The organism is Paraburkholderia sp. BR14374, assembly GCF_040948685.1.
Taxonomy (GTDB): domain Bacteria; phylum Pseudomonadota; class Gammaproteobacteria; order Burkholderiales; family Burkholderiaceae; genus Paraburkholderia; species Paraburkholderia youngii.
Genome location: NZ_JBFPKF010000005.1, coordinates 398,375 through 453,499, shown reverse-complemented (window position 1 = coordinate 453,499; position 55,125 = coordinate 398,375). Strand labels below are relative to the sequence as shown.

Genomic DNA, 55,125 nt, shown 5'->3' with positions numbered 1-55,125 from the left:
TCGCACTGAGGCCGAGCATGCCGAACGACAACAACGTGGTCGCCGCCGACAGCAGCACGCCGGTCCACACCGCGCCGAGATCCGCGTCCGCGCGGGCGCAGCCTTCGCGCAGGAACACCGCATAGTTTGCGCCGACGCCGAGCACCAGCATCAGCGCGAGCCAGTTGAACAGATTGAGCGGCACGCCCGCGTAGCCGAACACCGCCAGTGCGACGCCGACCGCGAACAGCACGGGCAAGGTCGTGGCGATACCGCCGCGCGCACCGTAACGCACCATCAGCAGCACGCACACGAGCACGAGCGCGCCGCCCAGCCACCAGCCGCTATCCACGCGATACGCACCGAACAGCTTCGACACGCTCGCGGCCTTGTCGACGAACACGACGCCGGGCAGGCCGCGCGCGAGCGCGATCAGCGCGGGTTCATTGCGCGGCGTCACGCCTTGCGGAATCACGACGGCCGCATAGCTTGTTTCATGCGCCCGATTCGCGTCGTTCGATCCCACCGCGCCGAGCCACAAATGCCGGTACGGCTGCGACCAAGGCGCCGCGAGCCAGCGCTCGACGGTCAGCGGCGCGGACGGCCGGGCGAAGCCGGCGAGCCACGCCTCGGCGACTTCGTCCTTGAAGCCCGCTTGCAGCAGCGTCGCGCGCAACGCGGCGGAGTCGCCGAACACATGCCGTGCAAGCAGCGCGCGATCTTCGCTCTGACGTTGCGCGGACGGCACGAACTGCGCGACCGACTGATAGCCGCCGACGCTATCCGCGCTGCCGTTCAGCGCATCGAGCTTCGCGCCGAGCGCTTCAGCGCGTTGCAGCACCGCTTCCTCGCTCGCGCCGCGCACGACGAAAAACTGCGCGCTGTTATCGACGCCGACCGCCGCGCGCACCGCGTCTTCCTGCGCGGCCAGCGACGCATCGCGCTGGATCAGCAGATGGATGTCGTCGTCGCTGCTCAGCCGCAGCCAGCCGGGCACCGACGCGATCAGCAGCAGCGCGGCGACCAGCAACGCGCGCTTGCCGCCGAGCGCATGCTGCCAGCGCGCGAGCAGCCGCGCCGCGCCCGCGAACAGGCGTCGCGGGCTGTGCTTCGGCGCGCGCGTGAGCAGCGCGGGCAGCAGCCACAGCACCGACGCGAACGCGGTCGTGATGCCCACCATTGCGAAGCACGCGATCTGCTTCAACGCGGGGAACGGCACCCACACTAGGATCGCGTAGCCGAGCAGGCTCGTCGCCAGCGCCACGCTCAGCGCGGGCCGCACGCTGCGCGCGCCCTGCCGCGCATCCCAGTCGCGGCCCGCGCCGAGATAGACGACGAAATACTGGATCGAATAGTCGACGGCTTCGCCGATCAGGCTCGCGCCGAACACAAGCGTCAACAAATGCAGCTTGCCGAAGATCAGCAGCGTCGCCGCCAGCGCGCACACGATACCGAGCGCGGTCGAGACGAAGCCGAGCAGCAACAGACGCGGCGAGCGGAACACCCACATCATCAGCAGAGCGATGCCACATAGCGACGCGATGCCGATCACGTGCACCTCGCGTTCGGCAGCGCTGCGCGCAGCCTCGGCGTAGAACACGGCGCCGGTGCGCGCGACCGATACATCGGGGAACGCCTGACGCAACGTGTTTTCCGCGTCGGCGAGCGCCGCGTGTACCGCGCGCTGCGTCTTCGTTTCATAAGCGGAGCCAGGCAGCGTCGCGACGATCAGCACGCTGGTCGTATCGCCCTGCGCGTCGTGACGATGCGACACCAGCAGGTTGTCCTCGACTGCGAGATTCGTGGCCGCGAGCGGCAGATCGCCGAGCCAGCGTTCGAGCCAGCCGAACGGATCGTCGGCGAGTTGCGTGCTGAGGCCGCCTTGCAGCGGGCTGTAGACGCGCTGCGCGAGCATGTCGTGCAGCGTCGTCGCGCTGGCGCTCGCGAGCGCGCTGCGATCGGCCGGCGCGAGCAGGCCGAAGCGGTACGGCAGATACAGCGCCGCGATCTGCGACAGGTCGAACGGCGGCAGTTCGGCCGTCACCGACGCGAATGCGCCGCTCTTTCGCAACGACGCACCGAGTTGCTTCGCAGCCGCTTTCGCGTGCGCATCGTCGCGGCTCGTGACGAGCAGCACGGTGCGATCGCCGAGCGCGCTCGCGAGCGTGTCGACCGCTTTTTCGGCGACCGGGTCCGCTTCGGTTGCGGGCAAGAGCGCGAGCAGATTGGTTTCGAGTGGTGACGGCCCGGCGAAGCGCCAGCCGCAATACAGCGCCGCCAGCAGCGCGAGCGCGAGCCATGCGGCGCGCACGCCCCATGCGCGTTTCGCGGCTCGCTGCTGCGGCATCTCCATCACGGCGCTCCGAACAGGCTGCGCTCGTCCGGCGTCGGCTCGGCGACGGCCGTGCTGTTCGCGAACTCGAGCTTCGTCACGTCGCCGTTCGCGAGCGTGATGCGCAGGCTTTGCAGATAAGCGCCGCCGCTCATGTCGAGGCCCTTGATCGATTGAGCGAGCTGCGGTTGATTCGGCGTGAGGCGCATGCGCCATTGCGCGGCGCTGCCTTCGGCACTCACGTCGAACTGCGAGTACAGCGCCGACAGATCGCCGCCGAGCATCGCGCGCATCATCTTCGACACCTGCGCGACGCCGCGCGTGCCCTGCGCGCTATGTGTGCTTACGCGTCGGCCGCTGGCGTCGACCTGCACGACGCCCGCATCGGTGATCACGTAGGTGGCCTTGTACGGCGTGTCGATTTGCCAGATCACGCCGCGCTCGCGGAAGAACAGCAACGTGCCGTTGCTGACGAGCGGCTGCTTCATCGCGGCGAGCGTCTGCGTCTGCGTGAATTGCGAGCGCACGCCCTTGGGCTGCGCGAGATGCGCGGCGATCTGCGAGACGAGCGCGGCGTTGGCGGGCGCAGTGTTAGCCGTTGCCGCATGCGCTGGTGCCACCCATCCAGGCACGCACGTCGCGCCGATCATACCGATCACGCCCGCGATCCGCGACACGGACGCACGTCGGTTCATCGTCCCCATACGCGCTCCAGCTTGTCGAATACGACCTGCGGCGACACGAACTGCAATTCCTCGGTGGCGGCATCGACGGCAACCTGGATCGTATAGCCCTTCGTGAGCCGCGCACCCGATGCGCAATCGACGATTTCGTAGCCTATTTTCAGGCGGTTTTCGTATTCGAGCAGTTGCGCGCGCACTTCGAGCTTCTGTCCATACACGGCGGCCCGCACGTACTTCAGATGCGCCTCGACGATCGGCCACAGATAACCGGACGCCCGCATCTGGCGATAGTCGTAGTCGAACGCGCGCAACAGCGCCGCGCGGCCCAGCTCGAAGTACTTCAGATAATTGCCGTGCCAGCACACGTTCATCGCGTCGACGTCGTGAAACGGCACTTCGACGGTCGCGCTCGCGGCGAGCACGTGCTGCGTTTTCGCGGGCACGCTCATAGCTTGACTCCTTCCTGATCGTCGATCATGTCCAGCAGTTCGCACGCGGCAATGCGCGCTGTCAGCGCGCGCAGCTCGCCTTCGAGCGCGCGGTCCTCGTCGACGAAGGGCGAATGCGCGCCCACGTCGTCGATGAATGCGCGCAGCGGCGCGGGCACCGGCGTCGCGCTATCGATGCGCAAGCGCAAATGCACGGCCTGCACCGTCGCGAGCGTGTGCGCGGCGGCGACCTGCTCGGTCAATTCGAGCACGCGCAGGCAGTCGCGCGCGGCGATCGTGCCCATGCTGACCTTGTCCTGATTGTGTGCTTCGGTCGAGCGCGAAAACACGCTCGCGGGCATCGTGTTCTTCAGCGCCTCGGCGGTCCAGGCGGACGACGAAATCTGCACGGCCTTGAAACCGTGATTGATCGCCGAGCGTGCGGGCGCCGCGCCCGACAGATTGCGCGGCAGGCCATTGTTGAAGTTGATATCGACCAGCAGCGCGAGCTGCCGGTCCATCAGATCCGCCAGATTGGCGACGGCGACCTTCAGCGCATCCATCGCGAACGCGATATGGCCGCCATAGAAGTTGCCGCCGTGCAAGATGCGTTCGTTGTCGGGATCGACGAGCGGATTGTCGTTCGCGCTGTTCAGCTCGTTTTCGACGTCGCGGCGCACCCAGCCGAGCGCATCGCGCGCGACGCCGATCACATGCGGCGCGCAGCGAATCGAATAGCGGTCCTGCAGACGATGCCCGGGCGTGTCGGCGCGGCCGGCCAGATCGGCGCGAATCCACGCGGCCGCTTCGGCCTGGCCCGCGTGCGGCTTCACGTCGAACAGCGCCGCGTCGAAGTGCGCGGCGCGGCCGTCGAGCGCGACGGTCGCCAGCGCGGTCAAACGAGCGGCCAGCCGCGTCAAGTGCTCCGCGCGCGCCACCGCGAGACACGCGAGACCCGTCATCACGGCGGTGCCGTTCATCAGCGCGAGGCCCTCTTTCGGCGCGAGCGTCAGCGGCTCGACACCAAGCTGGATCCACACGTCGCGCGCCGCGCGCAACGCGCCGGCGTACTGCACGTCGCGCTCGCCCGCGAGCGCCGCCGCCAAGTACGACAGCGGCGTCAGATCGCCGCTCGCACCGACCGAGCCCTCGGACGGAATGCGCGGCAACACGCGGTGATTGATCAACGCCGCGAGGCGTTCGAGCAGCACCGTGCGCACGCCCGAAAAGCCATACGCGAGCGAATTCAGACGCGCGGCGATCACGGCGAGGGTTTGCGCATCGTCGAGATACGCGCCCATGCCGCAGCCGTGATAACGCGTCAGTTGCAGCGGCAATGCCTCGACGAGCGCCATCGGCACGTCGACCACGCAGGCGTCGCCATAACCGGTGTTGACGCCGTACACGGTCGCGCCGGCGGCCAACTGGCGGCGCAGGAACGCCGCGCCGCGCTCGATGCGCGCACGCCATACGGCATCGTCGCTCAGTGCGACGGACGCTCGCTGCCGCGCAATCGCGACGACCTCTTCGATCGTCAGTCGGCGCGCACCGATGACGACCGGCGTGCAGCCGGCGGCGCAAGCGGCATTCGCAACAACGCGTGCGCGTCGCACATCGTTCAGATCATGATCGGCCATTCGCGCCTCGCTCGGAGCTGGCCCAGAAATCGAAGAAGTTGAACCATTGATAAGGGGCCTTGCGGCAATAGTGTTCGAGGCGCAGCGCGTAGCGTTGCGCCCACGCGGCCAGATGCCGCGCGCGATCACGGCGCGGCAGCTCGATTCGCTCGGCGAACGGCTCGAAGTACATGCGATAGCCGTCGCGTTCCTTCAGGCAGAAGAACAGGTAGACCGGACAGCCGAGCGCATGCGCCAGCACGTAGGGCCCTTGCGCGAACGGCGCGCTCGCGCCGAGAAATTGCGCGTCGGTGGTGCGCCCCTCCTCACGCGCCGGCACCCGGTCGCCGACGATCACCAGCAGTTCGCCCGCATCGATGCGCTGCTGCATCAGCACCGCGGTCTCGGGACCGAAGTCGCCGACTTCGAGCAGATGCCGCGCGAACTCGCGATTCGACGCCGCCAGCACCTCGTTGAAGCGGCGCGCGTGCTCGGTGTAGACGACCGCCGTGACCTTCGCGTGATCGCCGCGGATCGCGAGCGCGCGCATCATCTCCAGATTGCCGAGATGCGCGCCGATCACGAGCGCGCCCTTGCCGCTCGCGATCAATGCTTCGAATGCCGCGGGATCGTCGAACGTCACGTCTGTGTCGTCGACGCGGCCGGTCCACGCGGCGAGCTTGTCGAAGCCCGATTGCGCGAACGCGAGCATATGGCGATACGCGGACAGCCACCCCGGGCGCGGCATCTCCGCCGACGGCGCGACCGCGTTCAGATGCGCGAAGTAGTTGCCCGACGCGGCGCGCGCGGCGCGGCCCGTCACCAGAAAGTACGCGACGACCGGATGCAGCCACAGCGCGGTAAAGCGGCGGCCGAACAACTTGCAGCTCAGCGCGAGCAGGCTCAGGCCGAGCCGGCTGCCGCGTTCGGCGATACGCCACCAGGCTTCGGGCCGGGGTGCGTCGGCACAGTCGTGCGCTGTGTCGGCGAGCGCGCCACGGCGTGGCATCAGCTTGTGCGCGAGCAGCATCGGCAGACGCATCAGCATGCCGAACACGAGCCGCGTATGGCTGCGGCTGATGCGCACGTTGTCCCACAGCACGTCGAAATGCGACACGCCGTCGGCCGCGTAGGTTACGCGCGTCGGGATCGAGCGGAACGCGGCGCGCCGCCAGTGCAGACGCACGAGGATCTCGATGTCGAAGTCCATGCGCGTCGGCAGCCGCACGCTGTCGATCAGCTCGCACGCGAGCGCGAGCGGATACAGACGAAAGCCGCACATCGAATCGCGGATCGTCAGCGACAGCGTCTCGACCCACACCCACACGTGGGTCAGATAGCGGCCGTACAGACGTGCCTTCGGCACGCTGTCGTCGTACACCGGACGGCCGAGAATCACCGCGCCGGGTTCGGCGCGCGCGGCATCGAGGAGGCGCGGCACGTCGGTCGCGTCATGCTGGCCGTCCGCGTCGATCTGCAGCGCATGCGTGTAGCCCGCGGCGCGTGCCGCGCGCAGGCCCGCCATCACCGCGGCGCCCTTGCCGCCGTTTTCGGCCAGACGCAGCAGCGTCAGCTGCTGCGCGTATTGCAGCGCGAGCGTGGCGAGTACCTGCTGGGTCGGCTCGTCGCTGCCGTCATCGACGACGAAGATCGGCAAGCCGTGCAGCGCGAGATTGGCCACGGTCGCGCCGATCGCGTCCTTGTGGTTGTAGATCGGAATGACGATGCAGGGCGCGAACTTCATCACGCGTCCTCCCGATGCACGAGCACGCCCGACGCGCATTCGCGTCCATCGAGCCGGTACGCGAACTGCACGCGCCGGCGCGCGGCATCGTAGGCGAGCGTGAGCTCGAGCACCGCGCCGGGCGACACCGGCGCCATGAACTTCAGGCGATCGACCGACGCCACCGCGCGCACCCGCGGCCAATGCCCGGCCGCGAGCCGCGCCGCCCAGTCGACCTGCACGACGCCCGGCAGAATCGGCAGGCCCGGAAAGTGGCCGGCGAAATGCCGGAGCGACGGCGGCACGCGCAGCACAAAGTGCAGCGTGTTGCCGACGCGCGTTTCGGCCAGCACTTCCATGCCCTCGGCGAGCGGCGCGAACGCGGCCGCGACCGCGCTTGCGGGCAGCTTGCCACGTGCGTCGAAGGGCAAACTCACGCGAAAACGCCAGTGACGCGGCAGCACGACCGCATCGAAGTAATCGGCCAGATGCCGGCGCAGCGTTTTCGCGAGCGCGACGCGGCCTTCGTCACGCAATGTCGCGCCGCCCTCTTCGGTCAGCGCGATCACTGCGCCGACCCGCTCTCGCGTCGCGCCTTCGAGCGGCACCAGCGCCGCCTGCGCGACATACGGATGCAGCGCGAGACGCGCCTCGATCTGCGGCAGCGACACGCGCTTGCCGCCGAGCTTCAGCACGCGGTCGAGGCGGCCTTGCAAATGGAAGCGCCCGTCGGCATCGAACGCGATCCGATCGCCCGTGCGATGCCAGCCGTCGTGATTGAGATGCGGCGAGCGCACGCACAGCGCTCCGTCCTCATCGCGGCGCACCTCGGCGCCGGCGACCGGCTGCCACGCGTCGCCCTGATCCTGACGCCGCCACGCGATCCCGCCGGTTTCCGTACTGCCGTAGATTTCGAGCGGCGCCGCGCCATAGCTCACCGCATAGGCCTGCGCGGCGTCGGCCGCGAGCGGGCCACCCGACGAAAAGAACGCGCGCGGCGCGGGCGCGAGCGCGCCGAAGCCCGGCAACGCGGGCCAGCGCGACAGCTGCGCGGGCGTCGACACCACCGCCGTCGCGCCGCATTGCGCGATGCGCGCCTGCAGTTGCAGCGGCTCCATGCCGATTGCGCGATCGAACGCGCGGCCCGCCGCGAGCGGCCAAAACACACGAAACAGCAGACCGTAGATGTGGTGATGCGGCACGCTCGCGAGCATCGTCGCGTCGCCGAGCAATGCGCCCCACTGCTGTTCGAGTGTGTGGACTTCGGCGTTGAATTGCGCGAGCGTCTTGCGGATCGGCTTCGGTGCGCCGCTGCTGCCGGATGTATAGAGCGTCAGAGGCGCGCGGGGGTCGATCGGCTGCGCGGTGTTGGCCGTGACGACATGCGTCGCTGCGACGAACGGCGGCAGATCCGCGTCCGTGAGCAGAAAGTCGTACGCATCCGCGAGATCGGCGAGATAGCCCGGCGTTGCATTGGCAGGAATCACCGGCTCCTTGCCGCACGCGAACAGCGCGAACAACGCGCAGGCGAACTCGAACGGATCGTCGATACAAAGCGCGCAGCGCCGCGCGTCGTGCTTCTGCACGAGTTCGATCAAGCCCGCGACGCGCGCGCGGAACGCCGCGCGATCGAGCAGTACGGCGCCGTCGCGGCACACCGGTGCGGCGGGCGTCGCGAGCGCGGCATCGGCCGACAACAGGTCATGCAACGCGATCATCAGGCCGACTCCGAATCCGCGCGCGCGGCGCGCGGCAGCACGAACAGGCGTCGCCACACGTATTCGCCCGCCAGCAGCAGGCCGATCAGCCCATAGGCGATCGCGCCGTTGTACAGCGACCAGGCCGCGCGGCTCCAATAGAGCGCGGTATAGGCAGAAAACGCGCCGTTCAGCACGAAGAACGCGCACCACACCTGGGTCACGCGCCGCGTATAGCGCACCGCGCCCGGCGGCAGATCGGGACTGCCGAGGCGCGCGAATTTTTCGATCATTGACGGCCCGCGCACGAGGGTCGCGCCGAACGCGAACAGCAAACTGAGATTGACGAGCAATGGATAGAAGCGCAGCAGCAGTTCGCTATCGGTGACGACGATCGTCGCCGACGCGCAGCTCAGCATCGCCACCACGCTCCAGTCGAGTCTGGAAAGCTGCCGCAGCGGTATCGCGACCGGACCGCCGCCGGCCCAGCGCTGCAGCCACAAGGTGACGAGCAGCATGCCGCCGACGAGGCGCGGCGCATCCCAGCGCCAGGCACACAGGATCAGCACGGGGTAAGCGAGTTTCAGCAGCACCAGCACGACGGTCCTGCTCCAGCGAGGCCGCGCGCCGGACCCGCTTGCGGCGTGAGGTGGCTCCGACATCTGCATGCGCGGGTGCGCGGCCCGCATCAGCCTTGCGCCGCGAGCAGCGATTCGACCGCGCCGATCACGTCGCCGACCGTGCGCACGGATTTGAAGTTCTCCGGCTTGATGCGGCGGCCGGTCATCTCCTGCAGCTTGATCGCGAGATCGACCGCGTCGATGCTGTCGAGATCGAGGTCTTCGAACAGATGAGCGTCGGGCGTCACGCGCTGCGGCTCGATCGCGAAGTTTTCCTGAAAGATCGCGCGGATGCGCTCGAGAATCTCAGTCTCGGTCACGATTCAATCCCCTTCCTTGCGGTTTCGTTCGCAGCGTGCGCCGCTTCGCGCTGACTCGCGACCAACGCGGCGAGCGTGTTGATCGAGCGGAAGTGCTCGCGGGTACGTTCGTCGTTCGCCGCGATGGTCAGTTGATATTGTTTGCGCAGCACGATGCCGATTTCGAGCGCGTCGATCGAATCGAGACCGATGCCGTCGGAACCGAACAACGGGGCGTCGTCGTCGATATCGGCGGGGCTCAGGTCTTCGAGATCGAGGGCTTCGATCAGAAGCTTTTTAATTTCCAGTTTTAAAGAATCCATAATCGAACAAGTGCTGGGTAATGTGGGCTTCTACGGCATTCGTCACGCTGCGCGCCGCGATGGCGGCAGTGGTGTCGTGCGCGGCTAGCTCGTCGACGCCAAGCGGCGCGAGCACGTTCACGCGCATCCGGAAAGCGCGCGCCGGCACGTGATACCAGCGCATCTGCCGCGTGAACGCGGGCGGATCGCAATCCATCAACACCGGCACGATCGGCGCGCCGGCCTTCAGCGCCATGTGCGCGAAACCGCGCGAAAAAGCGTGCAGCCGGTTCGGCGCGGGGCTGCGCGTGCCCTCCGGAAAAATGATCATCGTGTAGCCGGCCGCGAGCTGCCTGGCTCCCGCCTCGACGAGCGCGATCGCGTCCGCGTTGCTCACGTATTCGGCCGCGCGCACGATGCCCCAGAAACACGGGTTGTGCCAGTGCGCGTGCTTGACGACACAGCATGCGCGCGGCGTCAGCGACAGCAGGACCATCACGTCGAGGTAAGTCGGGTGATTCGCGACGACGATCGCCGGTCCGCCCGCGCGCAACGTCTCAGCGCCGGATACTTCGAGTTCCATCACGCCGAGGCCGCGCAGCACCGCGACGAGCGCGCGAAAGAACCGATGGATCACAACGCTGACCGCACGCTGGCGCGACGCGCGATGCGGCCACAGCCACGCGAGCGGAAACACGAGCACCGAAAACAGCACGCCGCACACGCCGAACGCGACGAAGGCGAGGCCCGTCGCGCAAAAACGCCACGCGTAATCAAGCCGCGCGCTCATCCCACCTCCAGTGCCACAGCGCGCCGGCGCGCTGCCAGCGCGCGGGCTGGCCGGTTTCGAAGCAGTGCAGCAGCGCCTGGCTCTGGGTCGCAAAGCTCGCGGCGCCGCTCATTGCGGTTCGCGGCTCGCCGGGTTGCCCGGCCACCTCCTCGTCGGCGCGGGTCAGGGAACAAACAACGTGCCCTGCCGACGCATCCTTGTCGAGCAGCACCGCGATCGCGCCGCCGTGCACTTCGTCTTCGATCGTGCCGTACGCGAGATCGGCCGGTTCGTCGGCATAGACAAGCAGCACCGGCAAGTCCGGTTGTGTCGCGAATTGCGCGTACGCTTCGAGCAGCGCATAGCCGAGCGTCTGCGCACCAGCCGATACCGCGCTCGCGGCCGAACGGTCGCCGCGCGCGATCCCGAACACGCCGGTCATCGCGTTCAGCACCGACAGGCTGAAGGCGGTCGGCGACACTGGTTCGCCCGCGCTGATGCTGCGCAGGATGTCGGTGGTACGCCGCAATTCCCCGTGCCGCGACGCGAACACCACGCGCGCGGGTTCCTGCGCGACGCAGTCGTGCGCGACCTTGAGCGCGACCTTGGACAGCGTGCTGAGACGCCGCCGCACGATCGGCTCGATAAAGCCGACATCGGGCGCAGCAGACGAGGTAGCCGGCCAGCTAGACCAGCGACCGACCGGAATGGTCCAGTGCAGATCGGGCATATGGTGTTCGCGCGTAGAAACGGGAAAGGGGCTCAAGCGCCTGACGGAATACACAGCCGTCACAGCGAGCGGCGCCGCGCGGATCGGGAGGTTCCAGCCGGGATCGACCGGTCAGCTGGCATGGGAATGCAGCACCGGCGATCGGCCTGACTTGTCAGGCGCCCCTGACAATCGGTGTGGTGGATGGCGGCTCGGGCTCCTTTTGTGGCCGAATAGTACCGGATATTCTGAAGCAAATCGTCGAGGAAAGACGTATCCATCTGTATCCGCGCCTGAGGCGCAACACATTGTTAGACGATTTGACAAAGCCGGCCGCGGAGACGCACCGCAAGGCCGTTTCGCGCGTCGACGCTGGCGTGCCAACGCCGACAGAATCCACCAAAAAACCTTTCATTGGTCCTTCGCGGAATACGTCGTAGAGCGAAAACACCTCCGCAGGCTCGTCCGCACGCGAACAACATTCGTCACAGCGATGCTGCGGCGCCTGTTATACTCCGCCCCTCATTGGGGAGTAGCCGCCCCGCGGCACGTCCGCACCGCTTCGCCGGTGCGTCGCACGTGTGGCTCGCGGGGGCGCCTGTCAACACACTTGGCCAGCACGGCCATGGCAGTCGCAGCCTTTGGCCTGGCGAGACCGATGATCCACACGCGCCGCAACAGGGCCCGGCGTGTCGTGGGTCGTCGCTCGTTCATCTTCGGCCCGAGGAATCCATTCAACGTGACTCAAGCTTTTCTCATTTCGACCGGCGCGGTCGCGCTCGCCGAAATCGGCGACAAGACGCAACTGCTGTCGCTCGTGCTGGCCGCGCGCTATCGCAAGCCCATGCCGATCATTCTCGGCGTGTTCGCGGCAACGCTGATCAATCACGCGGGAGCCGGCGCGCTCGGCGCGTGGCTCGGTTCGATGCTGACGCCGACCGTCATGCGCTGGGCGCTGGCGGCGTCGTTCGTCGGCATGGGGCTGTGGATTCTGGTGCCCGACAAGCTCGAAGACGAGGAAGCCAACACGAACCGCACGCACTTCGGCGTGTTCGGCACCACGGTCGTCACGTTCTTCCTCGCCGAGATGGGCGACAAGACGCAGATCGCGACGGTCGCCCTCGCCGCGCGCTTTCACGATTTCTTCGGCGTGGTGGCCGGCACGACGCTCGGCATGATGATCGCGAACGTCCCAGCGATCCTGCTCGGCGACCGCTTCGCGCATCGTCTGCCGACGAAGCTCGTGCACGGCATCGCCGCGGTGATGTTCGTCGTGCTGGGCGCGATGGCCTTGTTCGGGGTCGGGGTCTAAGCTACTGCGCGGCCTTCGGCGCCGACGCCGAACCCGCGGGCGGCGTCGCCGCTGGCAGAGACACTTCGTTCGCAGCCGCGCCGCCGCCGAGCGGGATCTTCACGGTGTGCACGGCGCCGTTGGCCAGCGGGAAGTCCGCCAGCGCGCTACGCGCCAGATAAGGCATCGCCCGCAGCAGCGACGACTCCTCGCCGAAATTGCGCGCCGTCACGTTGTAGACCTCCCGGCCGCTCGCACGCTCGGTAATCCGGATGCCGAGCAGATGCGTGAATACCGGGTAGCTCTGGTTCACGTATGTCGCCGGGAACGGCCCCCACGGACCCCACGGATCGAATGGCCGGCCCCAGTAAGGGCCGGGCCACGGGTTGTAGTAGACCGGCTGCGCGACGGTCACGACATCCGAGCGGATGCCATAGGCGAGTTCCACCAGATAGCGCGCTTCGTCGTGAGGGACTTCGCGGAACGCGTGCACGGCGAGCTCGTTTGCGACGATCCGCTCGTAGGCGCTCAGTTCGAGATTGTTCTTCTGATCCTCGTGGCGCGTGAACGCATAGGTGCGGGTTGCGTCGCTGCCGGTCCAGTCGGAGAACGCCGTGACCTGTGTCGTCACGTAGGTCGTGCAGCCGGACAGCAGCACGCTCAGCGCGACGAACAGCAACGCGGCGCGGCGGGTCCATCGATCGAAGTTCATGGTCTGCCTCGTGATGCCTCTGGTTGCATCTATTCCGCTTCGGTTAAAACTCTGCTTCGGCCGCGATTATTCCATCGCGCGATGCGCTCGCCGGCTGACGCTGCCGGGTCCCCGCCACGCACGGCGCCCGATAATACGCTGACCCCGGCAGCGAGCAAAAGGTTCTTGCCCTGTCCGTCGAAACCGGACGCGCTGCCCTGCGCCGAAACTCGCCCCCCTTCCCCTCCGCACGATCGCCCGAGGCTTTGTACAATGAGTCGACCAAGCCAGGCTCGCGCGCCGTTTGCGCGCCCGACCGCTCGAGTACACCACCAAAGAACACCATGGCCGATACCGCAACGCCCAATGTGATCCGCCGCGCCGATTACGCGCCGCCCGCCTTCCTGATCGACACCGTCGCGCTGGAGTTCGATCTCGTCCCCGAACGCACGGTTGTCAGGAATACGATGCGCGTGCGCCGCAACCCGGATGCTTCGCGCGCCGCGCATCTCGAACTGATGGGCGAGCAGCTCGAGTTCGTCAGCGCAGAGATCGACGGGCAGCCGTTCCCGAACGCACACCCGCACGAGCACGGCCTGCTGCTCGACAACGTGCCGGACAGCTTCGAGCTGACCCTCACGAGCATCTGCAATCCCGCGGAAAACACCACGCTGTCGGGGCTGTACGTGTCGAGCGGCAACTTCTTCACGCAATGCGAAGCCGAGGGCTTTCGCCGCATCACCTACTTCCTCGACCGCCCCGATGTGATGGCGAGCTTCACGGTCACGCTGCGCGCGAGCAAGACCGACTATCCGGTGCTGCTGTCGAACGGCAATCTGCTCCAAGAAGGCGATCTGCCCGACGGCCGTCATTTCGCGCGCTGGGAAGATCCGTTCAAGAAGCCGAGCTATCTGTTCGCGCTCGTCGCGGGCAAGCTCGTCGCGCTCGAAGAACGCGTGAAGACCGGCTCGGGCAAGGAAAAGCTGCTGCAGGTGTGGGTCGAGCCGCATGATCTCGACAAGACGCGTCACGCGATGGATTCGCTGATCCACTCGATCCGCTGGGACGAAGAGCGCTTCGGGCTCGAGCTCGATCTGGACCGCTTCATGATCGTCGCGGTCAGCGACTTCAACATGGGCGCGATGGAGAACAAGGGGCTCAACATCTTCAACACGAAGTACGTGCTCGCGAATCCCGAAACGGCCACCGACACCGACTTCGCGAACATCGAGGCGGTGGTCGGCCACGAGTATTTCCACAACTGGACCGGCAACCGCGTGACCTGCCGCGACTGGTTCCAGCTGAGCCTGAAGGAAGGCTTGACCGTGTTTCGCGACCAGGAGTTCTCGGCCGACATGGCGGGCGGCGCCAGCGACGAAGCCGCGCGCGCGACCAAGCGCATCGAGGACGTGCGTGTGCTGCGTCAGATGCAGTTCGCCGAGGACGCGGGTCCGATGGCGCATCCGGTGCGCCCGGAGAGCTACGTCGAGATCAACAACTTCTACACGATGACCGTCTACGAGAAAGGCTCGGAAGTCGTGCGGATGTATCAGACGCTGTTCGGCCGCGACGGCTTTCGCAAGGGCATGGACCTGTACTTCAAGCGTCACGACGGCCAGGCCGTGACCTGCGACGACTTCCGTCACGCGCTCGCCGACGCGAACGGCCGCGACCTCGCGCAGTTCGAGCGCTGGTATAGCCAGGCCGGCACGCCCCGCGTGTCGGTGCGCGCGCGCTACGACGCCGCGCAGCAGCGCTACAGCGTGACGCTGCGCCAGGGCTACGGCGATGCCGTGCCAGCCGCGCGCGAAACGCAGAAGGGTCCGCTGCTGATTCCGTTCGCGATCGGTCTGATCGGCAAGGACGGCCGCGATCTGCCACTGCAGCTCGACGGCGAGGCGAAGGCGTCGGAGTCGACCACGCGCGTGCTCGAATTCGCGCAGACCGAGCAGACCTTCACGTTCGTCAACGTCGGGCAGGAACCGCTGCCGTCGCTGCTGCGCAATTTCTCGGCACCGGTGATCGTCGAATACGACTACACGGCCGAACAACTCGCGTTCCTGCTTGCGCACGACAGCGATCCGTTCAACCGCTGGGAGGCCGGCCAGCGGCTCGCCACCCGCGAGCTGCTCGCGCTCGCCGGACGTGCGGCCACGGGCGCGGCGCTGCAGCTCGACGACTCGGTGGTCGCCGCGTTCGCGCGCGTTTTGACCGACGAGACGCTGTCGCCGGCATTCCGTGAACTCGCGCTGATGCTTCCGTCCGAAGCATATCTGGCCGAGCAGATGGCCGAGTCGAATCCGGCCGCGGTGCACGCGGCACGGCAGTTCGTGCGCAAGCGCCTCGCCAATGCGCTGCGTGACGACTGGCTCAAGGTGTACGAGCAGCATCGCACGCCGGGCGCCTACGAGGCGACGCCGGAGGCGGCCGGTCATCGCGCGTTGAAGAATCTCGCGCTGTCGTATCTGACCGAGCTCGACGATTCCGCGGACGCCGTACGTCTTGCCTCCGCGCAATATGAAGCCGCGAACAACATGACCGACCGCGCGGCCGCGCTGTCGGCGCTGCTCAACGCGGCCGCGCCGCAAGGCGGCAGCCCCGAGGCGCAGCACGCGCTCGACGACTTCTATCGACGCTTCGAGAAGGAGCCGCTCGTCATCGACAAATGGTTCGCGTTGCAGGCCACGCAGCGCGGCGGCGTACAGCATCCGGTGATCGATACGGTGCGCAAGCTGATGACGCATCCGGCCTTCAACCTGAAGAACCCGAACCGGGCACGTTCGCTGATTTTCAGCTTCTGCGCGGCGAACCCCGCGCAGTTTCACGCGGCCGATGGCTCCGGCTACGCATTCTGGGCCGAGCAGGTGATCGCGCTCGACGCGCTCAATCCGCAGGTGGCCGCGCGCCTCGCGCGTTCGCTCGAGCTGTGGCGACGCTTCACGCCGGCGCTGCGCGACAGCATGCGCGCGGCGCTCGAGAAAGTGGCCGCGCAGGTCAAGTCGCGCGACGTGCGCGAGATCGTCGAGAAGGCGTTGGCGTGATGCCTCGCTGAGTTCTCGAGTCGCATCCGAAAGCCGGCACGCGTTGCCGGCTTTTTTTCACGCCGCTTTTTCGTGACGGGCTGCGCTCCCCCGGTCGTGGCACGGCGTTAGCCATTTGGCCGACTGTTCATCGGACCTCGGCGGGGAGAAAGTATACGCACACGTTTAATGGTTTACATTTAACGCAATGCGTTATACGATTCGATGATCACGACATTCGCAGACAAGGCCACCGCAAGAATTTTCCAGGGCAGGTTCGTGCATACGTTGCCGCAATCGATCCAGGCGCTAGCGCATCGCAAGCTGCTGATGATCGACGCCGCGAGCTCCATCGCGAATTTGCACGCACCGCCCGGAAACCGGCTCGAAGCCTTGCAAGGCAAGCGCAGCGGGCAATGGAGCATCCGCATCAATGCGCAGTGGCGCATCTGTTTTCATTTCGTCGGCGAGGACGCGCTGAATGTCGAGGTCGTCGACTATCACTGACTACTGGGAGACCGACATGGTCATCAAACGCTCCGCGCTGAAAAGCATCGATTTCTCCGACATCGATACGGGCGCGGCCATTGACGAGATCCATCCTGGCGAAATTCTGCGCAGCGAGTTCCTGGAGCCGCTCGGCATGTCCGTCAACGCGCTCGCGCTTGCACTGCGGGTGCCGGCGCCGCGCATCAACGACGTCGTGCGCGGCCGCCGCGCGATCTCCGCCGATACCGCGCTGCGGCTGGAGCGCTACTTCGGCGCGAGCGCGCAGTTCTGGCTCAATCTGCAAATCGCCTACGACCTGCGCGTCGCCACCGCCGCCGCCGGCGAGCAGATCGAACGGGAAATCGAACCGATGCCGCGCGCCGAGCGCCCGAAACTGCCCAGCGTGCCCGCCGGGCACGCCCGGGCCGCGGCGCTCGCGGCCAGCGTCAGCGGCACCGTCTCGGCCAGGACGCGCCGCAAGACCTGAAGGCGGCCGTGCGGCCAAAAGCACGGAGCCGACACACACGAGCGGTTAAAATCCCATCATTCTTCTAGCCTTCCCGGAGTACAGCAATGTCTTTGCAACGTCGTACCACTCTCACGAAGTACCTGATCGAGCAGCAGCGTGAAACCAACAACCTGCCCGCCGATCTGCGCCTGTTGATCGAAGTCGTCGCGCGCGCGTGCAAGGCGATCAGCTACCACGTCAGCAAGGGCGCGCTCGGCGATGCGCTCGGCTCGGCGGGCAGCGAAAACGTCCAGGGCGAGGTGCAGAAAAAGCTCGACATCCTGTCGAACGAAATTCTGCTCGAGGCGAACGAATGGGGCGGCAACCTCGCAGGCATGGCCTCCGAGGAAATGGAACAGTTCTTCCCGATTCCGGCGAACTATCCGAAGGGCGAATATCTGCTGGTGTTTGATCCGCTCGACGGCTCGTCGAACATCGACGTCAATGTGTCGATCGGCACGATCTTCTCGGTGCTGCGCTGCCCGGACGGCCACCAGGCCACCGAGCAATCATTCCTGCAGCCGGGCACGGAGCAGGTCGCCGCGGGCTATGCGGTGTACGGCCCGCAAACAGTGCTCGTGCTGACCACCGGCAACGGCGTGAACTGCTTCACGCTCGATCGCGAGCTCGGCTCGTGGGTGCTCACGCAAAGCGACATGCGTATTCCCGTCGAAACTCGCGAGTACGCGATCAACGCTTCGAACGAACGCCACTGGTATCCGCCGGTTCAGCAATACATCGGCGAACTGAAAGCGGGTAAGGAAGGTTCGCGCCAGGCCGACTTCAACATGCGCTGGATCGCATCGATGGTCGCCGACGTACATCGCATCCTGAATCGCGGCGGCATCTTCATGTACCCGGCCGACAAGCGCACACCGGACAAGCCCGGCAAGCTGCGTCTGATGTACGAAGCCAATCCGATGGCCTTCATCGTCGAGCAGGCGGGCGGCGCCGCAACCAACGGCGAGAAGCGTATTCTCGACGTCCAGCCAAAGAGCCTGCACGAGCGCGTCGCGGTGTTCCTCGGCTCGAAGAACGAGGTCGATCGCGTGACCCGGTATCACCTCGAAGCGAAGAAGTGATCGCGAAAGAAAAAATGTATCAAGGGGCTTGCCAAGTCACTGAAGTAGTCCCTATAATCTCGTTTCTCCTGATGCCGGAATAGCTCAGACGGTAGAGCAGCGCATTCGTAATGCGAAGGTCGGGGGTTCGATTCCTCTTTCCGGCACCATCAAGTTTCAAGCAAAAAGCCCAGTCCTCGTGACTGGGCTTTTTGTTTTGCCGTCGCGCAAGACGTTGCCGACCTCCCATTTCCTTGACGAGCCCACACAGACAGTAGCCGGCAATGCCATTCGGCGCTGATCGACCACGACACGAAGCTCCTGCTGAGCCTGCCCAGAGACCCCGTGCGTGGACGAGCAGCACGTTCTCTACCGCGGTGCGCGCGGGCCAGCCTAGTCGGGAACGTGGAGCGGGTCGTATGACCGTGGCATCGCGAGGTTCCGCGCAGCGACAGTATCGGCCTGTGGGGTCGGCTGCTCGGGCGCGCCGAATGCGGCTATCGCTTGCGCGGGTGCCGACGCGAACCACAAGATCCTGCCGGCGCACTCGATGCCGACCTGACGTCCGCTCCAGTAGACAGCGTTTTCCATCGGCAACCTCTCCCCCAATATGAAGAACGTCATGATCCGCTCCGCGCGTCGCGAGTCCGTCTGTCAACGCACGTCGAAACATCGGTAGTCGCTTCAATCATAGGAAAGCGCGATCGCATATGTTCGGCAGGTCGCCAAATGCGCTCCTTTTGTCACAGCAATTCGGGAATGAGTATGCCAACCAACTGTCAGCAATTAATTACCGACAAAAATCTGTAAACAACGGTTGGTCCGGTCAACGCGGCGCGGAATGTGCCGTTTACCAAGTATTAGGCACGCAGTTATGCAATCGGCAAATTAGGAACGTCAATTCAGAAAACGCGAAAATACTGCCGATGCGGCAATGCACAAATTTGTCGCGTGTTTTTCACACGAGAACGTCAAATGCAGGGCAGGGAAATATCGATCGAACGTGCTTAAACCCACGTGGGGCAAGGCGCGAGGGCGAATGGCGGAGGGAGCCGGATCGAGGTGATTTCACGCCGGGCATTAAGCGGATCAGGCCGATCGAGAAACCCAAGCGATAGTTAGACGATAAAGTTTATTCAATCCCTCTGCTGACGTGTCGGCTTGTGCCGTTAAAGCAACAGAGTATGTATGACTCGCATCGGGCACTGGTGCCATGCGGGGAACGAGGGCGATAATCGGTTCGCAAAGGAGAAAGATCATGGATGCCAAACCACCGAAGATTCCGACCCCGGACAAGGTTTTTTACCCGGATCCGGAACCTGTGGCCGTCGAGTTTTTGGGAGCCGAGCTGCCCGAGCATGTTCGCGCTTTCTTCGACGAACAACGCAAGTCGTGCGATCCGAAGTAACGGACCACTGGCGCGGCGCAGCATTCGCGCTCGTTGATATCATGCGCGGTGAGTACTCGCGCCCTCATTACGCGTCCGACACCTCCGTCAGGACGCTGGCTCAGTTCGCCTGATCACAGCAGCTACACTAGGCTACCCGGCTCGGGCGTACGAATACGCGCGTCCTTCACGCACCAATTTCCTATCCGACAACATGTGTAAAGTGGCCCGGCGCGCGAGGTTTGCCGGGCATCATTTATTCTTCTGGTTTTTCCGTCAACGGCCGCCCGGCCAAGTCCACTTCATGAATCGTTTGCATCGCTTCGGCGCGTCATGCGCGCTCGCCATCGCCGCCACCGTCGCTTTCTCGCCCGCCCCCGCCCTTGCCGATGGTGACGACACCGCGCTCACGAACCTGATCGCACTGGTTTCGCAGCGCCTTGCGCTCGCCGAGCCGGTCGCGCGCTGGAAATGGGCGAACCACCAGCCGATCACCGATACGCCGCGTGAAAACGCGCTGCTCGCCGATGTGGAAAAGCGCGCTGCGGCGGCAAACGTCGACCCGGCGTTCGCGCGCGCGTTCTTCCAGGACCAGATCGATGCGAGCAAAGACGTGCAGAACGCGCTGTTCGCGAAATGGCGCAGCACGCAGCCACCGCAAGGTCCCGCACCCGATCTTGCAACCAGCACGCGACCACAGCTCGACAAGTTGACGCAATCGTTGATGGCGAGTCTGGCGCGCGTGCAGCCGCTGCGCGCAGCGGACGATTGCCCGTCGCGCGTCGCGCAATCGCTGGCTAACTGGAAAACGCTGACGCGCTATGACTCCGCGCATTCGAGCGCGATGACGCGCGCGCTAGGTCACGTGTGCGAGACCGGTGGAGTTGGCGCGACCGGCTGATTCCGCCAACGCTACCACGAGCGCACGCTGCATAGGCGTCACAAGACGATGCTCGACTCCGGAGTGTCACGCGATACGCTCAACGGCATCACGCGCAGACCACGAGCCAGATGGCTTTGCAGGATACGGTACGTCGAGAGTTCGAACGACCCCGCCAGTGTCGACGCATGCAGTTGCGCCGCCTGCACGAGCGACGGCGCGTGCCCGAGGTATCGCCAGCGATCGACCACGTGGAAGATGCGCTGCGCGTCCTCACGCTCCTCGAAAACGATCGGCCCCTCGAACGGCCACGGCGCGCTCGCGGGATCGCTCTTCGTCACGCGCGGCAAACGGTTGTGGCCCGGCCGCAGCGTCGCGATCCACTGCGCCTCCGCGAGCATCGCGCCGAGTTCGCCGCCAGTCGCGCGCCATTCGACGCGCCGCACCAGCTGCGCAAGCCGCATATCCTTCGACGAACGCCGCTCGCCGGTCAGATGTGAGCGCAGCCGCTGACGCACGCGCACGCTGCGGCCGACATACAGCGGTGCATCTCCTTCGCCATAGAACGCATACACGCCGCAGCCTGCCGGCGCGGTGTCGAGCAGGTCTTCGGTGATGTCGCCGGCGAGCCGGTAGCGACGCGTCGTGCGCTCGATCTGCGCGCGCAGCGCTTCGAGCGGTACGAGCGTCGGCAGACGCTGCCAGAACTGCCAGATGAGATCGGCGTCGGCGAGCGCGCGGTGACGGTCGGACGGCACCAGCGCATGACGTTCGACGAGCGCATCGAGACCATGGCGCTTTTCGCCGGGAAACAGCGCGCGCGACAGCCGCACCGTGCAAAGCACGTCCGGATCGAACGCAATTCCCGCGCGACGAAATTCGCTGCGTAAAAATCCGCGATCGAAACTCGCGTTGTGCGCAACGAACAGCTTGCCGTTCAGGCGCTCGAACAGCGCGGGCGCGATCGACTCGAACGTCGGTGCGCCGCGCACCATATCGTTCGTGATGCCGGTCAGTTGCTGGATGAACGACGGAATGGGCTGCCGCGGATCGATGAGGCTGCTCCAGCGCGATACGCCGGCCGGCCCGACTTCGACGACGCCAACCTCAGTAATGCGGTGCTCGCTCGTCGAGCCGCCGGTCGTTTCGAGGTCGACGAAAACGATGGGTGCATCGAGCGCCGGTTCCGGCGAAAGCAGTTCAGACATGGGGCAAGAGATTCGGATGCGTGAATTTGCGGCAAGTATGCACCAGCTGGACGGTGCGCATCCACACTGAGCGCCGTCCGCAGGCAGAAACTGGTCGGCGGTCCCTCAATTTTGCGCAGATATCCCACAGACGCTTAAATCATTAATCCGGACGTAGCCAATTTTGCTTCAGTAAATTAACTTCCGACAATAATGCGCATTTGCTGAACCATGCAGTTACCGAAGATCTCGAGGATAGAAATAAAAAACCCTCGCGCGACCGCGAGGGTTTTTCGCTCCCGACTGCGTGGGCGGCGCGCCCGGCGCAGCGCACTTACAGCGGCTGAATGTTGGCCGCCTGCTTGCCCTTCGGGCTGGTCTTGACTTCAAAAGACACCCGCTGGTTTTCCTTCAACGACTTGAAACCCTCGCTACGGATCTCCGAAAAGTGGGCGAAAAGATCCTCGCCACCCGCGTCCGACGTAATGAAGCCAAAACCCTTAGCATCGTTGAACCATTTGACGACACCAGTTTCCATTTCCTGTTTTCCCTCGGTGATTTATCCAAAGCGGGCATTGCCCTTGAATCGATCCAACCCCGATTCAGTTGCCCATATCTGATCAAGACAAAAACCAGAAACAGCCAATCAAATTCGGCTTTGCCGTTATACGGGGAACACAGAATCGCCGTCAAGTAAACTTTTCATATGCGTTTAGCGTATAAAAAGATAATGCTTAAAATCGCATGGATATAGGCTGACTCGTCAAACTTACCTGGAATGATTTAGCCCAGCCTGGAAACGGAAAAATTTGCGCAAATATGCAATGCGGATGTAACAAAATCCATCTTTGCGTAAGTGTTTATCCGAGTTGTTGCTGCGCAGTCCGACTCGCATGATTCAGATGAGTTGTAGCGATGTGCTTCGGGAGGTTGTCATGTTCCAGGAAATTCACCGTCTGATCGCCTGGCTAACTCATTCGCATGCAAAGGTCATACCAGATCAACCTGCAGCCGAGGAATCATCCACGGTTTTCGACTTCGATCCGATGTGGCATGGAGACCACTGGCAGAACCTGCTCTCTTCGCCGATGGATGCGCGCCGTTATGTGATGGAAGACTGGAGCGTGTCCGCGCAGGGTGATTGGGACGACGCGGAAGGCACCGCCCCCGCTCACTAGAGCAGTTCGCGAAGGTCGTCTGCCATAAAAAAAGCGCGACTGGAAGGTCGCGCTGACAAAGGTTTGGAGATCTTTTTCGTCAACGAAAAAGTCTGCTTCGGAAAGCAGAAATTAAAGTATAGCGGTCGCATGCGATTTCGATTGTTCACACAATTGACAATCGTGTATTGCCGCAATAACAACAATCGTCTTCCGCATCTCTTCCCGTTGTTTTTCCGCATCGTTCGGTGTCGCGAATCAGCAACGCGGTTTAGGAAAAATCAGACACTCAATTCCGCCGAGTCGTCGCAAAGCCTTTATCCATAAGGCCGGAATGGCGAATCACGATCGTTTCTTGATGCGTAATACTTTATTGCGCAAATCGGAACATCAACTCCTGGAAGTGTCTCTCTACACTCTGCGTAATCGGAAACCGGCGCGGATCTGGTCAGCGCGCTTCTCACGCGGATTCCGCTTCTCGCAGCGCTCGCGTGAAGGTCTCCTAAGCCAGGGTTTTATACCTCTCTCGCTCTTGGAGTTATATCAATGAAGAAGACACTCATGGTCGCTGCCCTGTCGGGCGTTTTCGTCACGGCAGCGCACGCGCAAAGTAGCGTCACCCTGTATGGCCTGATCGACGCCGGGATTACTTATACGAATAACCAGCGCGTCAGTGCTACCCAGCACGGCGCCAACGTTGCGATGACGAGCGGTTCGGTGAACGGTAGCCGCTGGGGCCTGCGTGGCGCTGAAGATCTCGGCGGTGGTCTGAAGGCCATCTTCACGTTGGAAAACGGCTTTGGCATCAACGACGGCACGCTCAAGCAGCAGAGCCGTATGTTCGGCCGGCAGGCCTTCGTCGGTCTGTCGAGCGACCAGTTCGGCGCTGTCACGCTCGGCCGTCAATATGACAGCATGGTCGACTTCGTCGGCCCGCTGGCGCTGACCGGCACGCAATACGGCGGCACCCAGTTCGCCCACCCGTTCGACAACGACAACCTGAACAACTCGTTCCGTATCAACAACTCGGCCAAGTACACGAGCGCGAACTACGGCGGCTTCAAGTTCGGCGCGTTGTACGGCTTTTCGAACCAGGCTAGCGGCTTCGCGAACAACCGCGCATACAGCGCGGGCGCATCGTACAACTGGGGTGGCCTGAACGTCGCGGCCGCTTACTTGCAACTGAACGCCAACGGCGCAACCGGCGCGGCCGCAGCGTTCAATTCGGGTGGCGCAGTATCGGGCGACAACACGTTCTTCGCGCAACGTCAGCAAACATGGGGCGCAGGCGCCAACTACGCGTTCGGCCCGGCAACCGTTGGCATCGTGTACTCGCAGACGAACCTGCATGGCCTCGTCGGCATCAGCCAGGGCTCATCGGGTGTCTCGGGCGGTATCGGCTTCCCGTCCAACAGCGCCCAGTTCCAGAATTTCGAGGGTAACGCTCGTTACGCTCTGACACCGGCGATCAGCGTTGCCGCTGCATACACGTACACCCGCGCTAACCTGTCCAGCACGCACGTGCACTGGAACCAGGTCGACCTGCAGACCGCATACGCGTTGTCCAAGCGTACCGACGTGTACCTGCAAGGCGTGTATCAGGCAGCAAACGAAGGCTCGATCGTCCCCGCCTTTATCAATGGCGTGGGTAACGCTTCGGGCAACAACAAGCAAGTCGCTGTAACGGCTGGTCTGCGTCACCGCTTCTAAGCACCGCGCAAGGACTGGCAGTAGAGAAGGCGCCGTTCGCGGCGCTTTTTTTATGTTCGCGCCGAAGGGGTCTTTCGCCAGACTTTGCGTGCTCCTCCGCCAGCGCCCTAGCGGTCGGCATCAGGTGGCGGGTACTTGACGTCGAGAATGTCGATCGGCTGAGGGCCGGCCGGTGTGAACAGCGTGACCGTATCGCCGACCTTGGCCTTCAGCAGCGCACGCGCAATGGGCGAAATCCAACTCACGTGCCCAATGTCCAGGTCGACCTCGTCGACACCGACGATCGTCACCTTATGCTCTTCGCCGTCCTCGGTCGCATAGTCGACCGTCGCGCCGAAGAACACCTGGTCGAGGTTTTCCTGCTGGCTGCTATCGACGACCTCGGCCAGATCGAGCCGCTTGGTCAGGAAACGGATGCGCCGGTCAATTTCGCGCAAACGTCGTTTGCCGTAGATGTAGTCGCCATTCTCCGAGCGGTCGCCGTTCGACGCCGCCCACGACACGAGCTTGACGACCTCGGGCCGCTCGACATCGATCAGATGCAGCAACTCATCGCGCATACGCCGATGACCGGCGGGAGTCATGTAGTTTTTGGTGCCTGCAGGCACGTCGGGCTGGGTGACGTCGAGATCGTCGTCGTTGTCCTCGCTCGACTCTTTGACAAAGGCCTTGTTCATAATCGTCCATTAACAGCAGCTAGCAACAACCTGATAAGAGGTTACACGATCGCGCCCGCGACACAAATCGCCGTGATGGGCTTCCATTTTTCAATTCCGTTGGCTATAATCTCGTTTCTGTGTGCGGCTGTAGCTCAGTTGGATAGAGTACTTGGCTACGAACCAAGGGGTCGTGGGTTCGAATCCTGCCAGCCGCGCCACCTTATTCGAGAACTTCCTTGCCGGGCGTTCTCAGGTTTCACCGGTTTTTGCAGTAAGCATCACCGTTTTGCGTGCGGCTGTAGCTCAGTTGGATAGAGTACTTGGCTACGAACCAAGGGGTCGTGGGTTCGAATCCTGCCAGCCGCGCCACCTATGAAGGGCCTTCCAATCGGAAGGCCCTTTGTTTTTCTGGCACACCGTGCACCGTGCGCCAACTCAACGCGGCGGCGACTGGATATCCCCGATCTGCCCGTCCGGGTGCGGCAAGTCCTCGACGACCCCGCCTACCGTCTGCTCGCTGATCGTCTCGGCCCGCATGCCGGTCAGTGCCTGGCGCTCGCGCAGCACGTCATCGACGGTATCGCCGAAATGGCTCGCGACGAACGCCCGCAGCAAAGCAATGCGCAGCGAGTCGCCGCTCCCCTCCGAGGCCCGCTGTCCGCCCTTGAACTCCGCGACGCACAACGCGCCTTTTTCGCTCTGCTCGCGCACATCGAGCCGCATCGCGCGCTCGAGCACAACGGCGGCCGTTTCCCATGACGCGCAAGGCGTGAAGCGCCCGTCCCACGGACGACCACGATCGTTGCCGCGGATCGCAACAGTCTCGCCACTATCGGTAAAGTAGATTTCGCGCACGAAGTCGTGCAGGCTGCGCGCCACCCAGTAATCGAGCGCCACGCCAGCGAGGTCGGATACGTTCATCTGCGTTCTCCCCGGGGTTCAGGTGAGACTTGCCTTCAGTTGTATCCTGAGCCGCACGAAAGATGCCAGACTGGCGTGAACCGCCAGTCCAGGCCGCGCCGACGCCCAGCCGGAAGCCGCTCAGTAATCCGCGCGCTCGCGGTCGATACGCATGCCGCCCTCGTGGCGGTGATGCCCTTCTTCGCTCGGCCGCTCACGCGTGATGCGCATCACGTCCGGATTCGTGCGCACGCGCCGCATCACATTGGCCAAATGCACACGATCGCTGACCTGAATCACGAAGCGCAGAATCGTGGATTCCTGCGACAGATCTTCGTCCATCGCGATATGGACGATGTTCGCGTCCGCCGACGTGATGTCGGCCGCTACGCGGGCGAATACGCCCTTGGTGTTCTTGACCAGCACCTTCACCGCGACATCGAACAGACGCCCCGGCTGCGGCGCCCACGCAACGTCGATCCAGCGCCCCGGATCGCGCCGGTGGATGCGCTGCGCGACGCGGCAGTCGGTGGTATGAATCGCCATGCCGAGGCCGATGCCGATATAGCCCATGATGTCGTCGCCCGGAATCGGACGGCAACACGCGGACAGCTGCACCGACATGCCCTCGGTACCAGTGATGACGACCGGCGGCGCATGCGGCGTCGAGCCGGACTCGGAGCGCGAGTCGTCGTCGGCGTCGCGCCCGCTCATCAGCACTTCGATGCGCTTGGCCATCACCGCGGCGACCCGCCGGCCAAGACCGATGTCCGCGAAAATTTCCTGACGGTTCTTGTTGCCCGTCCATTGCACGAGCTTTTCCCACGCTTCCGGCGTCACGTCCGATAGCGCGAGGCCGTACGCCTTCAACGCCTGATCGACGAGACGCTCGCCGAGCTGCACCGACTCGTTCAGGCGCATCGTCTTCAGATAATGACGGATCGCCGAGCGCGCCTTGCCGCTGCGCACGAAGCCGAGCCATGCGGGGTTCGGCTTCGAATACGGCGCCGTGATGACCTCGACGATATCGCCGCTCTTCAGTTCGGTACGCAACGGCAACAGCTCGTTATTGATCTTCACCGCGACGCACTGGTTGCCGAGATCGCTGTGGATCGAATACGCGAAGTCGAGCGCGGTGGCGCCGCGCGGCAGCGCCATGATCTTCGACTTCGGCGTGAACACGTAGACCGCGTCCGGGAACAGGTCGATCTTCACGTGCTCGAGGAATTCGCTCGAATCGCCCGCTTCGCTCTGAATGTCGAGCAGCGACTTCAGCCACTGGTGCGCGCGCTTCTGCACGTCGTTCAGGTCCGCGCTGCCGTTCTTGTAAAGCCAATGCGCGGCAACGCCCGCCTCGGCGATCTCGTGCATCTTGCGCGTGCGCACCTGAAACTCGATCGGCGCGCCGAACGGGCCGACGAGCGTGGTATGCAGCGACTGATAGCCGTTCACCTTGGGGATCGCGATGTAATCCTTGAACTTGCCCGGAACAGGCTTGAACAGCGCATGCAGCGCGCCGATGCAGGTATAGCACTCGAGCGCGCTGTCGACGACCACGCGAAAACCATACACGTCGAGCACCTGCGAGAACGACAGCTGCTTGTCGCGCATCTTCTTGTAAATGCTGAAGATGGTTTTCTCGCGACCGGTGACTTCGGCGTCGAGCTTTGCCTCGGCAATCGCGCGCTGCACCGATTCGAGAATCTTGCCGACCACCTCGCGACGATTACCGCGCGCCGCCTTCACGGCTTTTTCGAGCGTCGCGTAACGGTGCGGGTTGAAATTCGCGAAGCTCAGGTCCTGCAGCTCGCGATAGGTATTGTTCAGGCCGAGCCGGTGAGCGATCGGCGCGTAGATGTCGAGCGTTTCGCGCGCCACGCGGCGACGTTTCTCCGGCGGCACCGCGCCGAGCGTGCGCATGTTGTGCAGTCGGTCGGCGAGCTTCACGAGGATCACGCGCACGTCGCGCGCCATCGCGAGCAGCATCTTGCGGAAGTTCTCCGCCTGCGCTTCCTCGCGATTGCGAAACTCCATCTTGTCCAGCTTGGACAACCCGTCGACCAGTTCCGCGACCTTCGCGCCGAAGCGCTCGGCGAGTTCCGCCTTGGTCACGCCCTGGTCTTCCATCACGTCGTGCAACAGCGCGGCCATGATCGCTTGGGCGTCGAGATTCCAGCCCGCGCAGATTTCCGCGACGGCGACCGGATGGGTGATGTAGGGTTCGCCGCTCTGGCGATACTGGCCGAGGTGAGCTTCGTCGCTGAAGTGGAACGCCGCCTTGATGTCCTTGATTTCTTCCGGCGGCAGATAGCCGGACAACGCGGACGTCAGATTGGCGATGGAGACGACGTCATGCCGACGCGGCTGCTCCGGCGTGGCGGTCGGCCCGAACAGATGACGAAACGATTGCTCGAGGACCGCGTCGATGTACTTGCGTGCAGACGACGGCGCGTCGGTGTCGTGTTCCGCTTCCGTGGCGGTGGGCGGGGTAGCACTCATGGTCGCCTCCGGTAGCGGTCAGGGTTGGACACAGTTCTGCACGTTGAGCAATCCGGTGTGGCGAATACCGGACAAGTCGAAAACGAAAATCCGTGCGCCTTAGACCGGCACCTTCTTCAGCATTTCGACGCCGACCTGACCCGATGCGATTTCACGCAGCGCGAGGACGGTGGGCTTGTCGCGGCTTTCGATCTTCGGCGTGTGGCCTTGAGCGAGCTGACGCGCGCGATAGGTCGCGGCAAGCGCGAGTTCGAAACGGTTCGGGATCTGTTTGAGGCAGTCTTCGACGGTAATGCGGGCCATGTTGGGTTCCTTCTCAGTATGTTGCTTATTCTACCTTATGTGCCTGACGGCACGCCGCGCTCACGCGTGCGGCAGGTGGATGCCGAGCTGCATGAAAAGCTGCTTGTGACGCGCGTACTGCGACGCGAAGCGCGAGCGCGTCGCGCCGACGAGGCACTGCAACTCAGCCAGCGCACGATCGAAGTTTTCGTTGATCACCACGTACTCCGCTTCGGCCGCGTGCGCGATCTCGCCGCCCGCCGCGAGCAGGCGTCGCGTGATCACGTTCGGTTCGTCCTGGCCGCGCTTTTTCAGGCGCTCTTCGAGCGCTTCGAGCGACGGCGGCAGAATGAAAATCTCCACCGCGTTGTGGAATTGCTTCTTCACCTGCTGCGCGCCTTGCCAGTCGATTTCGAGCAGCACGTCATGGCCGTTTTTCATCTGCTCCTCGATCCACACGCGCGACGTGCCGTAGTAGTTGCCGTGCACTTCCGCGCTTTCGAGGAACTCGCCCGCATCGTGACGCCGCATGAAGTCTTCGACGGTCGTGAAGTGATAGTGCTCGCCGTCCTGCTCCTTCGGACGCGGCGGGCGCGTCGTGTACGAGATCGACAGACGGATCGCGTCGTCGCCCGCGAGCAGCGCGTTCACGAGCGTCGACTTGCCCGCGCCCGACGGCGCGACGACCATGAACAGATTGCCGGGATAGGCGCCGGCGTACGGATGGCGCGGCCCGCCGGCTTCGCGTGGATGATGGTCGGTCATGATGTGTAGTGCTCCAGCCTTATTCGAGATTCTGTACCTGCTCGCGCATCTGTTCGATCAGTAGTTTCAGCGTCATCGACGAATCCGCGAGTTCCTTCGCCGCCGCCTTCGAACCGAGCGTGTTCGCTTCGCGGTTCAGCTCCTGCATCATGAAGTCGAGCCGCTTGCCGACCTTGCCGCCCTTCTCGATCACGTGACGCGTTTCGTTCAGGTGCGCGGCGAGGCGCGACAGCTCTTCGGCGATGTCGATGCGAATCCCGTACATCGTCACTTCCTGGCGAATCCGCTCGTTGATCTCTTCTCGCGACACGATCGTCACGGCCGCATCCGGCGCGGCGATGCCGAGCGCTTCCTGCAGACGCTCGACGATCTTCTGCTGATGCCGCGCGATCAGCTCGGGCACGAGCGGCGTGATCTTCGTGACGATCGTTTCCATTTCGGTGACGTTGCCGAGCAGCATCGTCGCCAGTTGCGCGCCTTCGCGCGCACGCACGTCGATCAGGTCCGCAATGGCCTGCTTGCCGCACGCGAGCACCGTATCGCGCAACGTCTCGGGCGCGATGCCGCTTTCGGCGAGCACGCCCGGCCAGCGCAGAATTTCGCCGGTACGCAGACGGCCGGCTTCCGGAAACGTGTCGAGCACCGTGCGTTCCAGCTGCGCGAGTTCCGCGAGCGCGTCGCGGTTGATCGCGCCCGCGTTCGCCGACTGCTCGCTGCGCTGCAGATTCACGCGAATGTCGACCTTGCCGCGCGACAGCTTGTTCATCAGCATTTCGCGCAGCGTCGGTTCGACGACGCGCACGTCTTCCGGCATGCGGAAGTTCAGGTCGAGAAAGCGCGAGTTCACCGTGCGCAATTCGACCGACACGCTGACGCCGCCAGTGCCCGAAGCCGCCACGAGTTCGCGCGTGGCGCTCGCATAGCCAGTCATGCTGTAGATCATCGTATATCTCGCGATTGCGGCCATGCGTTCGACGATGGCCTGAGAAGCGGTTCGCCCGGCGTGTACGAGACGCGGGACGGGGAACCGGCATTATCCCATTTTTGGCGGCGCCATCCGCTCGTGAGCGAGCACGGACGCGGCTCGGCACGCGGCTGCTTTCATGGTACGGATTGCCGCTCGTCGTTACGATGACTCTCGCGTGCTCAAGCGGCACTCGTCACCCGCAACCTTGTGTGCCATGCGTATGGGCAACCGCCCTATACGATCGGCGGTAAAATTATGGTTTTTCCTCCGCCCCTCTTCCGGCCTTTCGGCACTCAACGCGACACTCCGACATGAGCAACGACACCCCACGCCCCAGCTGCCGCCAGCCCAACCAGTTGCGCGACGTGCGCATCACGCGTCACTACACGAAGCATGCGGAGGGCTCGGTGCTGGTCGAGTTCGGCGACACCAAGGTGATCTGCACCGCGAGCGTCAGCGAGAGCGTGCCGCCGTTCCTGCGCGATCGCGGCCAGGGCTGGCTCACCGCGGAATACGGCATGCTGCCGCGCGCCACGCATACGCGCAGCGACCGCGAAGCCGCGCGCGGCAAACAGACCGGCCGCACGCAGGAAATTCAGCGGCTGATCGGCCGTGCGCTGCGCTCGGTGTTCGATCTCGAGAAGCTCGGCGCGCGCACGATCAATCTCGACTGCGACGTGATCCAGGCCGACGGCGGCACGCGCACCGCGAGCATCACCGGCGCGTTCGTCGCCGCGCATGATGCGGTCGCCAGATTACTCGCCACGGGCCGCATCGAAAGCTCGCCGATCACGGATTACGTCGCCGCGATTTCGGTCGGCGTGTACGACGGCGTGCCGGTGCTCGACCTCGACTACGACGAAGACTCGCAGTGCGACACCGACATGAACGTCGTGATGACGGGCGCGGGCGGCTTCGTCGAAATTCAGGGCACCGCGGAAGGCGTGGCGTTCTCGCGCGAAGAAATGAATGCGCTGCTCGATCTCGCGAGCGACGGCATCAGCACGCTGATCGCGAAGCAGAAAGAAGCGCTGGGAGTGCAGCAGTGAATGAGGTTCGTCAGGACGGCGGCGGGAACGATGCTCTCGGCATAACGTCGGGCATGCCGTTGAAAAAAGTCGTGCTCGCGTCGAACAACCCGGGCAAGCTGCGCGAATTCGCGGCGCTGCTCGGCGCGGCCGGCATCGAGTTGATCCCGCAAGGCGCGCTCAATGTACCGGAAGCGGAAGAGCCGCACCCCACCTTCGTCGAAAACGCGCTCGCCAAGGCGCGTCACGCGGCGAAGCTGACCGGCCTGCCCGCGCTCGCCGACGACTCGGGCCTTTGCGTGCGTGCACTGCGCGGCGCGCCGGGCGTCTACTCGGCCCGCTTCGCGCAACTCGCCGGCGGCGAGAAAAGCGACGCGGCGAACAACGCGCGACTCGTCGAAGAACTGCGGAGCGCGAGCGATCGGCGCGGCTATTACTACTGCGTGCTCGCCCTCGTGCGTCACGCGGACGATCCCGAACCGCTGATCGCCGAAGGCCGCTGGCATGGCGAAATCCTCGACGCGCCGCGCGGCGAACATGGCTTCGGTTACGACCCGTACTTCTATCTGCCCTCGCTTAACGCGAGCGCCGCCGAGCTCGAGCCGGCGGTCAAGAACGCCAGCAGTCATCGCGCGATCGCGCTGCGGCAACTGCTCGCTCGCCTGTCGGAGGAAGCGTGATTCCGATCCGATCGACACCGGCGGACATCGGCAACGGTGTCGTCAAGGCATTCACGTCCCCGGGGGGCATCCGTTTGACGTCGCTGCCGCCGCTTGCGCTGTACGTGCATTTTCCGTGGTGCGTGCGCAAGTGCCCATATTGCGATTTCAATTCGCACGAGTGGAAGGGCGAGACGTTCCCGGAGAACGACTACCTCGACGCGCTGCGCGCCGATCTGGAAATGGCCTTGCCACTGATCTGGGGCCGCCAGGTGCACACGGTGTTCGTCGGCGGGGGCACGCCGAGTTTGCTGTCGGCGGCGGGGCTCGATCGCATGCTGTCGGATATTCGCGCTTTGCTGCCCCTCGACGCCGACGCGGAAATCACGCTCGAAGCGAACCCCGGCACGTTCGAAGCCGACAAGTTCGCGCAGTTTCGCGCGAGCGGCGTGAACCGGCTGTCGGTGGGCATCCAGAGTTTCAACGAAACGCATCTGAAGGCGCTCGGCCGCATTCACGACGCGGCGCAAGCGCGCCACGCGGTCGAAGTCGCCGCGACCACGTTCGACAACTTCAACCTCGACCTGATGTTCGCGCTGCCCAGGCAAACGCTCGCCGAATGCCAGGCCGACGTGGAAACGGCGTTGTCGTTTGCACCGCCGCATCTGTCGCTGTATCACCTGACGCTCGAACCGAACACGCTGTTCGCCAAGTTCCCGCCCGCGCTGCCCGACGACGACGCGTCCGCGGACATGCAGGACTGGATTCATCAACGCACCGCCGAGGCCGGCTACGAGCGCTACGAGGTGTCCGCGTATGCGCGGCCGCATCGGCAGAGCAAACACAATCTGAACTACTGGCGTTTCGGCGACTATCTCGGCATCGGCGCGGGCGCGCATACGAAGCTGTCGTTTCCGAATCGCATCGTGCGTCAGGCGCGCTACAAACATCCGACCACGTTCATCGAGCAGGCCAAGGCCGGGGCAAGCGTGCAGGAAGAGCACGAGGTCGGGCCGCGCGATCTGCCGTTCGAGTTCATGCTGAACGCGCTGCGCCTGGTGGAAGGGTTTCCGGTGCATCGGTTCATCGAGCGCACGGGTCTGTCGATCACGACCATCGAACCCGCGTTGCAGGAAGCGGAACGGCGCAAGCTGATTACGCGCGACCACGAACGGATTGCGCCGACGCCGCTTGGGCAGGCGTTCCTGAATGACCTGCAGGCGCTATTCCTGAAAGACCCGCAGTGATGCCGGGTCGCCTGGGCTCGGCAGCGAAGTCTTTTCAGGTTACAATTCGCGGCTTGGAGGTGTGGCCGAGTGGTTTAAGGCACCGGTCTTGAAAACCGGCGAAGGAGCAATCCTTCCGTGAGTTCGAATCTCACCGCCTCCGCCAGTCTTTCAAGAAAAACCCCGTAAGTTCAGCGACTTACGGGGTTTTTGTTTTTCGTATCCCGATGATCCGCTGCGCGAGTGCAGTCAGCGACCACACTACGGGCGCGAAACATCGCAATGTTCCTGCGGAGGCTTTTCTCTTTCATCGAAAGCCAAGGAGATTTTGGGCGGTCGCCCATGTACGGACTGCCTGTCGCACGGTAATTATCTGACTGCTGTCAACTCCGGCAGCGACTTCAGATAGACCAACGACACACCTATGTCCCTGTCCGTATTTGAGATGCGCTCCGTGGAGCTGTTCTGCCAGCAGCCATCGGGGGCCTGCTATGTCATCTGTGACGAGTGGCACTATAAAGCGTGCCTTGGCAAGGCCGCAGACCGTCAGAAGGCCAGGGCGGAGACCCGGGAATTTCTTGAGATTGCCGAACTGAATCACAGGAAGTGGGAGGAGGACCGGGAACTGGTCAGGCGTATCCAGAAGAGTGGCTGGCTGTTTTTCCATAGCGCGCGGCACCGCAACCCTGACACCGATGGCTGGTGGGTCATCGTTGCTCTTCTCGGAGAGGTTCGCCGGGGCAAACTGCTTGCCATTAGAGGTCCGCGTAATGGCCTGTTTCCGTCACCCTACAGCAGCACGCCGTTAAGAAATCCCGTAGCGAGGACCGGCAGTCACCCGGATGGCGAAGCCATTCTGTCCGTCCAGTATGATCCGGCCACCTGGCAAGCCCAGTTAGCCGCTGCGCGCGCAGCCAGGGCTGCGGATAGAGGCGCATCAACGCTGCTCGGCGACCCGCAGCCGTTTGAGTATATGCCTGATGCGTTGAGCGGCGATGTCGTTGAACTCGCCGCGAGCACCAATAACCCACGCTATGCCGCGAAGATGCTTGGATACAAGCAAAACACGTTCAGCGGCATGCTTCACGCTATGAAGCAGTACAACAAATTGCGCGGCGACAACAACGTAATCTGGCATGACGATGGAGACGTGGAATTCAACGGCGTGGTTATCGACAACATGCAAAGTTGGGCACCCTAAAGGAACGTTATGGTAACGACCCATCAACTTGCACATGCTTCTTTCACTATCTATCAGGACGTGGAGCGGCCCGAATTCTGGACAAACTATTTTGGCGTTGAACCGGACATGCAGAGCGTTCGGGGGCAATTCCGCACTACACCATCTGGGCGCACTAGCAAGTACCCCGCTCGAATCGGCGTATGGAGTGTGGATAGCAAGGGGCATGTTCAGAGTAATCTTCTTGCGCCTCACCTTCGCTATCTTGTGGAACGCTTGGCATTGCCCCGTTCAGACCTGCCCGAATTGCTCATGCGCACTGGCGCACAGATGCGTTTCTTCTGTTATTGGGACAACGAGAGCGGCGACCGCGTGCCGGATGTGCCCGACGAAATTCGCACCATGATGGAAGCCATGGGCGGCACGGTTGAGATTGACGAATATCGATAGAGCCTCGCTCGAATGCACAAGCCGATCCCTTGCCCGACACAGTATGCGCAAGCGCCCGTTCGGCAAGGTCGCGCCAAGGCATCGCCGGTTGATGCTCGACCTTTGCCGCGTGCTTCGGCAGGATCTGATCGTGAAAACGAGAAAAGCCTGCGAAGCTTCAGGTACTCGCTTGCACCACCCCGAACTAAACCACCCCCACCGCCTCAACCTCGATCTTGAACCCATAGTGCAACTGCGGCACCGGCACGACCGCACGCGCCGGTTTCGCCTCACCGGCCCAGCGCGCGTAGATCTGATTGAAGCTCGCCCAATGTTCGACATCGACGACATACACGCGCACCTGCACCAGTTGCGCGACGCTGCTGCCGACGCTTTCGAGCGCCGCCTTCACATTGGCCAGAACCTGTTCGGCTTGCGCGTCGAATGGCGCATCGGCGAGCTTGTCGCCTTGCGCATTGATCGGCAATTGCCCGGACACGAAGACGAAGCCATTCGCGACCACCACATGACTGTAGTGACCGCCGGGTCTCGCCAGCGCGGCGGGATTGTCGGTGTGAGGCAAACGTGGGGCGTGCGTGCTATCGGTCATCAACCACTCCAGAAGTGAAATTCCCGGAGCGGTTCATCGCCGTGCTCGATTCAGCGCAAACCCGCACACCGAGCATCACGCATCCGCGATCTCGAGCTTCTCGCGCGCATCGGCACAACGGCGATTCAGATCGCGATGCATCAGCTGGCTATCGAGCAGAGCCGATACATCAGTCAACCCGTGATCAAAGCGCAACACATATTCGATGTCGGTGTAATCGTAGTAAGCGCCGCTGTCGGCCAGCCGTTGCGCTTCGGCGAATGCGGCAAATTGCCGTTCGCCGTTTATCAGGTCTTTGATCGCCATGATTGCCGCTCCGAGGAACAGTGACTTCATCATAGCAATGCAAACCGCGACGCACGGTGGTGCGCGCGCAACACCAGGTGTTTTCCGGAGACGCGCCCGGTGAACTCACGCGTCGGTCGATACCGACAGCCCGTGTAGCTCGAGCGTCATATGGCTTTCACGCCGTTTTCACAGGGCCCGCGCAGTGCTCGACCTCAATACCCAAACAGCACACGCTACACAGCCGCAACCGGCGACTTCCTCCCGTTCCAGCGCATCACGAGCCTGCGTCCGACAAAGCACAGGCAGCCCGCCACGCCGACCACGATGCCCATGCCCTTCGGCGTGCCGTCCTGCCACAGTCCGACCGCGAGGCTCGACAACGCGCCCAGCGCGAGCTGCACCGCGCCGAACACGGCCGCCGCGGCACCTGCGTTGACCGGATAGCGATGCATCAGATCGGTCGTGCAGTTGGCGGACAACACGCCCACCACGCTGACGACGAAGAAGAGGCCAAACACGATCGACCACAAGCCGCCCCACCCCGTCAGCGACACGACGGACACGAACAGCGACGCGACGAAGCTCACGGTCGCCGCGAACGAGATGATCGGCACCGGCCCGAGCCGGCCGACGAACCGCGTATTCAGGTAATTGCCGAACATGATGCCGACGATATTCAGCGCGAACAGGAAGCCATAGTGCTGTGCGGCCACGTGGAAATACTCGATGTAGACGAACGGCGTCGCCGTGATGTACGCGAACATCGACGCGAAAGCCATGCCGCCACACAACATATGTCCCCACGCGACCGGATCGCGCAGCAGCGTGCCATACGCGCCGAACGACTTCAGCAGCGCCGACTGCGCGCGCATCTCGCGCGGCCACGTCTCCGGCACCTTCAGGAATGCGGTCACCGCGCACACGGCCCCGAACAGCGTCAGCGCGACGAACACGGCACGCCAGCCGCCCAGCAGCAGCAACTGTCCACCGATCAGCGGCGCGAGCAGCGGACCGATCGCCGTGACGATCGCGATCATCGACAGCACGCGCGCCGCATCGCCCGGCTCGTGCGCGTCCCGCGCGATCGCGCGAGCCAGCACCGACGCCGCCCCCGCGCCCAACGCCTGCACGAAGCGAAAGCCGACCAGCGAGCCGATCGAGATCGATAGCGCGCAGGCGATGCTCGCGAGCGCATACATGATGATGCCGCCGAGCAGGATCGGCCGACGGCCATACGTATCGGACAGCGGACCGTACAGCAGCATGCCGATCGAAAAGCCGAACATGAAGCTCGTCAGCGTCGATTGCGCGGCGCCCGTGCCGACCGCGAAGGCCTGCGCGATGCTCGGCAGGCTCGGCAGATACATGTCGATGGAAATCGGCCCGCACGCGGCCAGCGCGCCGAGCACCAAAATCAGCCGGCCATCGGGCCGGCGTTTGACGACGTGAGACATGGGAAATCCGGATGGAACGCCGCGCCGTCATCGGCAGCGGAACGGGTGAAGCGGGAACGGCCATCAGCCGACCGGCTCGATTGTACGCGACGGTTAACCCGCTGACTGTACGCGAGGCAGCGCCGCGCGGCGCAAAGAGCGTCGATCGGTTAAGCTGCCGCCTGCATGCCCATCCCCTTCCCCCGATCCCGTTCGAACCCCGCGATGACCGCCTTTTTGCTGATCTGGAGCCCCAAAAAATGGCCGTGGCCCGAGTTGCCCGACATCGCCAAACGCGTGGCCGCCGGCGAAGCGGTGACCGACGCATGGGGCTGCGGCTTCGCGCGCGGCATCTTGCCAGGCGACCGCGTGTTCCTGCATCGCGTCGCGCAGGAGCCGAAGGGCATCTTCGGTTCGGGCTACGTGACGCGCGCGCCGTACGAAGTCCCCGACGCGTCGACCAAACGCGGCTATCGGCTGTGCATCGACTTCGTCTACGACTGGCTCGTCGATGCGCATCGCGCGCCGGTCATCCCGCGCGATCAGCTGCGTGTGCATCCGTTTTCGGTGCAGACGTGGGATGCGCAAAGCTCGGGCACGATCATCAAGCCGATCGCCGAAGGCGCGCTGGAGAAGCGCTGGGCCGAATTGACCGGCAAGCGCAAGCCGCCGGCGCTGCCCGCTCCGGGCAGCCAGGCCTGAAATTCCCGCCGCCGCGGCCGCCCGCGCGCACAGCCCGCCGGCCCCGAGTCCGGTACAATTTCTCGATCCATCCCAGCATCGCGCGAAGTGTCCGCGGGAATCGTCCGAGGCCCTTTGCGCCGCTGCGCAACCCTGCTCCCTATTCCAGCCATCGCCATGTCCAGAAACGAAACCCTCTTCGAACGCGCGCAACGCACGATCCCCGGCGGCGTGAATTCGCCGGTGCGCGCTTTCCGTTCCGTCGGCGGCACGCCACGCTTCATCGAGCGCGCGAAAGGCCCGTACTTCTGGGACGCGGACGGCCAGCGCTATACCGACTACATCGGCTCGTGGGGTCCCATGATCCTCGGCCACGTTCATCCCGAAGTGCTCGAAGCCGTGCAGCGCGCGCTCGTGAATGGCTTCTCGTTCGGCGCACCGACCGAGTCGGAAGTCCAGATCGCCGAGGAAATCTGCAAGCTGGTGCCGTCGATCGAACAGGTGCGCATGGTGTCGAGCGGCACCGAGGCGACGATGAGCGCGCTGCGGCTCGCGCGCGGCTTCACGAACCGCAGCCGCATCGTCAAGTTCGAAGGCTGCTATCACGGCCATGCGGACAGCCTGCTCGTCAAGGCTGGCTCGGGCCTCCTGACCTTCGGCAATCCGACCTCGGCGGGCGTGCCGGTCGATATCGCGAAGCACACCACCGTGCTCGAATACAACAACGTCGCCGAGCTCGAAGAAGCGTTCGAGGCGTTCGGCAACGAGATCGCCTCGGTGATCGTCGAGCCGGTTGCGGGCAATATGAACCTCGTGCGTGCGACCCCCGAATTCCTGCAGGCGCTGCGGCGCCTGTGCACCGAGTACGGTTCGGTGCTGATCTTCGACGAAGTGATGTGCGGCTTCCGCGTTGCGCTCGGCGGCGCGCAGCAGCTCTACGGCATCACGCCGGACCTTACGTGCCTCGGCAAGGTGATCGGCGGCGGCATGCCGGCGGCGGCGTTCGGCGGACGGCGCGACATCATGGCTCACCTCGCGCCGCTCGGCGGCGTCTATCAGGCGGGCACGCTGTCGGGCAATCCGATCGCGGTCGCGGCCGGCCTGAAGACGCTGCAGCTGATCCAGGCGCCCGGCTTCTACGACACGCTCGCCGCACGCACCACGCGTCTCGCGCAAGGGCTCGCGCAGGTCGCCCGCGAAGCAAACGTGCCGTTCGCCGCGGATGCGCTCGGCGGCATGTTCGGCATCTACTTCCGCGAATCGATCCCGACGAGCTTCGCCGACGTCACGAAGAGCGACGTGCCGCGCTTCAACGCGTTCTTCCACAAGATGCTCGACGCGGGCGTGTACTTCGCGCCGTCCGCGTATGAGGCGGGCTTCGTGTCGAGCGCGCACGACGACGCAGTGATCGACGCGACGATCGACGCCGCGCGCGGCGCGTTCGTAGCGTTGAAGGGCTGAACCCGGACTTCAAGCAAAAGCCGCAACCCGCACGACCCAGACACCGCACCACAACGGACACCGATGTTCTCGCAAACCGATTTCGTCCATATGGAACGCGCGCTCGCGCTCGCGAAGCGCGGCATGTACACGACCGACCCGAATCCGCGCGTCGGTTGCGTGCTCGTCAGAAACGGCGAGGTGATCGGCGAAGGCTACACGCAGCCGGCCGGCCAGGATCACGCCGAGATTCGCGCGCTGAAGGACGCGCGCTCGCGCGGCCACGACCTGCGCGGCGCGACCGCCTACGTGACGCTCGAACCGTGCAGCCATTTCGGCCGCACGCCGCCGTGCGCCAGCGCGCTGATCGAAGCACAGATCGGCCGCGTGATCGCGGCGATGGAAGATCCCAATCCCCAGGTGTCCGGCCGCGGTCTCGCGATGCTGCGCGAAGCCGGTATCGAAGTGCGCTGCGGGCTGCTCGCAAACGAAGCGCGCGAGCTGAACATCGGCTTCGTGTCGCGCATGACGCGCGGCCGTCCGTGGGTGCGCATGAAGGTGGCGGCATCGCTCGATGGCCGCACCGGCTTGCCTTCGGGTGAGAGCCAGTGGATCACGAGCGCGGCCGCGCGCGCCGACGGTCATGCGTGGCGTGCGCGCGCGTCGGCGATCCTGACGGGCATCGGCACCGTGCGCGAAGACAATCCGCGCATGACCGTGCGGGCGGTCGATACGCCACGCCAGCCGCACCGCGTGCTGATCGACAGCCAGCTCGACGTGCCGCTCGACGCGCAGATCCTGGCCGGCGCGCCGACGCTGATCTTCTGCGGCGAGCTCGATGCGCGTCTCGAAGAACGCGCGGTTGCGCTGCGCGAGCGCGGCGCCGAGATCGTGCCGCTGCCGAACGCGTTCGGCAAAGTGGATCTGCCGCGCATGCTGAGTGTGCTCGGCGAGCGCAACGTGAACGAATTGCACGTCGAAGCCGGCTACAAGCTGAACGGCTCGCTGCTGCGCGAAGGCTGCGTCGATGAACTGCTCGTCTATCTGGCGCCGAGCCTGCTCGGCGTGGACTCGATGAGCATGTTCAATCTGGACGCGCCCGACCTGCTCGAAGACCGTGTGAAGCTCAATTTCCACACGGTCGAGCGGATCGGCGACGATCTGCGGATTCTCGCGCGCTTCGCGCAGGCGGCCGTACCCGGGACCGATGCCGTGTCCCCCACCGTTTCGAAATGACCAAGGATTAGCACGATGTTTACAGGAATCGTCGCGGCAGTGGGCCGCATCGAATCAGTCAAGCCGCTTGGCGCGGGCGGCGACGCGGGCGTACGCCTGAACGTCGAAGCCGGCGGCCTCGACCTCGCCGACGTGCAGCTCGGCGACAGCATCACGATCCAGGGCGCCTGCATGACGGTGGTCGCGAAGACCGCTCATTCGTTCGAAGTCGACGTATCGCGCGAAAGCCTGAACCGCACGGCCAGTCTCGGCGAAACGGGCGAGGTCAATCTCGAGAAAGCGCTGCGCGCGCATGACCGGCTCGGCGGACATATCGTGTCCGGACACGTCGACGGGCTCGGTACCGTCACGCGTTTCGCGCCGGTCGGCGAATCGCACGAACTGCGCATTCTCGCGCCGCGCGACATCGGCCGCTATCTCGCGTACAAGGGTTCGATTACGGTCAACGGCGTGAGCCTGACCGTGAACTCCGTCGCTGATCGCGACGACGGCTGCGAGTTTTCGATCAATCTGATTCCGCATACCGTGCAGGTGACGGCGCTCAAGCATCTGCGCGATGGCGTGAAAGTGAATCTGGAAATCGATCTGATTGCGCGCTATGTCGAGCGAATGCTCAATGCGCCGCGCGACGGCGATCAATCGTTGAAGTAGTCACGCGCCGTCGAGGCGGTCAAGCGCCCCGATCCGATGCCGCGCGATGAGAACGGTGAGACACCGCGGTCGTTCACGATCACGCCGACGCCGGGCATCTGCACGGCGCGTCAGACTGATTTCAATCGCACCCGCGACTTCAGATCGAGCAAGCCTTCCTCATGCGTCGCTAACGACGCTTCAAGACGCCGCGCGAGCTTCATCAACTGAGCGATCGACGCGCGGCACCGTTGCGCGGCATGGTTGGACAGATTCAGCACGCACTCGCGAATCGCGCGGCTGAGCGCCGCGTGAAGGCGGCCATAGTCGACGCCCGCGACCTCGGTCATCGGTCCATTTCCGACCAAACGCTCGACGACGATATCGTCGAAACCGGCATCGTCAGCAAGTTCGATCCGTGCGAGCGAAGCGTCGGGCTCGATCAGATAGTCGCCCAGCAGCCTGTCTGCCTCGCGCCGGTACAGCTCGAATATCGATTGCGACAGCGCATTGCACAGCCCGATCACGTCACGCGTCGCCGCATGCGCATCGAGCAACGCGGGCAGCGTCGGCACGATGCCGCGCCACACCGCATTGGCAAGCCGCTCCTGCTGTTGCTCGAGCTGCTCGAGCGCCGCCTGCGACGACTCGCCAAGTTCGGCAAGCAACGGCAGCACATCGCTTCGCAGGTTGCCGAGCACATTCTCTTCCAGATGATGCAGCAGCACCTCGGCCCGCTTGCGCCGTTTATCCGCGAGCGCCGGTCCGGCGATGTCGAGCAACGCGGCATAGAGCCGCTCGAAGCCCGCGTCACTCATGGCCGCCGCGGTCTGCCCCGCCTCGCGCGCCACATACGCTGACACCGACACCGGCGGTTTCAGCAGCGCCTTGTCGACGCCCATCGAGACGAGCTTGTGTTCCGCGCGCACGCTGACGTCGTGCTCCTGTAGCGCGCGACGCGACACGCTCTTGTTGCGCAGACACTTGACGAGTTCGCCGTCGACTTCGTCTTCCTCGTACTCGTCGCTGCGAGTCACGACCGGCAGCAGCGGCTTGTTTCGATGCAATTCGCGGCCGAGCTCGTCGAGCTCCTGCACCTGGCCGGGCGAGGTGGAGCCGGTCAGCCACAACACACCGTCGGCGCTATCGGTGAGGCGCTGCGTTAGCGCAGCGTTTTCCGGCGTCACCGGATGCAATCCCGGCGTGTCGAGCAGCACCAGCTTTGCGCCGAGACGCACGCCCTGCAGCCGCGAAGTCGTTTCGGTCGCGCCTTCGGTAAAGGGCTCCGATGTCTCGACGACGCGGCCCGCATCCACATGGAAATACTGCACGCTGCGCTCGTGCGCGGCGAAGCGCTCGGCGAGGAAATTGCAGAACGAGCTCTTGCCCGCGTTGAACTTGCCGAACACGAGAAGCAGCGCCTGATCGTCGAAACGATCGGCGAGGTTTCGGACTGCTTCGAGGCTCGACCACTGTTGCATCGCGAACAGCGTCTGCCGCCCGGTCCTGACGCGATCGGCGTCGAGCTCGGTCAGCAGCGTCAGTTCCTTCGCATCGAGCTCGCCCTCTTTCGCGGCGTGCACGAACAGGCGAATGTCGGACTTCAGCCACGCGGCGCGCAACGCTTCGCGGTCGTCTTCGCTGCCGACGTCGGCGTCGAGTCCCGGCGCGTCGAGCCAGCGCACGCCCTGATGCACGCTGTCGGACAGGCGCACCGTTTCGCGCCGGTCGGACACCGCGAACGCATCGCGGCCCAACAGCTCGTTGAGCAGGCTGCTCTTGCCGTGGTTGTATTTGCCGACGACGGTGACGACCGGTTCACTGTCGTCGACCAGAATCAGCAGGCGCGCCAGATCGTGGGCCCGCTCGGGCAGCACGGACGCGACATCGTGCGCTGCCTGCTCACGAAGTTTGCTCGACACCGTCGACTCCTCGACGCTTCAGGGGATTGGTCCGGCCGACAGGACTGCCGGCCGTTGGCAACGAAAGGCGGCGGCCGTGTCGCCACGGCGCCGCCTCGTGCGATCACGCTTCGGCCGAAGCGCGCAGACGATAGACGAGCTGGTTGTCCTTACCTTGAACCAGCGGCGTGATCGTGAAGTTGAACTCGATGTCCTTGTACGCATCGGCCTTCAGGCCCAGCGCCGCGCCACCGGTTTTCTCGACGACCGGCGGAATCAGCTCTTCGCGCGTTGCATACGCGAAGTCGTCCCAAATCAGCGGATCGCCTTCGATGTTGAACTGCGTGGTCAGCTTGCGATGACCGTCGCTGCTGACGAAGAAGTGCACGTGCGCCGGACGGTTGCCGTGACGGCCCAGCACGTTCAGCAGTTGCTGCGTTGCGCCGTGCGGCGGGCAGCCATAGCCCACCGGCATCAGCGTGCGGAACTCGTACTTGCCGTCGGCACCGGTCTTCACCGCCCCGCGCAGGTTGAACTCGGTCTGTGCGCCGGTCGGATCGAAGTGCGAATAGAAGCCCTTCGAGTTCGCGTGCCAGCACTCGACGAGCGCGCCGGCGACCGGCTTGCCGTCCAGATCCTTGACCGTGCCGCGGATCACGAGCGGGCCCGCGTCTTCGTCGGCGTTGATGTCGATCTTCGACACGCCGTCGCGCACCGGCGCGCCGGCCACATACAGCGGGCCTTCGATCGTGCGCGGCGTGCCGCCTTCGAGACCGATCTTCTTGTCCTCGGCGTCCATGCGGATGTCGAGGTACTTCTCGAGACCGAGGCCGGCTGCGAGCAGCGCTGCTTCGCCGTCCTGGCCGAGCTTGTTCAGATAGTTGACGCCGGCCCAGACTTCGTCGGGCGTGATGTCGAGGTCATCGATTGCCTTGAACAGGTCACCCAGCAGACGGAAAACGATCTGCTGGAAACGTGCATTGCCGTTACCGGCATCGACGTTGGAAGCGGCCTTCAGCAGATCCTGCACTTCTTTGGTTTCAAATACTTTGACGCTCACGATGACTGTCTCCAGTTGGTATAGGGGGAAAAGATGGCTTTGGATGCGCTCGCCTTGAAATGCGCCTGGCCCCTGGGCTCAGATGTCGTCGTCCCGAATCGACGACGGGTGACGACACAGAGGCGTCACCGAAATCTTCATGTACGGGAACAGAGGCAAACCGGACAGAATGTCGTGAAGTTCGGCATTGCTCTCTACATCGAAGATGCTGTAATTCGCGTACTCGCCAACGAGGCGCCAGATATGACGCCACTTGCCGCTACGCTGGAGTTCCTGCGAGTAAGCCTTCTCGCGGGTCTTGATTTCGTTCGCCACTTCGGCCGGCATGTCAACCGGCAGGTTCACGTCCATTCGCACGTGGAAAAGCATCGTTGACTCCTCTTGATCTGAATCGGTTTAGCGGGTGACCTTCATCAGCCCGTCTCGAGTGAATCGCTTGACCTTCGCCTCGTCGAGTTCGATGCCGAGACCAGGGCCATTCGGCACGGTCAGTTCGAAGTCGCTGTAATCAAGCGGCGTGGTTAGAATTTCTTCGGTGATCAGCAACGGCCCGAACAGTTCGGTGCCCCATTGCAGGTTCGCGAAGCTCGCAAACAGATGCGCCGACGCGACCGTGCTGAACGCGCCTTCGAGCATCGTGCCGCCATACAGCTCGATGCCGGCGGCATCGGCGATCGTGGCCACGCGCTGCGCGGCGAACAGGCCGCCGCTCTGTTCGATCTTGATCGCGAACACATCGGCGCCGCCGTTCTTCGCGATCTCGAACGCGCTGTCCGGTCCTTGCAGGACTTCATCGGCCATCAGCGCGACCGGGAAGCGCCGCATCAGGCGCGCGAGCGCCGCGGCGGATGCAACCGGCTGCTCGACCAGCTCGCAGCCCGCGTCGGCCAGCGCCGGAATCGCCCAGGCGGCCTGGGTCTCGCTCCACGCCATGTTCACGTCGACACGCACCGCGGCGCGCTCGCCGACCGCTTTCTTGATGTCGGCGACGTGTTTGATGTCGGTCTTCAGTTCCTTCGCGCCGATCTTCAGCTTGAAGACCTTGTGGCGGCGCACGTCGAGCATGTGCTCGGCTTCGGCGATGTCCTTCGCGGTATCGCCCGACGCGAGCGTCCACGCAACCGGCAGGCGCTCACGGCGACGTCCGCCGAGCAGCTCGCTCACTGGCACGCCGAGGCGCTTGCCTTGCGCGTCGAGCAGCGCGGTTTCGAGCGCGCTCTTCGAGAAATGATTGACCTTGACCAGCTTGCCGAGGTGCGCCATCAGCGCCTGGATCTGCGTCGCGTCCTTGCCGATCATCGCCGGGGCGAAGTAGGCGTCGATCGCGAGCTTCATCGCCTCGGGGCTTTCCGGGCCATAGGCCATGCCGGCGATCGTGGTGCCTTCGCCGATCCCGACGATGCCGTCGCTGCAGTACACCTTGACCAGCATCAGCGTCTGCCCGTACATCGTGGCGACCGACAGCTTGTGAGGGCGGATCGTCGGCAGATCGACGAGGCGGGTTTCGATACGTTCGATGGTCGCTTGGGGCATGGCGGCTGCGGCGAGAAGTGAGTTCATTGGATGTTTTTATACCCCTCGCCCATTTGGCCCGTCCAATACTTTTCCCGTCCTCTTTCATACTCTCAAGGTATGGTGAGGCCAACAGCCCCGGCCATTCTATGGATTTTGCATCGCACCATGCATGGTGCGCATTGAAAAAGAGGCCGTTTTCTCGCCGCGAACATGATCTGCGCCAAGCTTCGATGCTCGCAGAGCATGTTGTGCCCGGCAGGTGTGACTGGCGACAAAGCCTCACGTCTCGGACAGCGCGCTGACCATCACGTAGTACCCGTCCGGATCGCGCAGCGCGAATTCCAGCGTGCCCGTGTGCGAATTGATGCGCGGCTCTTGTTCGAAACGATCGGCGAGCGCCCGGGCCCGCGCGACGCACGAATCGAAATCATCGACCCGGAAAAACAGCAGCAGGCCGTTGCCGGGCAGACCATTGTCGCGGCTCGTCAACGTAGGGTGTTCATGCGCGCCCCACTGATGCAGACACAGCAACACGGTGCCGTCCGTGTCGCGGATCTGTCCGAAGTCGTCGTGAGCGGGCGACGTCGGCGGCTGACCGAACAGTTGCTGATACCAGCCGAAGCTGCGAGCCACGTCATCGACCCCGATGATCGTCCAGGTGCGCTTCATACACGCCTCCATCCGGCGAACGATGCGAAACCTATAGCTCACCGCGCGCGGCCAGCGCGGCGATGCGGTCGGCCGTGCGGCACGCGATCGCCTGGATCGTCAACGACGGATTCACGCCGCCGACGGTCGGAAACACCGAGCCGTCGCACACCCACAGGTTGCGGATGTCCCAGCTGCGGCAGTCCGCATCGACGACGCTCGTCGCCGGATCGTCGCCCATGGGGGCGGTGCCGTTCAGGTGGCAGGTGTCGTCGGTCTCGCGCCAGATCTCGTTGCCCCCCGCGGCCGCGAGCGCCTGCTCCATGAAGTCTAGCGAATGCGCGATGAGCCGCTTGTCGTTGTCGCACCACGAATAGGTGACGCGCGCGATCGGCAGCCCGTACTGGTCCTTTTCGTCTGCAAGCGTCACGCGGTTGCGCTGCTGCGGCAGCATCTCGCCGACGATCTTCAGCCCCGCCTGGTGGTTGTACTTGAGCATCTCCGCGCCGAGCGCATCACCCCACAAGCCACGGCCGTTCTGCACCGCGACCCAGCCGTTCGGCAGCGGCCCCTGGCTCATGTAGCAGTAGCCGCCGAAAAAGTCCTTGCCCTTGTCTTCGTAGTTCCAGTGCTCGGTGAGCGCGAGCGACGGCGGGCCCTTGTACCAGCGGATGTCTTCGTCGAAGGTGCCGTAGACGGCCTGATTCGACTGCGCCATCAGGTTTTTGCCGACGAGTCCCGAGCTGTTCGCGAGTCCATCCGGAAAGCGGCTGTTGGCCGACATCAGCAACAGGCGCGGCGTTTCGATCGCGTAGCCGGCCACCACTACGTGCTTCGCGCGCTGGAATCGCCAATGCCCTTCGCGCAGATATTCGACGCCGGTGGCGAGCCCCGCGTCGTTGGTGACGACGCGACCGACCATCGCGAGGTCGCGCACTTCGGCGCCGGCACGCAGCGCACGCGGAATCCACGTGACGAGCGCGCTTTGCTTCGCGTTGGTCGCGCAGCCGGACACGCAAAAGCCGCGGTACACGCACGGATGCGCGCGGCCGCGCGGCGCGGAGATGGTTGCGAGCGGCGTCGGGCACCAGCCGATGCCGAGCGCCTCGGCGCCGCGCGCGAGCACCAGTGCCGCCGCGTTCAGCTCATGCGCGCGATATGGATAGCGCGGCCGCTTCGGACCCCACGGATAGTTGACCGGTCCGGAGATTTTCAGCGCGTCCTCGACCTCGCCGTAGTAGCGCCACATCTCGCGCCAGTCGAGCGGCCAGTCGGCGCCATAGCCGAGCACGCTGCGCGCCTTGAACCACTCGGGCCGAAAACGCAGCGACACCATCGCGAAATGGACCGTGCTGCCGCCGACCGCCTTGCCGCTGTTGTTGTGGCCGAGCTTCAGCGGATTGTCGCCGTCGCAGATGCGCTCGTCGGTCCAGAACAGCTTTTCCTGATGCGCCTCGTCCGAAGCGAACTCTTCGAGCGGACGCCACCACGCGCCGGCATCGAACGCGACGACCTTGAAACCTTTCTCCGCGAGCCGGCACGCGAGCGTGCCACCGCCGGCGCCGGTGCCGACGATCGCGAAATCGACCTCTTCGCCGTCGGAGTACGTGCGCATCGGCACCCAGCCGCCGCGCTGGAACACGTCGGGGGCGCGGCCGTCCTTGCCGCGCGGCCGTTGCTGCGCGTCATCGGACACGGCGGTTCTCCCTCGTGGCCTGCTCGTGCGTGTCGGGCGTCGCTTCGACCGCCTCCCACGGATCGCGCCGGTTTAGGTACATGCGCACGTAGCCGCGCGGATTCGCCGGGCCGCCGAAACCGATCTCGCTCCACGCATGCGGGTGCGAGTAGTAGAGCCCGCAAATGTCGTGCAGCACCCGCTCGCTGAAAAACAGCTTCGACGGCATGCCGCGCCACGCGGGGTTCGTCAGTTCGCCGCGCTGCATGTCGCCGAGCAGCGCGATCTGCGCGTCCTGCGCGAGACTTGCGAACGGCAGGCCGCCGCGCTCGCGGGATTCGGCATCGAGCGCGGCAAGGCCGATGCGCCAGGCGTCGCGCATGGGCGGCAAACGGGCGTCGCGGTAGCCGTCGTTGCTGTTGCCGGCGAGGCGCGCGTCGAGCAGCGCGGCGAGCGGCACCACCGGTTGCGCGTTCGCTTGCGGCACGATACGCGCGCACAGCGAGGTGACCGCGAGCCATTCGACGGCGCTGAAAAAACGCGGCTCGAGCGGTGTCGCGAGGCGTTCGGCGATCACCGCGCGGGTGTGAGCGTCCCACGACGGCGTCGCGCGTTTGTCGAGCACGTCGTAACCGGGATAGCGGGTGGCTCGGGTCGAGCGTGGTTGGTGGGTCATTTTTCAGTCTCCCGCAAACGCAGCGCGGCGAGCCCGGCGAGCGCCAGCGCGGAAAAGCTCGGCGGCGCGGGCAGTGGCGGCCCGTCGAACAGGTTCTGGCTCCAGTTGCGCCAGCCGCCCTGGCGACGCGCGATCCCGCGTGCGTGAAATCCCGCGCCGATAAAGCCCAGCGCGGCCGTGATGCGCAACCACAGCCGCGTGTACCAGCGCTCGCGCGGAGCGGCCAGCGCGGCATGCGCGAGCAGCGCCGCGGTGACGGGCGGAATGCTGACCGGCGCGTACATCGCCCGATGCTGGAACGCGCCGCGAAAATGCAGCAGAGCGGCCTCGCCCACGGTGCCGACGAGACCGGCCGCGACCAGCAGACCGAGCGCCTGGCCGGCCGGCATGCCGAGCAGTCGCGGGTCGGCGGCGGGCTGGTCGCGCAGCCGTTCGGCGACGGCACCGAACGCGCCCGAAAGCAGCATCGCAATCGGCGCGCCGAGCGGCGCCGCGTGAAACAGGTTGTTCCAGCTCCAGCCGCCCGGGCGCTTCATCACGTTGTAGACATGGAACCCCGTGCCGGCGATGCCGGTCGCCGCCGCGCTCAGATAAATCGCATGGCGTGCACGATGCGTTTGGCCGCGACGATCCGCGCCGCCATGCAGACCCGCGGCGAGCGACAGACTCGCACTGACGAGCGGCGCGAACATCGCGGGGTTGTCGAACGAGCCGCGGTAGTGCTCCATCGCGCTGTCGGCGAGCACCGACAGCGCGAGCAGCGCGGAGCTATGGTTGAAGGTGCGGGCCGCTTCGACGTGTGCCTGGACCTCGTCAGTGGGTTTTCTCGCGTGCACACGGGCAGGGAACGTCACGGAGGCTCGACGCTCGCGGTGTCGCAGGCCGCTCCCGCGTGGTTCGGGATGCGGCTCGGGTCCTCGCGCGCCGCGCGCGGCCAACGTCGCGACGGCAGCAATCGCCGCCGCCGTGTACAGCAATCCGGGTACGCCTGAAGAGCTCATCGATATCGCTTCCTTGTTCTGGCCTGCTTTATTTGATGAGGTAGCGCGCGGCGTCGCCATGCTTGAACTCGAGCCCGCAACCGGGCCGCGACAGGTCCGGCTCCATCTGGCCATCGCGCAAACGCGGTGCGCCGTCGAACAGCATCGCTTCGATCCGGGCGTGGTCGTGGAACCACTCCTGATGTCGCATGCGCGGCGCCGCGCACGCGACGTGCAGATGCAGCGCCGGCGCGCAGTGGGCGGACAGCGGCACGTGATACGCATCGCACAGCGCGGCGGCCTGCAGAAAGCCGGTGATGCCGCCGCAACGGCTCGCGTCGGCCTGCAGCACGTCGACGGCACCGGTCGCGAGCAGGTGGCGGAAATCGTCGAGCGTGTAGCCGTATTCGCCGGCGGCGATCTCCATGCCGGCCGGCACGTGCTCGCGCACGGTGCGCAGGCCCGCTTCGTCGTCCGAAGACACGGGCTCCTCGAACCAGCTCACCTGGTGCTCGGCGAAGCGTTGCGCGTAGTACAGCGCCCGCTGCGGCGTGAACGCGCCGTTGGCGTCGACGAACAGGCCCGCGCCGCCGATCGCCTCGCGCGCCGCCGCGACGCGCTCCGGGTCCTTGTCGGGCTCGCTGCCGATTTTCATCTTGACCCACCGGCAGCCGTCCTGCGCGACCCAGCCAGCGAACTGCTGCTGCAAGCGCTGGTTCGTGTACGTAGTGAAGCCGCCGCTGCCGTAGACCGGCACGGTCGGGCGCAGCGCGCCGAGCACGCAGACGAGCGGCGCGCCTAGCAGCTTCGCCTTCAGGTCCCACAGCGCGCAGTCGATCGCGGAAATGGCGGTGGCGGCCAGTCCCGCGCGGCCGAGGTTGCGCACCTGGCGTTGTAGCCGTTGCCAATGCGCGCCGACGTCCAGGCCGTCGTGATTCAGCACGCAAGCGGCGAGCGCGCCCTGGATCAGCGCGACGATGCAGGCGTCGCTGTACGTGTAGCCGATGCCGGTGTCGCCGCCCGCGTCGACCTCGACGACGACCAGCGTGGTCGCGTCCCACGCGAACGTGCCGTCGGCTTCCGGCGCGTCGGTCGGAATCCGGTACGCGCTCGCGCGCAGCGCGGTGACGGGCGCCTGCGACGAGCCCCCGCTCGTGACGCCGCGCCTCATGGCCGCGCTCCTTGGACGTGCGCGTGACGCCTTGCAGTGATGCAATAGCCGACGGTCCTCGACATTGCAGTCTCCGGATGGGTAGTGAGACGAAGCTGCCTGCTGCGCCGCAAGTGCCGTTCCGCAGTATTGCAATCCGTAAAGCGGGCCGCGATGGCAACCACGCCCCGCTCTTCGTCAATCGGCCAAACCGCCTATGTCTTCTGGCGGAGGCGACTTGGGCCCGCGCGTGGCGTAAAATACGCGCTTTCCCGAAAAACTCGCCAACATGACGCTCGCCTCCACCCAAGAGATCATCGCCGAACTGAAAGCCGGTCGGATGGTGATCCTCGTCGACGAAGAAGACCGCGAAAACGAGGGCGACCTCGTGATCGCAGCCGAGTTTGTCACTCCGGAAGCGATCAATTTCATGGCTCGCTACGGCCGCGGCCTGATCTGCCTGACGCTGACCCAGGACCGCTGCAAACAGCTGAACTTGCCGCTGATGACCTACCGCAACGGCACGCAGTACGGCACCGCATTCACGGTCAGCATCGAAGCGGCAGAAGGCGTGACGACCGGCATCTCGGCAGCCGACCGGGCCCGCACGATCGCAGCCGCGGTCGCGCCGGACGCAAAGGCCGAACACATCGTGCAGCCGGGTCATATCTTCCCGATCATGGCCCAGCCGGGCGGCGTGCTGGTGCGCGCCGGCCATACCGAGGCCGGCTGCGACTTCACGCGGCTCGCGGGCCTCACGCCCGCCGCGGTGATCTGCGAAGTGATCAAGGACGACGGCACGATGGCGCGTCTGCCTGACCTGCTCCAGTTCGGCAAGGAGCACGGCCTGAAGATCGGCACGATCGCCGATCTGATCCACTATCGCAGCCGCACGGAATCGATCGTCGAGCGTATTTGCGAACGCACGATGCAAACGGCGCACGGCGCGTTTCGCGCGGTCATGTATCTCGACCAGCCGAGCGGCCAGCCGCATATCGCGCTGGTGCGCGGCACGCCGTCGCCCGATTGCGACACGCCGGTGCGCGTGCACGAACCGCTGTCGGTGCTGGATCTGCTCGAAGTCGGCGAATCCACGCACTCCTGGACGCTGGATGCGGCGATGAAAGAAATCGCGGAACGCGATCTCGGCGTGGTCGTGCTGCTGAACTGCGGCGACTCGAAAGACCATCTGATCGACGTCTTCAAGGCGTTCGACTCGAAGGAAAAAGCGGACGCGCTGAAGCGCCGGCCGGTCGACTTCAAGACCTACGGCGTCGGCGCACAGATTCTGCGCGAACTCGGCGTCGGCAAGATGCAGGTGCTGTCGAACCCTCGTAAGCTCGGCAGCATGTCGGGTTATGGTCTCGAAGTCACGGGCTTCATTCCGATGCCCGGTAGCAAAACGCAAGCCCCGCAAGTCTGATCCGGCCACTCACGCGCCTCGCGCCCACTCAAACACTACGGAATTCACATGGAAATCGGACAATATCAACCGAATCTCGACGGCGACGGACTGCGCATCGGCATCGTCCAGGCGCGCTTTAACGAACCCGTCTGCAACGGCCTCGCCGACTCCTGCATCGAAGAACTCGAACGCCTCGGCGTGACCGGCGAAGACGTGCTGCTCGTCACGGTGCCGGGCGCGCTGGAAATCCCGCTTGCGTTGCAAAAGCTCGCTGAAAGCGCGCAATTCGACGCGCTGATCGCGCTCGGCGCGGTGATCCGCGGTGAGACGTACCACTTCGAACTCGTGTCGAACGAAAGCGGCGCGGGCATCACGCGCATCGGCCTCGACTTCGGCATTCCGGTCGCGAACGCGGTGCTGACCACCGAGAACGACGAGCAGGCCGTCGCGCGCATGACCGAGAAGGGTCGCGACGCCGCGCGCGTGGCTGTCGAGATGGCGAACCTCGCGGTTGCGCTCGAACAGCTCGGCGGCGATGACGACGAAGATGAAGACGAAGACGATGAGGAAGAGGCATGAAGAGCGCACGCCGACGCTCCCGCGAACTGGCCACGCAGGGGCTTTACCAGTGGCTGCTGTCGGGCTCGCCCGGCGGTGAGATCGACGCGCAACTGCGCGGCGCGCAAGGTTACGACAAGGCCGACCACGAGCATCTGGACGCAATCCTGCATGGCGTGATGCGCGATTCGGAGGAATTGTCCGCCGCGATCGCGCCATGCCTCGATCGTCCGATCGAACAGCTGTCGCCGGTCGAACGCGCGGTGTTGCTGGTCGCCGCGTTCGAACTGAAGAATCACGTCGACATTCCGTATCGCGTGGTCATCAACGAAGCGGTCGAGCTGACCAAGACGTTCGGCGGCTCGGATGGCTACAAGTACGTGAACGGCGTGCTCGACAAGCTCTCGGCGCAACTGCGCGCCGCCGAAACGCAGGCAGCTCGTAAGAGCTGAACGCTGCGCGGGCGGGACCATGCGGTGCATCGGCTCCCGCCACGCCGCATTGCACAGGGCGAAGCGCCTCGAGCGCCCGCAAGGAGGCCGCCGTGCGCATCGATGAGCGCATCATTCGATGAGTGGGCGCCGTTCCCTGCTTCTGAATTGGATCTGACCGTATGAACTCCGTGACCGAACCTCTCGTGCGGCTTGCCGCGCGCGTCGATGCCATCCAGCCTTTCTACGTGATGGAACTGGCCAAAGAGGCCGCGATGCTCGAACGAGCCGGGCGCGACATCATTCACATGGGCATCGGCGAGCCGGATTTCACCGCGCCCGAACCGGTCATCGAGGCGGCCGCGAGCGCGCTGCGCCGCGGCGTCACGCAATACACGAACGCGCTCGGCGTGCACGAGCTGCGCGACGCGATTTCCGCGCATTACGCCGAGTTCTACGGCATCGACGTCGATCCGGCGCGGATCGTGGTCACGGCGGGCGCGTCGGCAGCGCTGCTGCTCGCGTGCGCGGCGCTCGTCGATCGCGACGACGAAGTGCTGATGCCCGACCCGTGCTATCCGTGCAACCGACATTTCGTGATCGCCGCCGAAGGCAGGCCTGTAATGGTGCCGAGCGGGCCGGCTGAGCGCTTCCAGCTGACCGCCGCCGACGTCGAACGCCTGTGGGGCGAGCGCACCCGCGGCGTGCTGCTCGCGTCGCCGTCGAATCCGACCGGCACGTCGATCGAGCCGGCCGAACTCGAGCGGATCGTCAAGGCCGTGCGGGCGCGCGGCGGCTTCACGATCGTCGACGAGATCTACCAGGGCCTCAGCTACGACGCGAAGCCCGTGTCGGCGCTGTCGTTCGGCGACGACGTGGTCACCGTCAACAGCTTCTCGAAGTACTTCAACATGACCGGCTGGCGACTCGGCTGGCTCGTCGTGCCGCCCGCGATGGTCAGCGCGTTCGAAAAGCTCGCGCAAAACCTGTTCATCTGCGCGTCGGCGCTCGCGCAGCACGCGGCGCTCGCCTGCTTCGAGCCGGAGACGATCGCGATCTACGAAGCGCGGCGCCTCGAATTCAAGCGACGCCGCGACTTCATCGCGCCGGCGCTCGAATCGCTCGGCTTCTCGGTGCCCGTAATGCCCGACGGCGCGTTCTACGTGTACGCCGACTGCCGCGGTGTCGCGCATCCCGCGGCCGGCGACAGCGCGGCGCTCACGAAGGCGATGCTGCACGATGCCGGCGTCGTGCTGGTGCCGGGCATGGACTTCGGCACGCACGCGCCGAGGGACTACATCCGGCTGTCGTATGCGACCGCGTATCCGAAGCTCGAAGAGGCTGTCGAGCGGCTGGCGAAGCTGTTCGGGCGGCATTGATGTTTAGGCACTGAGCCGGCGGCTACCGGCCTGCCAGACGCAAAAAAGGACACCCTCGGGTGTCCTTTTTTTCGTGCGGCTAGCAAATGTCTAACTCAAGCCCCCAGCTCCGACGCCGACGCCACATGGCGCGTTGCCGAATTGGCGCTGGCGTCGTCCTGCTGATCGGCCGGCTGCGAGTGCGCCGCCGGAGTCTCCGAGCTCAGCGCGTGGCCGCCCTGCAAGGTCACCTGGACGCGCTTGCCGTTGCCGCCGCTCGTCGAGGCGGCCGGCGCCGGCGTCGTCGACGCGCTCAGC

General features: G+C 64.7%; 56 protein-coding genes, 4 tRNA genes and 1 riboswitch (2 of these 61 only partly in view). Of the genes, 26 read left to right on the top strand and 34 right to left on the bottom strand.

The genetic code is table 11. From position 1 onward, the window contains the following. The 11 genes in view from AB3X86_RS15290 to AB3X86_RS15240 are tightly spaced (at most 26 nt apart) and all read right to left on the bottom strand, a layout consistent with a single transcriptional unit that may run on beyond the window. On the bottom strand, positions 1-2,332 hold the 5' portion of the coding sequence (locus tag AB3X86_RS15290; RefSeq protein ID WP_368596579.1) for an MMPL family transporter. It extends 200 nt beyond the left edge of the window; the window shows 2,332 of its 2,532 coding nt (coding positions 1-2,332); its start codon is at positions 2,330-2,332; the stop codon falls past the left edge of the window. After that, positions 2,332-3,015 carry an outer membrane lipoprotein carrier protein LolA gene (locus tag AB3X86_RS15285; RefSeq protein WP_368596578.1) on the bottom strand — a complete coding sequence of 228 codons (684 nt, stop codon included), beginning with the start codon at positions 3,013-3,015 and terminating at the stop codon, positions 2,332-2,334. Before AB3X86_RS15285 ends, AB3X86_RS15290 begins: the two co-directional genes overlap by 1 nt. Then, positions 3,003-3,443 (bottom strand): thioesterase family protein, encoded by a 441-nt coding sequence (locus AB3X86_RS15280; protein WP_176105345.1) that lies wholly within the window; start codon positions 3,441-3,443, stop codon positions 3,003-3,005. Before AB3X86_RS15280 ends, AB3X86_RS15285 begins: the two co-directional genes overlap by 13 nt. After that, on the bottom strand, positions 3,440-5,059 hold the full coding sequence (gene hutH / locus AB3X86_RS15275) for a histidine ammonia-lyase (protein ID WP_368596577.1): 1,620 nt from the start codon (positions 5,057-5,059) through the stop codon (positions 3,440-3,442). Before hutH ends, AB3X86_RS15280 begins: the two co-directional genes overlap by 4 nt. After that, the gene (locus AB3X86_RS15270; RefSeq protein ID WP_368596576.1) at positions 5,046-6,782 is read right to left on the bottom strand and encodes a glycosyltransferase; all 1,737 of its coding nucleotides are present in this window, start codon (positions 6,780-6,782) and stop codon (positions 5,046-5,048) included. The genes hutH and AB3X86_RS15270 overlap by 14 nt, the downstream gene beginning before the upstream one ends. Further along, positions 6,782-8,479, bottom strand: a complete 1,698-nt coding sequence (locus tag AB3X86_RS15265; RefSeq protein ID WP_368596575.1) for an AMP-binding protein — start codon at positions 8,477-8,479, stop codon at positions 6,782-6,784. Before AB3X86_RS15265 ends, AB3X86_RS15270 begins: the two co-directional genes overlap by 1 nt. Further along, the gene (locus tag AB3X86_RS15260; protein WP_368596574.1) at positions 8,479-9,120 is read right to left on the bottom strand and encodes a hypothetical protein; all 642 of its coding nucleotides are present in this window, start codon (positions 9,118-9,120) and stop codon (positions 8,479-8,481) included. Before AB3X86_RS15260 ends, AB3X86_RS15265 begins: the two co-directional genes overlap by 1 nt. Positions 9,121-9,146: 26 nt before the next feature. Continuing rightward, positions 9,147-9,398, bottom strand: coding sequence for an acyl carrier protein (locus tag AB3X86_RS15255; RefSeq protein ID WP_013090186.1), 252 nt, complete (start codon positions 9,396-9,398; stop codon positions 9,147-9,149). Further along, the gene (locus AB3X86_RS15250; RefSeq protein WP_176105339.1) at positions 9,395-9,700 is read right to left on the bottom strand and encodes a phosphopantetheine-binding protein; all 306 of its coding nucleotides are present in this window, start codon (positions 9,698-9,700) and stop codon (positions 9,395-9,397) included. Before AB3X86_RS15250 ends, AB3X86_RS15255 begins: the two co-directional genes overlap by 4 nt. After that, on the bottom strand, positions 9,675-10,469 hold the full coding sequence (locus AB3X86_RS15245) for a 1-acyl-sn-glycerol-3-phosphate acyltransferase (RefSeq protein WP_368596573.1): 795 nt from the start codon (positions 10,467-10,469) through the stop codon (positions 9,675-9,677). Before AB3X86_RS15245 ends, AB3X86_RS15250 begins: the two co-directional genes overlap by 26 nt. Continuing rightward, the gene (locus AB3X86_RS15240; RefSeq protein WP_368596572.1) at positions 10,453-11,178 is read right to left on the bottom strand and encodes a beta-ketoacyl synthase chain length factor; all 726 of its coding nucleotides are present in this window, start codon (positions 11,176-11,178) and stop codon (positions 10,453-10,455) included. The genes AB3X86_RS15245 and AB3X86_RS15240 overlap by 17 nt, the downstream gene beginning before the upstream one ends. A gap of 494 nt (positions 11,179-11,672) precedes the next feature. Continuing rightward, positions 11,673-11,885: riboswitch (yybP-ykoY riboswitch) on the top strand. Between the two features lie 11 nt (positions 11,886-11,896). On the opposite strand from AB3X86_RS15240, the gene AB3X86_RS15235 reads away from it, so the two are divergent. Then, positions 11,897-12,469 carry a TMEM165/GDT1 family protein gene (locus tag AB3X86_RS15235; RefSeq protein WP_176124388.1) on the top strand — a complete coding sequence of 191 codons (573 nt, stop codon included), beginning with the start codon at positions 11,897-11,899 and terminating at the stop codon, positions 12,467-12,469. A 1-nt stretch (position 12,470) separates the two neighbouring features. Here the strand turns inward: AB3X86_RS15235 and AB3X86_RS15230 are convergent, their stop codons facing one another. Beyond that, positions 12,471-13,160 (bottom strand): DUF4136 domain-containing protein, encoded by a 690-nt coding sequence (locus AB3X86_RS15230; RefSeq protein WP_368596571.1) that lies wholly within the window; start codon positions 13,158-13,160, stop codon positions 12,471-12,473. Between the two features lie 323 nt (positions 13,161-13,483). On the opposite strand from AB3X86_RS15230, the gene pepN reads away from it, so the two are divergent. The 5 genes from pepN to AB3X86_RS15205 all read left to right on the top strand — a co-directional run bounded on the left by pepN (position 13,484) and on the right by AB3X86_RS15205 (position 18,387). After that, a complete protein-coding gene (pepN, locus tag AB3X86_RS15225) occupies positions 13,484-16,180 on the top strand; it encodes an aminopeptidase N (protein ID WP_368596570.1) in 2,697 nt (898 codons plus the stop codon). A 204-nt stretch (positions 16,181-16,384) separates the two neighbouring features. After that, positions 16,385-16,666 carry a type II toxin-antitoxin system RelE/ParE family toxin gene (locus tag AB3X86_RS15220; protein WP_368596569.1) on the top strand — a complete coding sequence of 94 codons (282 nt, stop codon included), beginning with the start codon at positions 16,385-16,387 and terminating at the stop codon, positions 16,664-16,666. 16 nt (positions 16,667-16,682) lie between these two features. Continuing rightward, a complete protein-coding gene (locus AB3X86_RS15215; protein ID WP_368596568.1) occupies positions 16,683-17,135 on the top strand; it encodes a HigA family addiction module antitoxin in 453 nt (150 codons plus the stop codon). Positions 17,136-17,221: 86 nt separating this feature from the next. Beyond that, positions 17,222-18,238 carry a class 1 fructose-bisphosphatase gene (locus AB3X86_RS15210; protein WP_176381236.1) on the top strand — a complete coding sequence of 339 codons (1,017 nt, stop codon included), beginning with the start codon at positions 17,222-17,224 and terminating at the stop codon, positions 18,236-18,238. Between the two features lie 73 nt (positions 18,239-18,311). Then, a tRNA-Thr gene (locus AB3X86_RS15205) sits at positions 18,312-18,387 on the top strand. A gap of 223 nt (positions 18,388-18,610) precedes the next feature. On the opposite strand, the gene AB3X86_RS15200 is transcribed toward AB3X86_RS15205, so the two are convergent. Next, the gene (locus tag AB3X86_RS15200) at positions 18,611-18,808 is read right to left on the bottom strand and encodes a hypothetical protein (protein ID WP_368596678.1); all 198 of its coding nucleotides are present in this window, start codon (positions 18,806-18,808) and stop codon (positions 18,611-18,613) included. A gap of 667 nt (positions 18,809-19,475) precedes the next feature. Here AB3X86_RS15200 and AB3X86_RS15195 point away from each other — a divergent pair. Beyond that, positions 19,476-19,625: a hypothetical protein gene (locus tag AB3X86_RS15195; protein ID WP_008921206.1), complete on the top strand. Its 150-nt coding sequence runs from the start codon at positions 19,476-19,478 to the stop codon at positions 19,623-19,625. Positions 19,626-19,908: 283 nt separating this feature from the next. Next, positions 19,909-20,505, top strand: a complete 597-nt coding sequence (locus AB3X86_RS15190) for a chorismate mutase (RefSeq protein WP_184226343.1) — start codon at positions 19,909-19,911, stop codon at positions 20,503-20,505. Positions 20,506-20,543: 38 nt separating this feature from the next. Here the strand turns inward: AB3X86_RS15190 and AB3X86_RS15185 are convergent, their stop codons facing one another. Next, positions 20,544-21,692, bottom strand: a complete 1,149-nt coding sequence (locus AB3X86_RS15185) for an exonuclease domain-containing protein (protein WP_368596567.1) — start codon at positions 21,690-21,692, stop codon at positions 20,544-20,546. A 313-nt stretch (positions 21,693-22,005) separates the two neighbouring features. After that, complete coding sequence (locus AB3X86_RS15180; protein WP_013090197.1) at positions 22,006-22,209, bottom strand: cold-shock protein; 204 nt, start codon at positions 22,207-22,209, stop codon at positions 22,006-22,008. Positions 22,210-22,606: 397 nt separating this feature from the next. Here AB3X86_RS15180 and AB3X86_RS15175 point away from each other — a divergent pair, with 397 nt between their 5' ends. Both AB3X86_RS15175 and AB3X86_RS15170 read left to right on the top strand, forming a co-directional pair. Then, entirely contained in the window at positions 22,607-22,849 is a 243-nt protein-coding gene (locus AB3X86_RS15175) for a hypothetical protein (RefSeq protein ID WP_368596566.1), read from the top strand. Positions 22,850-23,374: 525 nt separating this feature from the next. Further along, positions 23,375-24,538, top strand: coding sequence for a porin (locus AB3X86_RS15170; RefSeq protein WP_176124397.1), 1,164 nt, complete (start codon positions 23,375-23,377; stop codon positions 24,536-24,538). 107 nt (positions 24,539-24,645) lie between these two features. On the opposite strand, the gene greB is transcribed toward AB3X86_RS15170, so the two are convergent. Continuing rightward, positions 24,646-25,215 (bottom strand): transcription elongation factor GreB, encoded by a 570-nt coding sequence (gene greB, locus AB3X86_RS15165; RefSeq protein WP_176105325.1) that lies wholly within the window; start codon positions 25,213-25,215, stop codon positions 24,646-24,648. 123 nt (positions 25,216-25,338) lie between these two features. Here greB and AB3X86_RS15160 point away from each other — a divergent pair. Together AB3X86_RS15160 and AB3X86_RS15155 are read left to right on the top strand one after the other, a co-directional pair. Continuing rightward, positions 25,339-25,415: transfer RNA gene (locus tag AB3X86_RS15160), tRNA-Arg, on the top strand. Positions 25,416-25,489: 74 nt separating this feature from the next. Further along, positions 25,490-25,566 (top strand) — tRNA-Arg (locus AB3X86_RS15155). Between the two features lie 66 nt (positions 25,567-25,632). Here the strand turns inward: AB3X86_RS15155 and AB3X86_RS15150 are convergent. The 5 genes from AB3X86_RS15150 to AB3X86_RS15130 all read right to left on the bottom strand — a co-directional run bounded on the left by AB3X86_RS15150 (position 25,633) and on the right by AB3X86_RS15130 (position 30,586). Beyond that, positions 25,633-26,118, bottom strand: coding sequence for a phage protein NinX family protein (locus tag AB3X86_RS15150; RefSeq protein WP_368596565.1), 486 nt, complete (start codon positions 26,116-26,118; stop codon positions 25,633-25,635). A gap of 120 nt (positions 26,119-26,238) precedes the next feature. After that, positions 26,239-28,596 (bottom strand): bifunctional (p)ppGpp synthetase/guanosine-3',5'-bis(diphosphate) 3'-pyrophosphohydrolase, encoded by a 2,358-nt coding sequence (locus AB3X86_RS15145; protein ID WP_368596564.1) that lies wholly within the window; start codon positions 28,594-28,596, stop codon positions 26,239-26,241. A gap of 99 nt (positions 28,597-28,695) precedes the next feature. Continuing rightward, positions 28,696-28,899 carry a DNA-directed RNA polymerase subunit omega gene (gene rpoZ / locus AB3X86_RS15140; protein WP_008921215.1) on the bottom strand — a complete coding sequence of 68 codons (204 nt, stop codon included), beginning with the start codon at positions 28,897-28,899 and terminating at the stop codon, positions 28,696-28,698. A 60-nt stretch (positions 28,900-28,959) separates the two neighbouring features. Next, the gene (gene gmk / locus AB3X86_RS15135) at positions 28,960-29,643 is read right to left on the bottom strand and encodes a guanylate kinase (RefSeq protein ID WP_368596563.1); all 684 of its coding nucleotides are present in this window, start codon (positions 29,641-29,643) and stop codon (positions 28,960-28,962) included. A 19-nt stretch (positions 29,644-29,662) separates the two neighbouring features. Continuing rightward, positions 29,663-30,586, bottom strand: coding sequence for a YicC/YloC family endoribonuclease (locus tag AB3X86_RS15130; protein ID WP_368596562.1), 924 nt, complete (start codon positions 30,584-30,586; stop codon positions 29,663-29,665). 335 nt (positions 30,587-30,921) lie between these two features. Here AB3X86_RS15130 and rph point away from each other — a divergent pair, with 335 nt between their 5' ends. The 6 genes from rph to AB3X86_RS15100 all read left to right on the top strand — a co-directional run bounded on the left by rph (position 30,922) and on the right by AB3X86_RS15100 (position 35,153). After that, the gene (gene rph, locus AB3X86_RS15125; RefSeq protein ID WP_368596561.1) at positions 30,922-31,659 is read left to right on the top strand and encodes a ribonuclease PH; all 738 of its coding nucleotides are present in this window, start codon (positions 30,922-30,924) and stop codon (positions 31,657-31,659) included. A gap of 53 nt (positions 31,660-31,712) precedes the next feature. Then, positions 31,713-32,318 (top strand): RdgB/HAM1 family non-canonical purine NTP pyrophosphatase, encoded by a 606-nt coding sequence (gene rdgB, locus AB3X86_RS15120; RefSeq protein ID WP_368596677.1) that lies wholly within the window; start codon positions 31,713-31,715, stop codon positions 32,316-32,318. Next, positions 32,315-33,544, top strand: a complete 1,230-nt coding sequence (gene hemW, locus AB3X86_RS15115; protein ID WP_368596560.1) for a radical SAM family heme chaperone HemW — start codon at positions 32,315-32,317, stop codon at positions 33,542-33,544. The genes rdgB and hemW overlap by 4 nt, the downstream gene beginning before the upstream one ends. A gap of 55 nt (positions 33,545-33,599) precedes the next feature. Next, a tRNA-Ser gene (locus AB3X86_RS15110) sits at positions 33,600-33,689 on the top strand. A 258-nt stretch (positions 33,690-33,947) separates the two neighbouring features. Beyond that, complete coding sequence (locus AB3X86_RS15105; protein WP_368596559.1) at positions 33,948-34,724, top strand: hypothetical protein; 777 nt, start codon at positions 33,948-33,950, stop codon at positions 34,722-34,724. A gap of 9 nt (positions 34,725-34,733) precedes the next feature. Further along, complete coding sequence (locus AB3X86_RS15100) at positions 34,734-35,153, top strand: DUF4279 domain-containing protein (protein ID WP_368596558.1); 420 nt, start codon at positions 34,734-34,736, stop codon at positions 35,151-35,153. 184 nt (positions 35,154-35,337) lie between these two features. Here AB3X86_RS15100 and AB3X86_RS15095 read toward each other — a convergent pair whose 3' ends face one another. From AB3X86_RS15095 to AB3X86_RS15085, 3 genes are all read right to left on the bottom strand, one after another. After that, entirely contained in the window at positions 35,338-35,742 is a 405-nt protein-coding gene (locus AB3X86_RS15095) for a RidA family protein (protein ID WP_368596557.1), read from the bottom strand. A 75-nt stretch (positions 35,743-35,817) separates the two neighbouring features. Then, a complete protein-coding gene (locus AB3X86_RS15090) occupies positions 35,818-36,048 on the bottom strand; it encodes a hypothetical protein (RefSeq protein WP_176105316.1) in 231 nt (76 codons plus the stop codon). A gap of 215 nt (positions 36,049-36,263) precedes the next feature. After that, positions 36,264-37,484: a Bcr/CflA family multidrug efflux MFS transporter gene (locus tag AB3X86_RS15085; RefSeq protein ID WP_368596556.1), complete on the bottom strand. Its 1,221-nt coding sequence runs from the start codon at positions 37,482-37,484 to the stop codon at positions 36,264-36,266. Between the two features lie 204 nt (positions 37,485-37,688). On the opposite strand from AB3X86_RS15085, the gene AB3X86_RS15080 reads away from it, so the two are divergent. From AB3X86_RS15080 to AB3X86_RS15065, 4 genes are all read left to right on the top strand, one after another. Next, a complete protein-coding gene (locus AB3X86_RS15080; RefSeq protein WP_176381219.1) occupies positions 37,689-38,165 on the top strand; it encodes a hypothetical protein in 477 nt (158 codons plus the stop codon). A 156-nt stretch (positions 38,166-38,321) separates the two neighbouring features. Next, positions 38,322-39,605, top strand: a complete 1,284-nt coding sequence (gene hemL, locus AB3X86_RS15075) for a glutamate-1-semialdehyde 2,1-aminomutase (protein WP_368596555.1) — start codon at positions 38,322-38,324, stop codon at positions 39,603-39,605. Between the two features lie 63 nt (positions 39,606-39,668). Then, positions 39,669-40,820 (top strand): bifunctional diaminohydroxyphosphoribosylaminopyrimidine deaminase/5-amino-6-(5-phosphoribosylamino)uracil reductase RibD, encoded by a 1,152-nt coding sequence (gene ribD, locus AB3X86_RS15070; protein WP_176124409.1) that lies wholly within the window; start codon positions 39,669-39,671, stop codon positions 40,818-40,820. Positions 40,821-40,835: 15 nt separating this feature from the next. Next, positions 40,836-41,471, top strand: coding sequence for a riboflavin synthase (locus AB3X86_RS15065; protein ID WP_368596554.1), 636 nt, complete (start codon positions 40,836-40,838; stop codon positions 41,469-41,471). Positions 41,472-41,581: 110 nt separating this feature from the next. Here AB3X86_RS15065 and AB3X86_RS15060 read toward each other — a convergent pair whose 3' ends face one another. The 9 genes from AB3X86_RS15060 to AB3X86_RS15020 all read right to left on the bottom strand — a co-directional run bounded on the left by AB3X86_RS15060 (position 41,582) and on the right by AB3X86_RS15020 (position 51,076). Beyond that, positions 41,582-43,372: a GTPase gene (locus AB3X86_RS15060; protein ID WP_368596553.1), complete on the bottom strand. Its 1,791-nt coding sequence runs from the start codon at positions 43,370-43,372 to the stop codon at positions 41,582-41,584. A 103-nt stretch (positions 43,373-43,475) separates the two neighbouring features. Continuing rightward, complete coding sequence (gene catA / locus AB3X86_RS15055; protein WP_176105309.1) at positions 43,476-44,411, bottom strand: catechol 1,2-dioxygenase; 936 nt, start codon at positions 44,409-44,411, stop codon at positions 43,476-43,478. Between the two features lie 78 nt (positions 44,412-44,489). Further along, positions 44,490-44,780: a muconolactone Delta-isomerase gene (catC, locus tag AB3X86_RS15050; RefSeq protein ID WP_013090220.1), complete on the bottom strand. Its 291-nt coding sequence runs from the start codon at positions 44,778-44,780 to the stop codon at positions 44,490-44,492. A gap of 27 nt (positions 44,781-44,807) precedes the next feature. Next, positions 44,808-45,944 (bottom strand): muconate/chloromuconate family cycloisomerase, encoded by a 1,137-nt coding sequence (locus tag AB3X86_RS15045; protein ID WP_368596552.1) that lies wholly within the window; start codon positions 45,942-45,944, stop codon positions 44,808-44,810. A 261-nt stretch (positions 45,945-46,205) separates the two neighbouring features. Continuing rightward, positions 46,206-46,595, bottom strand: coding sequence for a VOC family protein (locus AB3X86_RS15040; protein WP_368596551.1), 390 nt, complete (start codon positions 46,593-46,595; stop codon positions 46,206-46,208). A gap of 31 nt (positions 46,596-46,626) precedes the next feature. Further along, a complete protein-coding gene (locus tag AB3X86_RS15035) occupies positions 46,627-48,270 on the bottom strand; it encodes a GMC family oxidoreductase (protein WP_368596550.1) in 1,644 nt (547 codons plus the stop codon). Beyond that, positions 48,260-48,925, bottom strand: coding sequence for a gluconate 2-dehydrogenase subunit 3 family protein (locus tag AB3X86_RS15030; protein ID WP_176381210.1), 666 nt, complete (start codon positions 48,923-48,925; stop codon positions 48,260-48,262). Before AB3X86_RS15030 ends, AB3X86_RS15035 begins: the two co-directional genes overlap by 11 nt. Next, positions 48,922-49,926: a hypothetical protein gene (locus tag AB3X86_RS15025; protein ID WP_368596549.1), complete on the bottom strand. Its 1,005-nt coding sequence runs from the start codon at positions 49,924-49,926 to the stop codon at positions 48,922-48,924. The genes AB3X86_RS15030 and AB3X86_RS15025 overlap by 4 nt, the downstream gene beginning before the upstream one ends. Positions 49,927-49,954: 28 nt before the next feature. Then, a complete protein-coding gene (locus AB3X86_RS15020; protein ID WP_368596548.1) occupies positions 49,955-51,076 on the bottom strand; it encodes an enolase C-terminal domain-like protein in 1,122 nt (373 codons plus the stop codon). 268 nt (positions 51,077-51,344) lie between these two features. On the opposite strand from AB3X86_RS15020, the gene ribBA reads away from it, so the two are divergent. The 4 genes from ribBA to AB3X86_RS15000 all read left to right on the top strand — a co-directional run bounded on the left by ribBA (position 51,345) and on the right by AB3X86_RS15000 (position 54,828). Then, a complete protein-coding gene (gene ribBA / locus AB3X86_RS15015) occupies positions 51,345-52,478 on the top strand; it encodes a bifunctional 3,4-dihydroxy-2-butanone-4-phosphate synthase/GTP cyclohydrolase II (RefSeq protein ID WP_184226357.1) in 1,134 nt (377 codons plus the stop codon). Positions 52,479-52,526: 48 nt separating this feature from the next. Then, positions 52,527-53,039 (top strand): 6,7-dimethyl-8-ribityllumazine synthase, encoded by a 513-nt coding sequence (gene ribH, locus AB3X86_RS15010; protein ID WP_013090228.1) that lies wholly within the window; start codon positions 52,527-52,529, stop codon positions 53,037-53,039. Then, entirely contained in the window at positions 53,036-53,470 is a 435-nt protein-coding gene (gene nusB / locus AB3X86_RS15005; protein ID WP_176124419.1) for a transcription antitermination factor NusB, read from the top strand. The genes ribH and nusB overlap by 4 nt, the downstream gene beginning before the upstream one ends. Positions 53,471-53,631: 161 nt before the next feature. After that, positions 53,632-54,828, top strand: a complete 1,197-nt coding sequence (locus AB3X86_RS15000; protein WP_176105299.1) for a pyridoxal phosphate-dependent aminotransferase — start codon at positions 53,632-53,634, stop codon at positions 54,826-54,828. Positions 54,829-54,923: 95 nt separating this feature from the next. Here AB3X86_RS15000 and AB3X86_RS14995 read toward each other — a convergent pair whose 3' ends face one another. Beyond that, positions 54,924-55,125: the 3' portion of a transglycosylase SLT domain-containing protein gene (locus AB3X86_RS14995; RefSeq protein ID WP_368596547.1), read on the bottom strand. It continues 1,016 nt past the right edge of the window; the window shows 202 of its 1,218 coding nt (coding positions 1,017-1,218); the start codon falls outside the window, past its right edge; the stop codon is at positions 54,924-54,926.

Coding starts and splice junctions, on each gene's coding strand:
- AB3X86_RS15285 (WP_368596578.1), bottom strand. CDS start 3,015: ATGGGGACGATGAACCGACGTGCGTCCGTGTCGCGGATCGCGGGCGTG.
- AB3X86_RS15280 (WP_176105345.1), bottom strand. CDS start 3,443: ATGAGCGTGCCCGCGAAAACGCAGCACGTGCTCGCCGCGAGCGCGACC.
- hutH (WP_368596577.1), bottom strand. CDS start 5,059: ATGGCCGATCATGATCTGAACGATGTGCGACGCGCACGCGTTGTTGCG.
- AB3X86_RS15270 (WP_368596576.1), bottom strand. CDS start 6,782: ATGAAGTTCGCGCCCTGCATCGTCATTCCGATCTACAACCACAAGGAC.
- AB3X86_RS15265 (WP_368596575.1), bottom strand. CDS start 8,479: ATGATCGCGTTGCATGACCTGTTGTCGGCCGATGCCGCGCTCGCGACG.
- AB3X86_RS15260 (WP_368596574.1), bottom strand. CDS start 9,120: ATGTCGGAGCCACCTCACGCCGCAAGCGGGTCCGGCGCGCGGCCTCGC.
- AB3X86_RS15250 (WP_176105339.1), bottom strand. CDS start 9,700: ATGGATTCTTTAAAACTGGAAATTAAAAAGCTTCTGATCGAAGCCCTC.
- AB3X86_RS15245 (WP_368596573.1), bottom strand. CDS start 10,469: ATGAGCGCGCGGCTTGATTACGCGTGGCGTTTTTGCGCGACGGGCCTC.
- AB3X86_RS15240 (WP_368596572.1), bottom strand. CDS start 11,178: ATGCCCGATCTGCACTGGACCATTCCGGTCGGTCGCTGGTCTAGCTGG.
- AB3X86_RS15230 (WP_368596571.1), bottom strand. CDS start 13,160: ATGAACTTCGATCGATGGACCCGCCGCGCCGCGTTGCTGTTCGTCGCG.
- pepN (WP_368596570.1), top strand. CDS start 13,484: ATGGCCGATACCGCAACGCCCAATGTGATCCGCCGCGCCGATTACGCG.
- AB3X86_RS15220 (WP_368596569.1), top strand. CDS start 16,385: ATGATCACGACATTCGCAGACAAGGCCACCGCAAGAATTTTCCAGGGC.
- AB3X86_RS15215 (WP_368596568.1), top strand. CDS start 16,683: ATGGTCATCAAACGCTCCGCGCTGAAAAGCATCGATTTCTCCGACATC.
- AB3X86_RS15210 (WP_176381236.1), top strand. CDS start 17,222: ATGTCTTTGCAACGTCGTACCACTCTCACGAAGTACCTGATCGAGCAG.
- AB3X86_RS15200 (WP_368596678.1), bottom strand. CDS start 18,808: ATGGAAAACGCTGTCTACTGGAGCGGACGTCAGGTCGGCATCGAGTGC.
- AB3X86_RS15195 (WP_008921206.1), top strand. CDS start 19,476: ATGGATGCCAAACCACCGAAGATTCCGACCCCGGACAAGGTTTTTTAC.
- AB3X86_RS15190 (WP_184226343.1), top strand. CDS start 19,909: ATGAATCGTTTGCATCGCTTCGGCGCGTCATGCGCGCTCGCCATCGCC.
- AB3X86_RS15185 (WP_368596567.1), bottom strand. CDS start 21,692: ATGTCTGAACTGCTTTCGCCGGAACCGGCGCTCGATGCACCCATCGTT.
- AB3X86_RS15180 (WP_013090197.1), bottom strand. CDS start 22,209: ATGGAAACTGGTGTCGTCAAATGGTTCAACGATGCTAAGGGTTTTGGC.
- AB3X86_RS15175 (WP_368596566.1), top strand. CDS start 22,607: ATGTTCCAGGAAATTCACCGTCTGATCGCCTGGCTAACTCATTCGCAT.
- AB3X86_RS15170 (WP_176124397.1), top strand. CDS start 23,375: ATGAAGAAGACACTCATGGTCGCTGCCCTGTCGGGCGTTTTCGTCACG.
- greB (WP_176105325.1), bottom strand. CDS start 25,215: ATGAACAAGGCCTTTGTCAAAGAGTCGAGCGAGGACAACGACGACGAT.
- AB3X86_RS15150 (WP_368596565.1), bottom strand. CDS start 26,118: ATGAACGTATCCGACCTCGCTGGCGTGGCGCTCGATTACTGGGTGGCG.
- AB3X86_RS15145 (WP_368596564.1), bottom strand. CDS start 28,596: ATGAGTGCTACCCCGCCCACCGCCACGGAAGCGGAACACGACACCGAC.
- rpoZ (WP_008921215.1), bottom strand. CDS start 28,899: ATGGCCCGCATTACCGTCGAAGACTGCCTCAAACAGATCCCGAACCGT.
- gmk (WP_368596563.1), bottom strand. CDS start 29,643: ATGACCGACCATCATCCACGCGAAGCCGGCGGGCCGCGCCATCCGTAC.
- AB3X86_RS15130 (WP_368596562.1), bottom strand. CDS start 30,586: ATGATCTACAGCATGACTGGCTATGCGAGCGCCACGCGCGAACTCGTG.
- rph (WP_368596561.1), top strand. CDS start 30,922: ATGAGCAACGACACCCCACGCCCCAGCTGCCGCCAGCCCAACCAGTTG.
- rdgB (WP_368596677.1), top strand. CDS start 31,713: ATGCCGTTGAAAAAAGTCGTGCTCGCGTCGAACAACCCGGGCAAGCTG.
- AB3X86_RS15105 (WP_368596559.1), top strand. CDS start 33,948: ATGTCCCTGTCCGTATTTGAGATGCGCTCCGTGGAGCTGTTCTGCCAG.
- AB3X86_RS15100 (WP_368596558.1), top strand. CDS start 34,734: ATGGTAACGACCCATCAACTTGCACATGCTTCTTTCACTATCTATCAG.
- AB3X86_RS15095 (WP_368596557.1), bottom strand. CDS start 35,742: ATGACCGATAGCACGCACGCCCCACGTTTGCCTCACACCGACAATCCC.
- AB3X86_RS15090 (WP_176105316.1), bottom strand. CDS start 36,048: ATGGCGATCAAAGACCTGATAAACGGCGAACGGCAATTTGCCGCATTC.
- AB3X86_RS15085 (WP_368596556.1), bottom strand. CDS start 37,484: ATGTCTCACGTCGTCAAACGCCGGCCCGATGGCCGGCTGATTTTGGTG.
- AB3X86_RS15080 (WP_176381219.1), top strand. CDS start 37,689: ATGACCGCCTTTTTGCTGATCTGGAGCCCCAAAAAATGGCCGTGGCCC.
- hemL (WP_368596555.1), top strand. CDS start 38,322: ATGTCCAGAAACGAAACCCTCTTCGAACGCGCGCAACGCACGATCCCC.
- ribD (WP_176124409.1), top strand. CDS start 39,669: ATGTTCTCGCAAACCGATTTCGTCCATATGGAACGCGCGCTCGCGCTC.
- AB3X86_RS15065 (WP_368596554.1), top strand. CDS start 40,836: ATGTTTACAGGAATCGTCGCGGCAGTGGGCCGCATCGAATCAGTCAAG.
- catC (WP_013090220.1), bottom strand. CDS start 44,780: ATGCTTTTCCACGTGCGAATGGACGTGAACCTGCCGGTTGACATGCCG.
- AB3X86_RS15045 (WP_368596552.1), bottom strand. CDS start 45,944: ATGCCCCAAGCGACCATCGAACGTATCGAAACCCGCCTCGTCGATCTG.
- AB3X86_RS15040 (WP_368596551.1), bottom strand. CDS start 46,595: ATGAAGCGCACCTGGACGATCATCGGGGTCGATGACGTGGCTCGCAGC.
- AB3X86_RS15030 (WP_176381210.1), bottom strand. CDS start 48,925: ATGACCCACCAACCACGCTCGACCCGAGCCACCCGCTATCCCGGTTAC.
- AB3X86_RS15025 (WP_368596549.1), bottom strand. CDS start 49,926: ATGAGCTCTTCAGGCGTACCCGGATTGCTGTACACGGCGGCGGCGATT.
- AB3X86_RS15020 (WP_368596548.1), bottom strand. CDS start 51,076: ATGAGGCGCGGCGTCACGAGCGGGGGCTCGTCGCAGGCGCCCGTCACC.
- ribBA (WP_184226357.1), top strand. CDS start 51,345: ATGACGCTCGCCTCCACCCAAGAGATCATCGCCGAACTGAAAGCCGGT.
- ribH (WP_013090228.1), top strand. CDS start 52,527: ATGGAAATCGGACAATATCAACCGAATCTCGACGGCGACGGACTGCGC.
- nusB (WP_176124419.1), top strand. CDS start 53,036: ATGAAGAGCGCACGCCGACGCTCCCGCGAACTGGCCACGCAGGGGCTT.
- AB3X86_RS15000 (WP_176105299.1), top strand. CDS start 53,632: ATGAACTCCGTGACCGAACCTCTCGTGCGGCTTGCCGCGCGCGTCGAT.